General features: G+C 64.7%; 58 protein-coding genes and 1 pseudogene. 47 read left to right on the top strand and 12 right to left on the bottom strand.

What is annotated here, in order from left to right; translation table 11 throughout:
• Nucleotides 1–8: 8 nt before the first annotated feature.
• A complete protein-coding gene (locus ACH49N_RS31595) occupies nucleotides 9–476 on the bottom strand; it encodes a helix-turn-helix transcriptional regulator (protein WP_317840514.1) in 468 nt (155 codons plus the stop codon).
• Nucleotides 477–2,215: 1,739 nt separating this feature from the next.
• Here ACH49N_RS31595 and ACH49N_RS31590 point away from each other — a divergent pair.
• The 3 genes from ACH49N_RS31590 (at nucleotide 2,216) to ACH49N_RS31580 (ending at nucleotide 4,141) form a co-directional block, all read left to right on the top strand.
• Complete coding sequence (locus ACH49N_RS31590) at nucleotides 2,216–2,548, top strand: hypothetical protein (RefSeq protein WP_317840513.1); 333 nt, start codon at nucleotides 2,216–2,218, stop codon at nucleotides 2,546–2,548.
• Between the two features lie 110 nt (nucleotides 2,549–2,658).
• Nucleotides 2,659–3,225, top strand: a complete 567-nt coding sequence (locus ACH49N_RS31585; RefSeq protein ID WP_317840512.1) for a hypothetical protein — start codon at nucleotides 2,659–2,661, stop codon at nucleotides 3,223–3,225.
• A gap of 127 nt (nucleotides 3,226–3,352) precedes the next feature.
• Entirely contained in the window at nucleotides 3,353–4,141 is a 789-nt protein-coding gene (locus ACH49N_RS31580; protein WP_317840511.1) for an alpha/beta hydrolase, read from the top strand.
• 1 nt (nucleotide 4,142) lies between these two features.
• Here ACH49N_RS31580 and ACH49N_RS31575 read toward each other — a convergent pair whose 3' ends face one another.
• Nucleotides 4,143–4,925: a helix-turn-helix transcriptional regulator gene (locus ACH49N_RS31575; protein WP_317840510.1), complete on the bottom strand. Its 783-nt coding sequence runs from the start codon at nucleotides 4,923–4,925 to the stop codon at nucleotides 4,143–4,145.
• 414 nt (nucleotides 4,926–5,339) lie between these two features.
• Nucleotides 5,340–5,468, bottom strand: coding sequence for a hypothetical protein (locus ACH49N_RS31570; RefSeq protein ID WP_358276621.1), 129 nt, complete (start codon nucleotides 5,466–5,468; stop codon nucleotides 5,340–5,342).
• 263 nt (nucleotides 5,469–5,731) lie between these two features.
• On the opposite strand from ACH49N_RS31570, the gene ACH49N_RS31565 reads away from it, so the two are divergent.
• From ACH49N_RS31565 to ACH49N_RS31505, 13 genes are all read left to right on the top strand, one after another.
• Nucleotides 5,732–6,439, top strand: coding sequence for an SAF domain-containing protein (locus tag ACH49N_RS31565; RefSeq protein ID WP_317840509.1), 708 nt, complete (start codon nucleotides 5,732–5,734; stop codon nucleotides 6,437–6,439).
• 45 nt (nucleotides 6,440–6,484) lie between these two features.
• Nucleotides 6,485–7,264, top strand: coding sequence for a hypothetical protein (locus ACH49N_RS31560; protein ID WP_317840508.1), 780 nt, complete (start codon nucleotides 6,485–6,487; stop codon nucleotides 7,262–7,264).
• Nucleotides 7,261–8,907, top strand: a complete 1,647-nt coding sequence (locus ACH49N_RS31555) for a CpaF/VirB11 family protein (RefSeq protein ID WP_317840507.1) — start codon at nucleotides 7,261–7,263, stop codon at nucleotides 8,905–8,907. The genes ACH49N_RS31560 and ACH49N_RS31555 overlap by 4 nt, the downstream gene beginning before the upstream one ends.
• Nucleotides 8,907–9,782, top strand: a complete 876-nt coding sequence (locus ACH49N_RS31550) for a type II secretion system F family protein (RefSeq protein WP_317840506.1) — start codon at nucleotides 8,907–8,909, stop codon at nucleotides 9,780–9,782. The genes ACH49N_RS31555 and ACH49N_RS31550 overlap by 1 nt, the downstream gene beginning before the upstream one ends.
• Nucleotides 9,779–10,678 carry a type II secretion system F family protein gene (locus ACH49N_RS31545; RefSeq protein WP_007299973.1) on the top strand — a complete coding sequence of 300 codons (900 nt, stop codon included), beginning with the start codon at nucleotides 9,779–9,781 and terminating at the stop codon, nucleotides 10,676–10,678. Before ACH49N_RS31550 ends, ACH49N_RS31545 begins: the two co-directional genes overlap by 4 nt.
• Before the next feature lie 126 nt (nucleotides 10,679–10,804).
• Entirely contained in the window at nucleotides 10,805–11,062 is a 258-nt protein-coding gene (locus tag ACH49N_RS31540) for a hypothetical protein (RefSeq protein WP_317840505.1), read from the top strand.
• 190 nt (nucleotides 11,063–11,252) lie between these two features.
• Complete coding sequence (locus tag ACH49N_RS31535) at nucleotides 11,253–11,669, top strand: hypothetical protein (RefSeq protein ID WP_317840504.1); 417 nt, start codon at nucleotides 11,253–11,255, stop codon at nucleotides 11,667–11,669.
• The gene (locus tag ACH49N_RS31530) at nucleotides 11,666–12,118 is read left to right on the top strand and encodes a hypothetical protein (protein WP_317840503.1); all 453 of its coding nucleotides are present in this window, start codon (nucleotides 11,666–11,668) and stop codon (nucleotides 12,116–12,118) included. The genes ACH49N_RS31535 and ACH49N_RS31530 overlap by 4 nt, the downstream gene beginning before the upstream one ends.
• The gene (locus ACH49N_RS31525) at nucleotides 12,115–12,576 is read left to right on the top strand and encodes a TadE/TadG family type IV pilus assembly protein (RefSeq protein WP_005560298.1); all 462 of its coding nucleotides are present in this window, start codon (nucleotides 12,115–12,117) and stop codon (nucleotides 12,574–12,576) included. Before ACH49N_RS31530 ends, ACH49N_RS31525 begins: the two co-directional genes overlap by 4 nt.
• Nucleotides 12,573–15,776, top strand: a complete 3,204-nt coding sequence (locus tag ACH49N_RS31520) for a LysM peptidoglycan-binding domain-containing protein (RefSeq protein ID WP_317840502.1) — start codon at nucleotides 12,573–12,575, stop codon at nucleotides 15,774–15,776. Before ACH49N_RS31525 ends, ACH49N_RS31520 begins: the two co-directional genes overlap by 4 nt.
• Nucleotides 15,773–16,333, top strand: coding sequence for a hypothetical protein (locus ACH49N_RS31515; protein ID WP_317840501.1), 561 nt, complete (start codon nucleotides 15,773–15,775; stop codon nucleotides 16,331–16,333). Before ACH49N_RS31520 ends, ACH49N_RS31515 begins: the two co-directional genes overlap by 4 nt.
• Before the next feature lie 11 nt (nucleotides 16,334–16,344).
• Nucleotides 16,345–16,983, top strand: coding sequence for a hypothetical protein (locus ACH49N_RS31510; protein ID WP_317840500.1), 639 nt, complete (start codon nucleotides 16,345–16,347; stop codon nucleotides 16,981–16,983).
• A gap of 613 nt (nucleotides 16,984–17,596) precedes the next feature.
• Complete coding sequence (locus tag ACH49N_RS31505) at nucleotides 17,597–17,947, top strand: hypothetical protein (protein ID WP_397504827.1); 351 nt, start codon at nucleotides 17,597–17,599, stop codon at nucleotides 17,945–17,947.
• A gap of 370 nt (nucleotides 17,948–18,317) precedes the next feature.
• Here ACH49N_RS31505 and ACH49N_RS31500 read toward each other — a convergent pair whose 3' ends face one another.
• Complete coding sequence (locus ACH49N_RS31500; RefSeq protein WP_317840498.1) at nucleotides 18,318–18,908, bottom strand: hypothetical protein; 591 nt, start codon at nucleotides 18,906–18,908, stop codon at nucleotides 18,318–18,320.
• 99 nt (nucleotides 18,909–19,007) lie between these two features.
• Nucleotides 19,008–19,361, bottom strand: a complete 354-nt coding sequence (locus ACH49N_RS31495; protein ID WP_317840497.1) for a hypothetical protein — start codon at nucleotides 19,359–19,361, stop codon at nucleotides 19,008–19,010.
• Nucleotides 19,362–19,507: 146 nt separating this feature from the next.
• On the opposite strand from ACH49N_RS31495, the gene istA (ACH49N_RS31490) reads away from it, so the two are divergent.
• The 4 genes from istA (ACH49N_RS31490) to ACH49N_RS31475 all read left to right on the top strand — a co-directional run bounded on the left by istA (ACH49N_RS31490) (nucleotide 19,508) and on the right by ACH49N_RS31475 (nucleotide 23,630).
• The gene (istA, locus tag ACH49N_RS31490; RefSeq protein WP_317747509.1) at nucleotides 19,508–21,043 is read left to right on the top strand and encodes an IS21 family transposase; all 1,536 of its coding nucleotides are present in this window, start codon (nucleotides 19,508–19,510) and stop codon (nucleotides 21,041–21,043) included.
• Nucleotides 21,043–21,834, top strand: coding sequence for an IS21-like element helper ATPase IstB (gene istB / locus ACH49N_RS31485; protein WP_317747508.1), 792 nt, complete (start codon nucleotides 21,043–21,045; stop codon nucleotides 21,832–21,834). Before istA (ACH49N_RS31490) ends, istB (ACH49N_RS31485) begins: the two co-directional genes overlap by 1 nt.
• Nucleotides 21,835–22,359: 525 nt before the next feature.
• Complete coding sequence (locus ACH49N_RS31480; RefSeq protein ID WP_317840496.1) at nucleotides 22,360–23,223, top strand: hypothetical protein; 864 nt, start codon at nucleotides 22,360–22,362, stop codon at nucleotides 23,221–23,223.
• Between the two features lie 71 nt (nucleotides 23,224–23,294).
• Nucleotides 23,295–23,630, top strand: coding sequence for a hypothetical protein (locus tag ACH49N_RS31475; protein WP_317840495.1), 336 nt, complete (start codon nucleotides 23,295–23,297; stop codon nucleotides 23,628–23,630).
• Nucleotides 23,631–24,767: 1,137 nt separating this feature from the next.
• On the opposite strand, the gene ACH49N_RS31470 is transcribed toward ACH49N_RS31475, so the two are convergent.
• Complete coding sequence (locus ACH49N_RS31470; RefSeq protein WP_358276622.1) at nucleotides 24,768–26,684, bottom strand: NACHT domain-containing protein; 1,917 nt, start codon at nucleotides 26,682–26,684, stop codon at nucleotides 24,768–24,770.
• 669 nt (nucleotides 26,685–27,353) lie between these two features.
• Here ACH49N_RS31470 and ACH49N_RS31465 point away from each other — a divergent pair.
• A complete protein-coding gene (locus ACH49N_RS31465) occupies nucleotides 27,354–28,307 on the top strand; it encodes an alpha/beta hydrolase (RefSeq protein WP_317840493.1) in 954 nt (317 codons plus the stop codon).
• Nucleotides 28,308–28,430: 123 nt separating this feature from the next.
• Here the strand turns inward: ACH49N_RS31465 and istB (ACH49N_RS31460) are convergent, their stop codons facing one another.
• A complete protein-coding gene (gene istB, locus ACH49N_RS31460) occupies nucleotides 28,431–29,195 on the bottom strand; it encodes an IS21-like element helper ATPase IstB (RefSeq protein ID WP_159929404.1) in 765 nt (254 codons plus the stop codon).
• 64 nt (nucleotides 29,196–29,259) lie between these two features.
• Nucleotides 29,260–30,798 carry an IS21 family transposase gene (gene istA, locus ACH49N_RS31455; RefSeq protein WP_159929406.1) on the bottom strand — a complete coding sequence of 513 codons (1,539 nt, stop codon included), beginning with the start codon at nucleotides 30,796–30,798 and terminating at the stop codon, nucleotides 29,260–29,262.
• Nucleotides 30,799–30,975: 177 nt separating this feature from the next.
• Between istA (ACH49N_RS31455) and ACH49N_RS31450 the strand changes: the two genes are divergently transcribed.
• The 15 genes from ACH49N_RS31450 to ACH49N_RS31380 all read left to right on the top strand — a co-directional run bounded on the left by ACH49N_RS31450 (nucleotide 30,976) and on the right by ACH49N_RS31380 (nucleotide 43,491).
• Entirely contained in the window at nucleotides 30,976–31,413 is a 438-nt protein-coding gene (locus ACH49N_RS31450) for a hypothetical protein (RefSeq protein WP_317840492.1), read from the top strand.
• The gene (locus tag ACH49N_RS31445) at nucleotides 31,410–31,844 is read left to right on the top strand and encodes a hypothetical protein (protein WP_317840491.1); all 435 of its coding nucleotides are present in this window, start codon (nucleotides 31,410–31,412) and stop codon (nucleotides 31,842–31,844) included. The genes ACH49N_RS31450 and ACH49N_RS31445 overlap by 4 nt, the downstream gene beginning before the upstream one ends.
• A complete protein-coding gene (locus ACH49N_RS31440; RefSeq protein WP_317840490.1) occupies nucleotides 31,781–32,446 on the top strand; it encodes a hypothetical protein in 666 nt (221 codons plus the stop codon). Before ACH49N_RS31445 ends, ACH49N_RS31440 begins: the two co-directional genes overlap by 64 nt.
• Nucleotides 32,446–32,628, top strand: a complete 183-nt coding sequence (locus ACH49N_RS31435; RefSeq protein WP_358276623.1) for a hypothetical protein — start codon at nucleotides 32,446–32,448, stop codon at nucleotides 32,626–32,628. The genes ACH49N_RS31440 and ACH49N_RS31435 overlap by 1 nt, the downstream gene beginning before the upstream one ends.
• Before the next feature lie 95 nt (nucleotides 32,629–32,723).
• Nucleotides 32,724–34,187: a site-specific integrase gene (locus ACH49N_RS31430; RefSeq protein ID WP_317840488.1), complete on the top strand. Its 1,464-nt coding sequence runs from the start codon at nucleotides 32,724–32,726 to the stop codon at nucleotides 34,185–34,187.
• Complete coding sequence (locus ACH49N_RS31425; protein WP_358276624.1) at nucleotides 34,187–36,109, top strand: hypothetical protein; 1,923 nt, start codon at nucleotides 34,187–34,189, stop codon at nucleotides 36,107–36,109. Before ACH49N_RS31430 ends, ACH49N_RS31425 begins: the two co-directional genes overlap by 1 nt.
• Nucleotides 36,106–38,202, top strand: coding sequence for a hypothetical protein (locus ACH49N_RS31420; RefSeq protein WP_358276625.1), 2,097 nt, complete (start codon nucleotides 36,106–36,108; stop codon nucleotides 38,200–38,202). The genes ACH49N_RS31425 and ACH49N_RS31420 overlap by 4 nt, the downstream gene beginning before the upstream one ends.
• Nucleotides 38,199–38,648 (top strand): hypothetical protein, encoded by a 450-nt coding sequence (locus ACH49N_RS31415; RefSeq protein WP_317840485.1) that lies wholly within the window; start codon nucleotides 38,199–38,201, stop codon nucleotides 38,646–38,648. The genes ACH49N_RS31420 and ACH49N_RS31415 overlap by 4 nt, the downstream gene beginning before the upstream one ends.
• Before the next feature lie 332 nt (nucleotides 38,649–38,980).
• A complete protein-coding gene (locus tag ACH49N_RS31410) occupies nucleotides 38,981–39,511 on the top strand; it encodes a hypothetical protein (protein ID WP_358276626.1) in 531 nt (176 codons plus the stop codon).
• A gap of 56 nt (nucleotides 39,512–39,567) precedes the next feature.
• Complete coding sequence (locus tag ACH49N_RS31405; protein WP_358276627.1) at nucleotides 39,568–39,762, top strand: hypothetical protein; 195 nt, start codon at nucleotides 39,568–39,570, stop codon at nucleotides 39,760–39,762.
• A 269-nt stretch (nucleotides 39,763–40,031) separates the two neighbouring features.
• Complete coding sequence (locus tag ACH49N_RS31400) at nucleotides 40,032–40,979, top strand: NlpC/P60 family protein (protein ID WP_358276628.1); 948 nt, start codon at nucleotides 40,032–40,034, stop codon at nucleotides 40,977–40,979.
• A gap of 138 nt (nucleotides 40,980–41,117) precedes the next feature.
• Nucleotides 41,118–41,534, top strand: coding sequence for a hypothetical protein (locus ACH49N_RS31395; protein ID WP_358276629.1), 417 nt, complete (start codon nucleotides 41,118–41,120; stop codon nucleotides 41,532–41,534).
• 120 nt (nucleotides 41,535–41,654) lie between these two features.
• Complete coding sequence (locus ACH49N_RS31390) at nucleotides 41,655–42,227, top strand: 3'-5' exonuclease (RefSeq protein ID WP_358276630.1); 573 nt, start codon at nucleotides 41,655–41,657, stop codon at nucleotides 42,225–42,227.
• A 122-nt stretch (nucleotides 42,228–42,349) separates the two neighbouring features.
• Entirely contained in the window at nucleotides 42,350–42,742 is a 393-nt protein-coding gene (locus ACH49N_RS31385) for a hypothetical protein (protein WP_007299950.1), read from the top strand.
• Entirely contained in the window at nucleotides 42,739–43,491 is a 753-nt protein-coding gene (locus tag ACH49N_RS31380) for an RES domain-containing protein (protein WP_358276631.1), read from the top strand. The genes ACH49N_RS31385 and ACH49N_RS31380 overlap by 4 nt, the downstream gene beginning before the upstream one ends.
• A gap of 151 nt (nucleotides 43,492–43,642) precedes the next feature.
• Here the strand turns inward: ACH49N_RS31380 and ACH49N_RS31375 are convergent, their stop codons facing one another.
• The gene (locus tag ACH49N_RS31375) at nucleotides 43,643–44,497 is read right to left on the bottom strand and encodes a phosphoadenosine phosphosulfate reductase family protein (RefSeq protein WP_358276632.1); all 855 of its coding nucleotides are present in this window, start codon (nucleotides 44,495–44,497) and stop codon (nucleotides 43,643–43,645) included.
• Between the two features lie 127 nt (nucleotides 44,498–44,624).
• Here ACH49N_RS31375 and ACH49N_RS31370 point away from each other — a divergent pair, with 127 nt between their 5' ends.
• Genes ACH49N_RS31370 through ACH49N_RS31355 form a run of 4 tightly spaced genes read left to right on the top strand, consistent with a single transcriptional unit; the run spans nucleotide 44,625 to nucleotide 47,303 of the window.
• Nucleotides 44,625–45,302: a hypothetical protein gene (locus tag ACH49N_RS31370; protein WP_358276633.1), complete on the top strand. Its 678-nt coding sequence runs from the start codon at nucleotides 44,625–44,627 to the stop codon at nucleotides 45,300–45,302.
• Complete coding sequence (locus ACH49N_RS31365) at nucleotides 45,299–45,715, top strand: hypothetical protein (protein WP_054248682.1); 417 nt, start codon at nucleotides 45,299–45,301, stop codon at nucleotides 45,713–45,715. The genes ACH49N_RS31370 and ACH49N_RS31365 overlap by 4 nt, the downstream gene beginning before the upstream one ends.
• Nucleotides 45,712–46,581 carry an RAMP superfamily CRISPR-associated protein gene (locus ACH49N_RS31360; RefSeq protein WP_358276634.1) on the top strand — a complete coding sequence of 290 codons (870 nt, stop codon included), beginning with the start codon at nucleotides 45,712–45,714 and terminating at the stop codon, nucleotides 46,579–46,581. The genes ACH49N_RS31365 and ACH49N_RS31360 overlap by 4 nt, the downstream gene beginning before the upstream one ends.
• Complete coding sequence (locus tag ACH49N_RS31355) at nucleotides 46,578–47,303, top strand: hypothetical protein (RefSeq protein ID WP_358276635.1); 726 nt, start codon at nucleotides 46,578–46,580, stop codon at nucleotides 47,301–47,303. The genes ACH49N_RS31360 and ACH49N_RS31355 overlap by 4 nt, the downstream gene beginning before the upstream one ends.
• A 25-nt stretch (nucleotides 47,304–47,328) precedes the next feature.
• On the opposite strand, the gene ACH49N_RS31350 is transcribed toward ACH49N_RS31355, so the two are convergent.
• Nucleotides 47,329–47,952: a hypothetical protein gene (locus ACH49N_RS31350; protein ID WP_358276636.1), complete on the bottom strand. Its 624-nt coding sequence runs from the start codon at nucleotides 47,950–47,952 to the stop codon at nucleotides 47,329–47,331.
• 461 nt (nucleotides 47,953–48,413) lie between these two features.
• On the opposite strand from ACH49N_RS31350, the gene ACH49N_RS31345 reads away from it, so the two are divergent.
• Both ACH49N_RS31345 and ACH49N_RS31340 read left to right on the top strand, forming a co-directional pair.
• Nucleotides 48,414–48,683, top strand: a complete 270-nt coding sequence (locus ACH49N_RS31345; RefSeq protein WP_358276637.1) for a WhiB family transcriptional regulator — start codon at nucleotides 48,414–48,416, stop codon at nucleotides 48,681–48,683.
• Nucleotides 48,684–49,305: 622 nt separating this feature from the next.
• A complete protein-coding gene (locus tag ACH49N_RS31340; RefSeq protein WP_358276638.1) occupies nucleotides 49,306–49,566 on the top strand; it encodes a hypothetical protein in 261 nt (86 codons plus the stop codon).
• A gap of 698 nt (nucleotides 49,567–50,264) precedes the next feature.
• On the opposite strand, the gene ACH49N_RS31335 is transcribed toward ACH49N_RS31340, so the two are convergent.
• Nucleotides 50,265–50,558, bottom strand: a complete 294-nt coding sequence (locus ACH49N_RS31335; protein ID WP_358276639.1) for a hypothetical protein — start codon at nucleotides 50,556–50,558, stop codon at nucleotides 50,265–50,267.
• A gap of 31 nt (nucleotides 50,559–50,589) precedes the next feature.
• Nucleotides 50,590–50,808: a hypothetical protein gene (locus tag ACH49N_RS31330; RefSeq protein ID WP_358276640.1), complete on the bottom strand. Its 219-nt coding sequence runs from the start codon at nucleotides 50,806–50,808 to the stop codon at nucleotides 50,590–50,592.
• Nucleotides 50,809–51,118: 310 nt separating this feature from the next.
• On the opposite strand from ACH49N_RS31330, the gene ACH49N_RS31325 reads away from it, so the two are divergent.
• The 5 genes and pseudogenes from ACH49N_RS31325 to ACH49N_RS31305 all read left to right on the top strand — a co-directional run.
• Complete coding sequence (locus tag ACH49N_RS31325) at nucleotides 51,119–52,219, top strand: AAA family ATPase (RefSeq protein ID WP_358276641.1); 1,101 nt, start codon at nucleotides 51,119–51,121, stop codon at nucleotides 52,217–52,219.
• Complete coding sequence (locus ACH49N_RS31320; protein WP_358276642.1) at nucleotides 52,216–53,469, top strand: VWA-like domain-containing protein; 1,254 nt, start codon at nucleotides 52,216–52,218, stop codon at nucleotides 53,467–53,469. The genes ACH49N_RS31325 and ACH49N_RS31320 overlap by 4 nt, the downstream gene beginning before the upstream one ends.
• Nucleotides 53,466–53,663: a hypothetical protein gene (locus ACH49N_RS31315; RefSeq protein WP_358276643.1), complete on the top strand. Its 198-nt coding sequence runs from the start codon at nucleotides 53,466–53,468 to the stop codon at nucleotides 53,661–53,663. Before ACH49N_RS31320 ends, ACH49N_RS31315 begins: the two co-directional genes overlap by 4 nt.
• Before the next feature lie 33 nt (nucleotides 53,664–53,696).
• Nucleotides 53,697–54,851: a hypothetical protein gene (locus ACH49N_RS31310; protein WP_358276644.1), complete on the top strand. Its 1,155-nt coding sequence runs from the start codon at nucleotides 53,697–53,699 to the stop codon at nucleotides 54,849–54,851.
• Nucleotides 54,852–54,921: 70 nt separating this feature from the next.
• Nucleotides 54,922–55,493: pseudogene (locus ACH49N_RS31305) on the top strand (hypothetical protein); the annotation flags it as partial.

Genomic DNA, 55,493 nt, shown 5'->3' with positions numbered 1-55,493 from the left:
TTGCCGAGCTATCGAGAAGGAAGCGGTCGATTCCGTGCGCGGAGGAATGCGTCGCGGATTGTGCGTTCTTCCAGGTGCAGAGCCTCAGCGATTGCTGTGGCGTGTCGATCGGACAGGCTTCCTTCGCCCCGCTCGATTCGGCCGATGGTGGTGGTGCTGAGTCCGGTTCGGTTTGCGACGTGTTTCTGCGTCAATCCCGCAAGATTCCGCAGGTCGGCGATGGTCCGACTGTCTTCCGGGACGACGACGAGGCGGTCGAGGGGTATTCCCAGCTTTTCGGCGGCCCGGGCGAGGTGGTCGGGCTGAGGGTGCGTTCGCGAGGTTTCCCAGTTGTGGATGGTGGTCGGGTCGACGCCTATTGCGCGGGAAAGGTCGCCGCGCGTAATTCCGGCAGTAGTGCGCGCGTCTTCGAGGGCCTGGGGCTTGAAGCCGTTCAGGGGCGCTCTCACTGCGATTTTCCGTTCATCGCTGGACATCCTATTGAAGATGTAGATACCATTGTTGTATACCGGGTTTAAATGCCAGTGGTAAATGCGATGCGGTGCAGCGCTGACGATCACTCGCTGAACTCGAACCCGGTGCGCTCGAGTACGAACAGTTCCCACGTACATGCGGCCTGACCAGCCGCTAAACGGAAAAGAGCATCCGATGACGACTACCGTTTCAGCTGCCCCACCCTTGTCTCAGACTTCTGCGCATCGACGCGACGCACGCTCGTCCGTATGCGCCGCTCAGCTAGCTAGACTGAATGCAGCCGGATTCCCCGCCCGGTCTGCTTTGCCCAGTCGCGACGACGGGTGGTTCCAGACATCGCGACAGTCGGGTTTAGGGGGACGTGACGGGCAGGCTTGGACACCTGCCCGTCACGTCGATACATCTGTCGACACGGTCGATGTGCGCTACCACATCAATGCCCTGATGTGCGCTGGCATGACGACCGCTCTGATCGCTGACCTGGCCTCTGTGCCGGTCGCGATAGTCCGGTCGCTGAGGAGCACTTCGACTCGCACGACCACCTCCGCCATCGCGGACGCGATCCTCTCGATCACTTTTCACCCGAGCAGTGGGCGTGATCTGACCCCAGCAGTGGGGGCTCGCCGCCGACTGCGCGCACTCAACGCCATGGGCTACGGCGATCCGAGCCTCGCTCACCGGTTGAACGTCGAGGTCGACGTCGTCACCTCGATGCCGGAAAAAGGTCTCATCCCGAGCGAGCTGTGGGAAGCGGTCGACGAGATCTACGACGAGCTTTCCATGCGCCCCGGACCTGACGCCGACCTCCGTGAACAAGCACGCGCAGAAGGACTGGTGCCGCCTCTCGGATGGGACGACGACGAGATCGACAATCCTAAGGCGCGTAGTCACCAGCGCGAGCGGGCCACGGGAGCGGTCGCGGCCGACGAGGTCGTCATCGTTCGTCGCCTGAGCGGCGAACAAGTCCCCATGCGCAACTGCGAACGACGAGAAATCATTCGGATGGCCTACGAGCAGCGCTGGTCACCGAGCCTCCTCGCGGACAAGCTCGCCATCAAGTACGACTCGGCCGTGACGGAGCTGAGCCGGTACCGCCGAGCTCTCGTCCAGACGGACGTCGCCGGTTCCGATTCCACGGCGGAGACGTCGACCCCGACCGACGCGCCTACGGGGGAGCGTGGAACGGGCGAGACTGCCGCAGTCGCTGCCGCGGCCGATCTGACAGACGCACCCGATTCTGACTCTCCGCGAGAAGCAGCAGCTACGTCGGATGCCGCCGAGTCACAGTCACCCGCCGGCTCCAGGGTGAACGCGCCTGCGCGGGCTTCCGCCAACCGAGTGAGTGCGATCAGGCGCCGCTGGACCGGCGCCTTCACGGCAAGCACACAGTTCCACGAGGCAACGATCGACTGTGCTCGTTCAGCGCCGGAAGGTGGGGTGCCAGGGAGCTGGCCGATAGCCCGGCGCTCGAAGCTATGGCGGCCGGCCTGCCGGTCGGGTTCAACGAGAGCTGAGGTGCCGAGCAGAATTGGCCTGACTCAGATGAGCGATGGCGGCTGTCGTCGGGGTCGCACCCCTTCGCGTCAACGATGGCATCGCCTCGCCGAACAGGCATCGGCACCCCGACCCGGTCGACCAGGCAGGCCTTGTTCCAGTTCGCTGATACCTGTTGACGCCGGCGATCGTGTGAGGCATTGCTGTGCACCCCAGATCACGACCTTTTTGAAGGAGACCAGACCCGATGGCCCTCATAGAAATCCCCGAGGACTTCCACACGGCGTTCATTGCGGCCGCCCACGACGCGAACGATCACAACGACCTTGACCTCGCCGTTGACGAGGACCGCACATACATCGCCCTCAGCAACCTCTGCCCTGGATTCGTCCCGGCTCTTCGGCTCATCACCCGCGGTGAGCATGAAGCCACGGTCGAAATCTGGGCCATCGTCGACCACCAACGAGACGACGGCAGCTGGGAGCGCACCGAGGGGGTCGATGCCACCACTGCGGTCGACCTCGCCGATCCAACCGACGCTGCCAAGCGCGCCGTCGAGTGCTGGTTGACAACGCTCTGACCTCGGTCGTGCACGCTCCGCAGTGCGGCGTTTGGCAATTACCACAACAAGTTTCAACCCTGCGCTTGACCCTCACGTCCCTTTCGGGACACGGAGACGGGAAACGGATCATGCGTGAGTCATTTTCTTCCGCTCTCAACGAGATCTCGGTCGTCGATGCAGTGATGCAGCTGGCGTCCGGAACCGTTGAACTCGCGCTCGACGACGCGCCGGAGTTCGCTCGCTGGTGCTGGTTCGCCGACGTGCTCGACTCAGACTGGGGCTTGACCGGCAGGCTCCCGGCCGCCGGCGACGATGTACTCCACGAACTCAAGCGCGTCGCCGGTATGTGCCGAACATCGGAAACGAAGGCGCTCAGCCCCGACGCGTGGCGCGCGGCGTACGAGGCCACGGAGAGATTGGCCCACGGCTCGGCCGTAACCAGTTCAGAGGCCGCCTATCTGGCACTTTCGGCGGCGAACGACATCGCACTCGAATGCCTCGACGAAACGCACCCCGAGTTCACAGTCGCGATAGCACTGGCATTCGAGGCCCTCGCCGCCTGTGCAGGGGACTCCGCGGTAGCGCGATGCTGGATCGCCCGCGCTCAATGGACGAACCGAACGCACCCAGTCGCGGGCGGCCCCCGAACAGAGAAGCCCCACCGATCACGGATACTCGACAGAACGCGTCGATAGTCTCCGCAGGTTGTGGCGAGAGGGTCTTGTTGAGAGTGAGCGGCAACCTCTGAAAGGGGCACTGGCAACAGCGCTCCTTGAGGATCGCCTGGACCAGGGATAGTCACCTCACCCTAGGATCGGCTACGTGCCGACAGTGACAACGCCCGACGCCGACATTTTTTACACCGACAGTGGGGGAGAGGGGCCTGTACTTCTACTCGGGCACGGGTTCTTCATGGACTCATCCATGTTCGCGCCCCAGGTGCGCGATCTATCCCCGGACCTCCGGGTTGTGACCTGGGATGCGCGCCGCCACGGAAAGACCACCGATGCGGGTATGCCGTTCACATACTGGGACCTCGCACGTGACGCCCTCGCCGTCCTCGACGACCTCGGCGTCGAGAAGGCAATCATCGGGGGCATGTCCCAGGGCGGCTATACCGCGCTGCGCACAGCACTCCTCGCACCGGAGCGTACGACGGCTCTGATCTTGCTCGACACGGAAGCCTCAGCCTGTACTCCTGAGCAGAAGTCCGGATACCGCGTCCTGTTCGATCAGTGGTGCAGCACAGAGCCACTCGAACCGCTCACCAGCGCACTTGCCCCCCAACTGATCGGTGGAGAACCTGCGGATTGGACGTCGTGGATCAGCAAATGGAACAGCAGCGATCGCATGGCTGTCCGGCCAGCCGCGGAGTGCCTTATAGAACGCGACGACGTCGTGGACCGACTCTCCGACATTGACGTTCCGGCGTTGATCATCCGTGGGGAAAATGACCTGTCAGCGCCCGCAGAGAAGGCGGACGAGCTCAAAGCAGGTCTTCCCGGTGCTGCGCCAGTTGTCACGATCCCGGTGGCCGGCCATGCCGCAAACTGGACACACCCCGAGCCGGTCAACGCGGCGATCGCTGCGTTCGTCAAGGCGCTCCGCTAGTTCAGGAGGCGGGGAGGCGCACTCCGAGGTACATCTGCAGCGGATACTTGCCCCGCATCTCCGTGTGGACCTGTACGTGCACGCTGTAATGCTCACCACTCTCGGCGTCGCGGAGGTGCATGAACGGCTGGTGCCGGCCGAACCGAACTTCTTCGCGTGACCACAATTGGCGGAAGAGAGGGAACGCGCTCAACTCTTCGAGGGTTTCCACCGCCCAGTCGGGGTTGTAGTAGCGACCCATCAACGCTCGGAACCAGCTGACGGTCAAGGCGGCTTCCGCCTCCCACTCCACCATGACCTTCATTGATGCCGGAGTCGAGAAGAACCAGCGCAACACGTTTCCCTCGTCGACCAGTCCAGGGAACGCCTTGTCGTACGCCGAGTTACAGTCGATGACATTCCAGCGTTCGTCGAGGTACGCCACCAGGTGTGGGTTCAGCGCCGCGATGGCGGTCTTCATGTCCGGTGTAATCAGTGTCCGATAGTCGGCGATCGTCCAGGGTGTCGTGGTGTCCTCACGCTCAGTCTGTGTTCGCCGTGCCAGATTGAAAAGGTGCCGACGTTCTGCATCATCGAGACAGAGTGCGTTGGCGGTGGCGTCGAGAACCTGTGGAGAAGGACTCGCGTCCTTAACGTTTCCTTCCAGCCGCGCGATGTAGCTGACACTCAAATAGATCTTTTCGCCCAGTTGGGCCCGAGTCATACCATCCGGGTGCTTCGGCGTTGCCCTGGTGCGTCGAGCACGAATGAAATCACCGAGACTCGGCGGACTGATCGAGTCCATTTGCTTGGCCTTTCCGATAGCGAATGCAGCGGCAATACCCTACTCCCGGGGAATGTCAAGCCTTGTAGGTAACACTCTTGAGTGTTACCCCCCTGCTGGACAACGCAGTTCTTGACCTGATGGAATGTTTTCCCAGAAGACTCACAGCTGCGTGGCAGGCAGACAAGTGCGGGTCGACAGTCGCGCCGAGGGGGAGGGCCCAGGCGGGTTGCGGAGGGGAAAGCGTTTATGCCACGTGCAGCACAATGGGGTTCACGTGTGCGATCGACGGGGACGGTGCTCGGCGTTCGGCTACTCGTGCTCGACGTGGCACGGCACGGATCGCTAGTCGTGCTGAGGCGATGGTCGGCCCAAGCAGAGACTCCCAAAACGGGCCGCGGGAATGTTTACACGGACCATTTCGAACCCGACTGTCTATACGGGGCAGTAGAAGTAGTCGGTCAACGGCATGCCGCACAGTTTGCCCAACGCCGGATTGTTGAAACCGTCGCTTCCGGCACCCGAGGTCGGGATATCGCTGGACGCACAGGTTTTCATGTACATACCGGCGAAAACGTAACGGCGTGCACTACCGCCATAGCGAGCAACACGGTCGCCGCCCCACCGAAATCCGCCACGCAACGCAGCTGGTTCACGCGCCCAGCGGCGCCCTCACACGCACCGGACCAGTCGCACCGGATGGCGTCACCAGTCCGTCGGAGCTTTGCAGGTGACGTGGTCGCAGCGAACTTGTCCAGGTCGCTCTCTACTGTTCGCCGTACGAAAGTGTCCGATATGTCCACACGTCCACTGTGAAGGACCACCACATGGCATCCCTGCTGACCAAGAAAATCGACAAGCTCCGCTCGTCCGGGGATGACCTGCCCCCGGCGCACAACGGCGCAGATCAGGACGACCCACCCGATCTGAATACCCGCGCGCGCGTCCGTCGACGCCCCATTTACCTGGCGATCGGTGTCGCACTCGTCGTGGTGGCAGTGATCGGCATGCTCACCGCGGTCAACGCGATGCGCGCAACCACCGATGTGCTCGTCCTGACGAACGAGGTGCAGCAAGGCGAGACCATCGAGTCCAAGGACTTGGCCGCCAAATCGGTCAACGTCGATGCCGATCTCGGTGCGCTGCCCGCCAGCGAACGCGGCCGCGTCGTAGGAATGAGTGCCAGCACCCGGTTGCCGGCCGGCACCGTCCTGCTCCCGTCCGCGATCACCGATCAGGTTGTTCCCGGGGAAGGCCTCACGATGGTCGGCATCACGGTGAGCTACAGCCACCTCCCCTCCGAGCAGATCGTCCCCGGTGACATGGTCCGTGTCGTGGACACACCACGCGACCAGGACGACCCGCCCGTACAGGGCCCGATCAACACGAAGGCGCAGGTGTACTCCACCAAGGAGATCCCCGAAGCCGGCGAGACAACGCTCAACCTGCTCGTGCCCGAGGCAGAGGCCAACTGGGTCGCCGCCCGCGGCGCAACCAAGCGTGTCGCGATCGTCCTCGACAACCGAGTGCGGTGATCGGCGATGTTTCTCGCACTGACATCCGCCTCACGCTCACCCGGTGTGAGCACCACGGCGCTCGCGCTGGCCCTGAACTCACCGACCGACCGGACTCTGCTCGTCGAAGCGGATGCCATCGGGTCCTCGCCGGTCCTGGCCGGATACATGCTCGGTAACCACTATCACGATCGTTCCTTGATCAATCTCGTCGACGCGAATCGTCATGGGCGCCTCAAGGCTGCTCTGACCGAGCAACTCATCCAGATCCCGGAATCGTCGGTGTCATTGCTCCCGGGGCTGGTCCACTCCGCCCAGACAGATGCGATGCGGCCCGTGTGGGGACCGTTGGGTGTCCACCTGGCCGGATTGAGCGTCGACGACACCAACGTGATCGTCGACGCCGGCCGGATCGGGCAACGAGGCGCTCCGGTCGAATTGATCGTCAACGCGACAACGATCGCAATCGTCACCCGCACTGAGCGAACGGCAATCGCAGCGTTACGCGCCTCGCAGAACGCCCTGCGACAGCAGCTCTCCGCGGTGCAATCACGGGCAAGTCTGGGGTTGATCCTGATCGGTGATTCCCCCTATAACGCAGAGGAAGTCACGAAAGTCACCGGCCTTGACGTGATCGCAGTGCTGCCCGACTCCGATGACGCCAAGGTCTTCTCGGACGGGTTGTCCATCAGCAAATGGCGCCGTCGCCGTTCGATCTACCTGCACACCCTCCACCGCAGTACCTGGCCGAAGATCACCAAATTCGCGGTGAGCCATCAGGCGGACTGGAAGTCCGGTCCCGCGCTCAATGCTGCGCTGCCGACACTGACAGGAGAACGTCGATGAACTCCGACGACGCGACTCAGCCTCCGCAGAACAAGATCACGGAACTTCCCTTCTTCTCAGCCCCGATCCCGGACGCCGACCTCGCAGGCGGGGGCCGCAGTTCGGTATCGGAAATCACGCTCCCCGACACTGATCCGTTTCGATCGCTTCACCTACACGAACTGCCACCGGCCAGCACCAATGGGCACAGCGGCACTGCGCGACGGTCCGTGCCGCCCGCCGCGAAGGTCAAGGTCGATCGCGCCCTGGTCCGCGCTCTGCAGAAAGAAGCTGCGGAACTGTTGCGTGACTACCGGTCAGCGCGTGACCGCGAGCGCCACGACCCGAAGAACGCCGGCAAATACTTCGCCCCGTTCACCGAGGAGGAAGAACGCGAGTTCGGCCGTGAGACGATCACCGGCCTGGTCAAGAACCACGTCCAGAAGACCATCAACTCCGGCGGCGAAGCCTTCACACTCGTCGAAGAAGAAGCCCTGATCAAGGCCATCTTCGACGCGCAGTTCAACCTGGGCCCGCTGCAGGAACTCGTCGAAGAGCCGCACGTCACCGACATCTTCCTCAACGGCGCGGCCGTCTACGTCAAGTTCCCCGACGGACACTATGAACACCGCGACCCAGTCGTCGACACCCCCGAGGAACTCCTCGAGTGGATGGGACTGCTGGCCTCACGCGCCGACAACGGCGGCCGGCCATTCTCCCGGCTCAATCCGTCACTGCGTCTGACAATGCGCGGAGGCCACCGACTGTCGGTCATGGGCTACTCGGTCAAACGGCCCTCGGTGGCAATTCGCATCCACCGCCTCAAGAACATCGCCCTCGATCAGCTCGCCGTCGAACATCGGATGATGCCGATCGAGCTCGCGACCATCCTCTCGTGCGCGGTCCGTGGCGGTGCCTCGGTGGTCACCGGCGGCGGAATGGGCTTCGGAAAAACGACCTTCACGCGTGCACTGGCCAATGCGCTTCCTCTGCAGACGCGAATCGGAATCGCGGAAACCGAACGGGAACTCTTCATCGACGAACTGCCAGGCCGCGAGGATTTCGTGGTCGACGCCGAGACAATCCTGGGCGGCGGAGAACGCGGTGCAGACGGCGAGCTCGCCGGCAGCTACACCCTCTCGGACATCCTGTACGAGTTCGTGCGACAGCAGCTCGACTACATGATCGTCGGTGAGGTCGCCGGTCACGAGATCCTCGCTCTTCTCAAGGCACTGCAGACGGCCAGAGGAGGGCTATCCACGACGCACGCTTACACCGCTCGCGGTGTAGTCGACCGTCTGGTGAACCTGGCGACCGAACCCCCGATGAACGCGACGGTGGACTACGTCGAACGCCAGCTCGCAGAGCACATCGACCTGATCGTCCAACTCGGCACGAAGGTCCGCGTCGATGGCGAAGGGTCGCGCACCTCGGTCCGCTACGTCGACGAAGTCGTCTACGTCGAGCCCGGCGACGACAAGAAGCCGTCCTTCTCCACGATCTACCGGGGATACTCGGACGGCACAGGAGAATTCGGATCCATTCCACAACCTCTGCTCCGCAAGCTGCTCGCCGGCGGATTCAAGCGAATCCACCTCCCCAGCGACAGCCTTCGCCACTTCGACGAAGAACGCGACCTCTACGACGATGAAGAGGTGGCGTGATGTATCAGCAAATCGGCATCTTCCTGGTACTGCTGCTGTGCGCCGGGGTCGCCTGCATCGTCATGGGATGGAAAGACCGCCGCGATCCCACCACGCCCACGCGTCAGCGCCGGCGCCGCAGCTCGTCGAAAATCCCGCGTAGCACCCAGATCCTGCTCGTCGTGGGCTTCGCCGCCGGCATCGTCGTGTCGTCCCTCTCGGGTTGGCTCTTCACCCTCTTTCTGGTCCCGGCGCTGCTGGTCGGCTTGCCGTACCTGCTCGGCCGTCCCGAAGCAGAACAGCAGATCAGTCGGCTGGCGGCCATGGATGAGTGGGCCCGCAACCTGTCCAGCAGCATGAAGGCTGGTTCGGGAATCGAGCACACCATCATCTCCACTCCGATCCCGGAGGCGCTGCGGGAGGAGATCACGGCGTTCATCAGCCGCCTGCGCAACAACGTCCCTCCGGCGGATGCGATCACACGTTTCGCTTCGGACCTCAACGACAGTGTCGGCGACAAGATCTGCGGCGCCTTGCTACTGAGCATGCAACTGCGGGGCGTTGGACTTGCAGCCGTGCTCGAAGGCCTCGCCGAAGACGTCGGTGACATGGTCGCGCGCCGACGCCGCACCGAGGCCGACCGAAAATCCAGCCGTACACAGGCGAAATGGGTCACCATCATCGCGATCACAACACTCGCGGCAGCGTTCCTGTTCACCAACTTCATGGAACCGTACAAGTCGGGCGGAATGCAGATCGTGCTACTGATCCTGCTGACCCTGTTCGCGGCCGACCTGTACTGGATGAAGCAGGCCACCAAACCGCCGACCTACCCCCGCTTTATCGGCACCAATGATCGCGTCAACCGCACCGACCTCGTAGGAGCGCAGCGATGAGCATTCAGATGACGGTCATCCTCTACACGAGCGTCGGAACAATCGGCATCTACCTGGTCGCCCTCTACTTCATGCGCGCACAACCCGCACTCAGCGATGCCATGTCGCGCCTGTCCGGACCGGCCCCGGAGCGCACGTCGACAGCCGGAACCTCCCTGATCGACGGGATGGCGAACAAACTCGGCATCCGGGTCCACCCCTACCTGCAGGACAGCAAATTCTTCACGCTCCCCAACGCCGATCTCGCCCTGCTGCACCGAGATCCCGCCCACGTACTCGGGGAAAAGCTCGTCGCAGCACTGCTCGGACTGCTCATCTTCCCCTTCCTCAACCTCGTCCTGACTGCATTCGGGGTCGGCCTGGGATGGTCCATCCCGGCCATCCTGTCGATTGCGACCGCCTTCCTGCTCTTCCTCATCCCCGACATCGAGATCCGACGCCGGGCAACCGCGGCACGAGCCGAGTTCGCGCAGGCACTGAGCTCCTACATCGATCTCGTCGCGCTGTGCCGACGCGGTGGAATCGGCACCACCCAGAGCCTCGAGCGCGCTGCGCAGGTGGGAGATTCATGGGTGTTCCTGCGCCTCGACGAGGAACTGTACGAAGCCGGGCGCTCCGGCGAAGCCCCGTGGAATGCCCTGACACGCGTCTCCCATGAGCTCGGCCTGACCGAGCTGGGCGACCTGGCCGACATCATGAACATGACCGGAGACAAAGGCGCATCCGTCTACGCATCACTGCGGGCAAAGGCCGCGGGCCTGCGATCCGCTCAGGCCAGCGCAGAACAGGGTGCGGCAGCGGAGGCCACCGAAAAGCTGGCTATGCCGCTGGCCGGACTCGCCGGCTTGTTCATCATGCTGCTGCTCATCCCGGCACTGACCATCATCACCGGCTAATCCGATTCGACGCTGCGCCTCCCGCGCCGCGAAAGGAGCGAGACGCCCAGACCGCCGAGCCTGGCCGGCCACGATCATCCAGTCCAGCTCACCTGCTACACATCGACCAAACACAAGGAGCCCACCATGAGCATCACCACCGTCGCTACCACCACCCGGCGCACCGCCCGCGAGGCCGTGACCTCCTACATCACCCTCACGATGATGTTCATCGCCGCACTGGCCGGCACCCTCCTCCACCGCGCCGGCGGCAAAGACTCAGACCGCGGACCCTCCACCCTCGAATACGTCTTCCTGGCCGTCTTGGTCGTCGGCGCCGCCGCCGCAGCCGGTGCAATCGTCGTCCGCAAGATCATGTCCCGCGCAAACGCAATCCCCGACTGAAATCAGACAGCGCTGCATCGATTGGAGAGACGGTGAGTACGTGACATACCTCGTGAGGGCCTTCCAGGTCGCTGCGATGGTGGCGGTCGCTGCGTTGCTTGTGCAGCTCGGAATCGATTCCTGGCCGTGGCCGTATATCCCTATTCCGTCCTGAAAAGCCAGCCGTCCAACAACTATCGGAAAGCAGACCATGGTCACACTGGAACAGTTGATCGACCGATGGCGCCGCGATGACCGAGGCCCGGCGACGCTCGTCACGGTCATCGCGATGGTCGCATTCCTTCTGATCTTTTCGGTCCTGCTGCAAACCGCCCTGTTCTTCCACGGCCGCGACGTCGCCAACAGCTGCGCCGAAAAGGCACTGAAGAACACGAGATCCCAGTACGGCAACCAAGCGCTCGGAACAGCTGCCGCTTATGCCTGCATCGCCCAGGCAGGCGCCGGTGACCTGCAGATCCCGGTTGTCCTCGTCAGCAAGAACATCCGCGAAACAACCGTCAACATCACCGGAAAGGCCCCTTCCCTCGTCCCGGGTCTCGAATTCCCCATCGTCGTCAACCACACCAAACCGACTGAACGCGTCACCAACCCGGGAGGAATCGGATGAGAGGCACCCGATGGATATCCCACGCCCGCCGAGATGACCGGGGCGACGTCACGATCGAGCTGTGCCTCGCAACCGTCATCCTGATCTTGCTCCTGGGCTGGATGTATGCGTACGGCGTCAACCGACAGGCGCACCAGAAGGTTGAACACGCCGCCACCGAGGGTGCCCGTGCAGCCTCACTCGCCCGCACCATCGCCACCGCCACCCCGCTGGCGTACCAAGCAGCGGCCGGCAGCATGGACGGACAAGGCCTCAAGTGCGCCACCATGAACGTCAACGCCGATACCAGCGGCTTCCGCACCAGACCTGGTGTCCCCGCCACGGTCGAGGTCACCGTGACCTGCCAGGTCTCCTTCGACGCACTTGGATGGCCCGGAGTCAATGGTGCCCGCACCGTCACCGCTACCGCAATCTCGCCGATCGATACCTACCGGGAGCGCACACGATGACCAACGCCCTGCGTAAGCGACTCGCCTCCCGCCTGCCGGAGGAGCACCGCGACAAGGGTGCCGTCACCCTGATGACGGTGGTCTTCGCCCCTGTCCTGATCTTTTTCGTCTGGGGACTGATCGTCGACGGTGGCGGCATGCTCACCGCCGACCAGCGAGCCGACAACGTCGCCGAGGATGCTGCCCGAGCAGCCGGTCAGCAGATCATCGGATCGGTGAGCGCCCGCGGCATCGACACGGTCGTCGACCCGGTCCGCGCGACCGCAGCCGCCAAGAGATACCTGTTCGAGGCCGGCGTCGACGGCGACGTGATCCCCACCGGCCCGCGCACCCTCCTGATCACGACCCGCATCGTCTACAACTCGAAACTTCTGCCATACCCCAGAACGAAACTGCTCGTCGGTACGGCCGCTGTGAATCTCAACCGCACCAACGCCGGGGAGGTGTACATTCCGTGAGCGCAAACGCCGCGCGGTCCCGCCTTGCCGGACTCGGCTACCTCCTGATCCTGGTGATGCTTGTCGCCGGGATCCCGGCCGCGCTCTGGGCGCTGCGCGGCAATCCGCTCGACATACCGTGGTCGGATTTCGAAGGTTTGCTCGCGAGTCCAGATGACGGCAGTCTTCTCATCGCCCTTCTTCCCCTTGTTGGCTGGGCTGCTTGGGCCACCTTCACCGTCCCGATTCTGCTCGAACTCGCGGCGACACTGCGTGGCGTCAAAGCGCCGAAGCTGCGCCTTCTTCGCTCACAACAGCGGACGGCGACGTTCCTCGTCAGCGGCGCTCTCTTGCTCCTGACCGCCGGAACCGCCACCGCCGCACCCGCCTTGACCCAGCCTGCGGACGTGGGAAGCACCTCTCCGTACGTGCCGCACTCACAGCAGGAAGATCCGAGCGCGTCACCGCAGACACAGGTGGATCCGCGGGTCACCCGAATGGCGGTACAACCGGCGGGGCCGACAGTGACGACCGTGCGGGGAGACACCCTGTGGGGATTGGCCCAGCAGCATCTCGGAGAGGGCCGCCGCTACGCCGAGATCCTGGACCTCAACCGGACTGCTGTCCCCGAGCCAGGGTTTCTGGCCGAAGGGTTGACCCTGCAGCTGCCCGCATCCCAGCCCGAGGTGGTACGCGGCGCCTATACGGTCAAGCAGGGCGACACCCTGTGGGATATCGCCGAGCGCGAGCTCGGCGATCCTTTGCGTTTCATGGAGATCACGACTCCCGACGGCACCCCGGCTGGCGAGCTGATCACGGTCGGCCAGCAATTGATCATGCCCACCGCCGCCTCCGCGGCGGCGGACGCTACGCCGGCGCCGGCCTTGGTGCCGCCGGCTGATGCTGTTTCGGCTCCCGCTCCGGCTCCGGAAGCTGTTCCGGCTCCCGCCCCCGCTCCGGCTCCGGAAGCTGTTCCGGCTCCCGCCCCCGCTCCCGCCCCCGCTCCGGCTCCGGAAGCTGTTTCGGCTCCCGCTCCGGCGCCCGCGCCTGTGGATGTCGCCCCCAACTGGCAACTCGACCCCGTCGAGCCTCAAATGCCTGCCGACTTCCTCACCAATGACGCGCCGGCAGAGACCGATACCGAGGACGGCTCATCCGACGTCGTGTTCATCGGTCTCGGAATCTCAGCGGTTGCTGCAGCTGGACTGACCGGGCATCTCGCTCTTCGTCGCCGCAAGCAACAACATCGCCGCCGCCGCGGCGAGCGCATCGCCCTTCCCGCCGAAACCGCGATCCAGGCGGAGCAGGCACTCACGGCCGCCGCTGATCCCCTCACCACCACCCACGTCGACATCGCATTGCGGCACCTCGCGCACCACCGCAGGTCCACGGGTATCGCTCTGCCGGGCCTGCTTGCGGTCTTCGTCGGTGACAACGACATCGAGCTCGGACTCGTCGAACAGGTCTCACTCCCGGCGCCTTGGACACAGATCGACGACACCACCTGGTCAGTAGATCCGAGATTGTTTCCGCGCAGCGTTCCCGAGGCCGAGATCAGTCCGTACCCGGCGCTGACGGCAGTCGGAACCAGCGACGACGGTCGCGACCTCTTGCTCAACCTCGAACAGATCGGCCACCTCGCCATCAGCGGCACCCCGACTGCAACAGCCGGGGTGCTGCGTGCGCTCGCCGTCGAGCTCGCAGTCTCGCCCATCGCCGACAGCCTCCACCTCAACCTCGTCGGATACTGCGCCGACCTGCCGGAGGCAATCGACAACGGCCGCATCACCCACTCCGAGGACGCCGACACGGTCCTGACGACACTCGCCAATCACCTCGAACTCGACTCCGAAATCCTCGCGGACAACGACTTCGAGTCAATCGCGCAGGCACGCACGTCGTACACCACCAGCGAGCTGACCGCACCCGAGATCGTTCTGATCGCCGATCCGGTGACCGAGGCACAGGCCGGGCTACTCGTCGGCATCGCACGGCACGCACCCCGAATCGCGTTCGCCGCAGTGACTACCGAGAGCGCACATACCAACGCCAAATGGACCCTCGAGGTCGACGACAACGGCTCGGCCGTCCTTGCTCGTCCAGGAATCGCGACGGCCGGCATCACAGTGACCACCCTCGATGAGGAGAGCTACGCGTCTGTCCTGGACCTACTGACCACCACCTCACGCGAACCTCGCGTTGCCTACACGGGCGATAACCCTGACATTCGATGGGAAGCAGCCCGTCTCGACAACGACCTCTCGACCCTGGAGTTCATCACCAGCTCCGATCCCGCCACCTTCAGCGTGGTCGGGAGCCTCGACCATGCCGTCGACCGACCAGAGCCGTCCGATTCGGATGAGGTCACCGCAGAAGGCGTGCTGCCGGAGGCGGATCACATCTGGATCAGGCTGCTCGGCGAACCCGCCGTCACACCCCCGTCACCAGGGCCGGCAGAAGGCCGAGAGAAGAGCCTGACCGAAATCGCCGCGCTTCTCATCACCACGGATGGCGGTGTCCTCGCCGCGGACATCGACAGCAAAATCTGGCCCCATGACGTCGAAGCCGCCAGAACCGGCACAGCCGAGCAGGAGAAAGAAGCGAAGGCCCGGCTCCGCCGGCGCCGCAACGAAGCGCTCTCTCGCCTGCGTAAGTGGCTCGGTGACACCGAGACCGGTGAACCCGCCCTCATCAAGTCCGGAGATCGAACCGGCCGGACCCCGCAACGGCTCCACGACGCCGTCACGACCGACTGGGACTACTGGCAGGAACTCGTCAACGCCCATCCCGCTGACGTCGACACCGCCCGGCTATCCGCCGCACTAGCTCTGGTCACCGGTCAACCTTTCAGTAGCGATGACCCCACCGCTTACGGGTGGGCCGACCACACCAAGCAAGACATGATCTCCGCCGTTGCCGACGTCGCCGAGGAGCTCGCCACCCGCTACATCCGCGGCCAACAGGTTCCCCAGGACCTCGCGGCTGCACACGCCGCCGCCGAGACGGGCCTCGAGGTCGACATTGTCCACGAAGGGTGCTGGCGTGCGGCGATCATCGCCACCCACTTCTCGGGTGACACAAATACCACCCAAAGGTTGATCGATCGCATGATCACCGAGCTCGACGCCCTTGAAGAAGAGCCCGAACACGAAACCAAGATGCTCCTGAGTCAGCTCGACTCCACCTACGGCAGCCACTACCGGATCGGAGCAGCATCATGACGTGCCGCATCGCCGCACTGGCGACACTCACTGCTGCGATGTGCCTGACAGCCGGCTGCAGCATCCTGACCCCAGAACCGGTCACCCTCGAAACCAACACCGGACCGACGTTCACCGGACCACCCGGCTCCGGAAAGTCCCCCGAGCAACAGGCCGGTGAAGCCGCACTGGTGAAGGTCAACGAGTACTACACGGTGCTCGCGCGACTGAGCGCCGATCCCGCCGCCAACCCCGCAGATCTCGACAATGTCGCGGCCGGCAACTTCCTTCAATCGACAAGGCGGGACATCACTGCGCATCGCATCGAGGCGAACGCAGGCGAGGTCAAGGTTCTCAAGAACACCATCACCCGCCACAACATCCCGATCGACGAAAACGGCATCCCTACGCCCGGCACCGCAACCATCGAGATGGACGTCTGCCTGGCCCGCGCTACCGACGTTCTCGAGCTCGGGAAGCCGATCCTGACGAACACCGCTTGGCCCGACCCAGCAGGATGGAGAGTCACAGCCGACTACACACTGCCCGGTACGCCCTGCAACGCCGGACTCTTCTAGGAGATACGACTATGGCACACACCACCATCCGCCGAACCGCCGTCGCTGCCTTGGCTGCGACGACCCTATTGGTCGGCGTGGCCGCCTGCTCCGATACCGACGCGGCGGATCCGGCGGTAGAGCTCACTGTCACCGGTGACCCGGCGTTCGAGGGTCCCGACGGGGCGGACACCTCGAACAAGACTCCTGACGAGTTGGCACGTGAACAGGCGCTTGCGAAGGTCAATGACTTCTACGCTGTCGTGGGCAAGCTTGATGGCGATGCCGCTGCGCCGATTGAGCAGCTCGACACCGTTGCCGGTGGTCCCGTGCTGGATAGCTGGCGGGGAGATATCACCCTGCGTCGATCGCAGAACGTGGTCGGAGCGGGCGACGTCAAGGTTGTCGATGCGAGGATTACCGACGCCGGCATACCTGTAGGCGACGACGGCAAGGCTATCTCCGGGCCCGCCTGGGTCCACGTGCGCGCCTGCACCGACATCTCCGGTATGACCTGGACGAAGTCAGACGGTAGTCCCGCCTACGACGTCAACCGGCCGCAGTTTGTCCTCGCCCAGTTGACCGTCCGGAATGCGGAGTGGCCCGATGCAAACGGCTGGCGAGTCACCAGCGATGCAGCAGCCCGATACGTGCCGTGCGATGCACCATAACCAAGGAGAACACATGCCAAATCGTCGTCGTTTTCATGCGGCCGTGATCGGCGCGCTGGTTCTGGGGAGCCTGGTTGCGTCGCCACACTCAGCGCTTGGACAACCCGGCTTCGGTTCCGGAGGAATAGACGTCGCTCCAGGTTCCGGAAATCTGGGTGCGAACATTGTCGTTCAAGGCAGCTACGTCCAGGTACCTTCGGCGTCGCCTGGCTCCGGCGGCTCCTCAGGGGGGATCGCAGCGGGGACGGGCGGTGGTGGGTCTGGATACAGCGGTGGTGGCAGTGACGTCGTGGCCGCTCCTACGGGACCTCCGGTTCGGGAGCAGTTGAAGGCGTGCGGCCGATTCACGGACTGCGTGCCGCTGAGTCCGGATGTCGGTATGCCGGCCACTCCGGTGAGCATGGCGCAAGTCATGAATGTGGTGGGAACAGCCGTGACCGGCATGCAACTTGAGGAGCCGCCGATGTGCTGGACCCCCGAACCTGCCAACTTCCCTGGTGGTAGAACCGGTTTGGTCGGAAAGAACGCGTGGGCGTGGGTTTGCCCGGATCAGATCCGGGAGAGCACCGTCGGCCCCGTGACACGGATCGTCCCCGGTCCGGGAGGCGTCGTGGTGACTGCCACAGCTGTCAACTCGAGTGTCACGATCAACTGGGGGGACGGGTCCCTCCCGACAATCTGCCCGGGAGCGCTTCTGCCGTTCACCCCGTACAACGACCTGATCGACGCCAGTCCGCTGACCCCACCGAGTGGATTGCCATCCCCGACATGCGGTCACCACATCGAGAAGACATCGATTACGCAGCCCGGCGGCGTGAACAACGTATCGGCGACGTCGGCGTGGATTGTGAACTGGACAGCAGTATGGCCAGGTGGCGGAGCAGGTGGAGTCGTGCCTGTTCCGTTGACCTCCAACTACCAACAGCGAATCGGTGAGCTGCAGGTGCTGGTCACGCCCAATTGATTCGACGTGAACTCCGTTCGATGTTGGTGCGGCGTCGGTTCGGTCAGAAACTCAGTGGCGCTGGACGCGCAGGACTGAGTCCGCGGATCGATGCCCTCGCGTCGCCTGTGGTGTCGACGTCGCGAGCTGTGCAATGAGTCCGTGAAGTAGCTCAGATCGGGAAGTGGTGCTGCTGCTGGAGTTTGGTTGCCAGATCGAGTGAGGGTGTGATGGAGAAGCCCACTGCTACGTTTTGGCTCGCTTACGAGGAGACGAGTTGTCGTCTCCTGAGGAAACCAACAGAACGGAGTGAGTGCAGCGTGGGGCGTGGATTAGCTGCCCAGCTCGACACTTGTGCCCCGCGGCATCCGGACAGCGGGGATCGCCTCGCTCAGAAATTGAGGTGGCGTGCGGGACGGCTGATCGGATGGGTTTCGACATTCGCGGGTCGACCGGGCCCGATGATGCGCACGCCACCGCTCACTCGGACGTGGGCCTCGCCATCGATGCGGACCGTGGTGGTGTCGGTAGCGGCGATCAGAGCTTGACCGTTGGCTTGGACGTGGCAATGACTGTGCGCGAAGACGATGGCGCTGTCTTCTGCGCGGATCCTGGCGTTGTCGGTGCCAACGATATGGCTCTTACCGCGGGCATCGACGGTGCTGTCGTCGAACGCTTCGATATGAGCATGTTCATAGGCAGTGACCCTGGCGTGATTGGACGCTTGGACGAAGCACCGGCCGGCGGCTGCGATGGAGCCGCCGGCGATTCCCGCGCAGGTTTGTCCGATAACTTTGACCTCGACTTGGCTGGGGACGTGGCCAAGGTCCAGCCAGTTCTCCGGGTCGGCATCGATGACGACGGTTTTCGCTCCAGCGGCGAGACGCTTGGTGTATTCCGCATAGCTGCGGACCGGCGATGCGGACCAGCCACGACGCGGCCGACGTGAGTTGCGCGTGGATTTCTTCACTGGTGCCCCCATGAGTCAATACTGCCTTCGTCTGGTGTCGTTCGTGCGAGCGCCGATGTCGGCGCGTCGCGCGTGGGCTAAACGAGGTTCAGTGTGCCGCGGTGTTCTGTGTCAGTCGCCGATCTTGACGGCATTCCCGGTCGGGTCGACGCATTGCAGATAGGAGTCGGCGTGTGATCGGTCCGGAAGGTAGGGCCAGCTGCAGTTCCAACCGTCAATGACAGCGAATCGCCCTTGTCCTTGTGCGGCGACCGTGCGGTCGTTGAGGTAGCGATCACTGATGCTCAGTGCTGTCGGGCAGCTCGGAGTTCCGGCGATGATGATCACAGGTGCAGTCGCACCGTTCAGGTTGTTCGTGACGATTCCGCACTGAGCGCTCGTGGGCGGCAATTCGGCGGCAGCGGTGGCCTGCGTAGCAGTCATCGCCGGCTGTGTCTCGGATATCCGGGTCTGAGCGTCGGTCACGCCGGGCTGACCTTGTGACAGCGGCCACGGAATACTCCCCATAGGCGGCCATTTCTCTCCCCACTGATGGCCAGCATTTTCCCCGCGGACGGCCAGATAACTCCCCGCCCGTCTCATCGGTTTCCGCCGGGCGAAGGCTCGGACGGGTGAAGAACAGCAGGGAGATCATGGAGATACTCGAGGCATACGACCTGACCGGCAGCTACCGTGCCGCCGCGGAGCTGGCCGGGTGTGATCACCACACCGTGGCCCGCTACGTGAAGATGCGCGAGGCCGGGCAGTCGCCGACCGAGCGCAAGCACCGGGATCGGGCGATCGATGCATTTCTGCCGAAAATCGAAGAATTGGTCGGCCGCTCCAACGGACGGATCCGCGCCGACGTCGTCCACGAGCGCCTGCAGGCGATGGGATTCACCGGCGGGGAACGCACCACTCGCCGCACTGTGGCCGAGGCCAAGGCGCAGTACCGGGCCGGCCGGCGCAGGGTCTACAGGCCCTGGGTGACCGAGCCCGGGCTGTGGTTGCAATGGGACTGGGGCGAGGGCCCGATGATCCGGGGCCGGCGCACCTCGCTCTGGTGCGCCTGGCTGGCGTGGTCGCGGTATCGGGTGGTGATCCCGGTCTGGGACAAGACGTTACCAACGATCGTCGCGTGCCTGGACACCACCTTGCGCCGGATCGGCGGGGTCCCGGCATATGCGCTGACCGATAACGAGAAGACCGTCACCACCTCCCACATCGCCGGAATCGCGGTCCGCAACACCGAGATCGTCGAGGTCGGCCGCCACTACGGGGTCACGATCCGCACCTGTGTGCCGGCGGACCCAGAGACCAAGGGCGGGTCGGAGGCGACGGTGCGGATCGCCAAGGCCGATCTGGTGCCCACCGACGTCAATCTCCTCGACGAATACCGCACCTTCGGCGCCCTGGAGGCCGCCTGCCGCGACTTCTGCACCATGGTCAACGAGCGGATGCACCGGGAAACCCGCCGCAGCCCGGAGGAGATGCTGGCCGAGGAACGCACCCGGCTGCATCCGCTGCCGCAGGCCCCGTTCACGATCGCGTTCGGCACCACCCGGCGAGTGAACTGGGATGCGACGATCTCGGTGGAGGCGGTGCGGTACTCGGTGCCGCACCAACTGGTCGACACCCGGGTCTGGGCCCGCTTCCACGGCGACGAGCTCATCGTCACCGCGGTGGGCGAGCGCGGACCCACCGAGGTGGCTCGCCACCTGCGCGGGATGCCCGGATCCCCGGTTATCGACGACGCCCACTACCCACCTCGTGAGGACAAGGACACCGATCGGAGGCCGAAGGCGGTCAACGCCGCGGAGGCGGCGTTTCTGATGATCGGGCCGGGCGCGGGCAGTTGGCTGGTCGAGGCCGCCGCCGCGGGAACCCGCCGGATCGCGGCGAAGATGGCCGAGGCCGTTGCCCTGTCCAAACTGCACACCCCGGCCGCGGTCGATCGAGCCTTGGGCACCGCCGCGGTCACCGGGCGGTTCGGCGAACACGATCTGCTGGCCATCCTCGACTACCAACTCGGCGGCGGCGGAGCCGAACCCACCCGCGCCAGTGAAACGCACAGTCTGCAACCCGGCACCGCCGCCTGGGCCCGATTCGGCGCCACCGGCACTGCCGCCCTGCCTGATTCCGACAACAACGAAGAGGACCGCCCCTGATGGCCGCACCGCTGCGCACCGTGACCGCCTCCACCGGAGATCCGCTCGCCGAGGCGATCGAGCTGACCCGACGCCTGAAACTCCCGCACATCCGGCGGGTGCTGCCCGATGTGATTCCCACCGCGAAGGCACAACGCTGGGATCCGGCCGAGTTGGTGCGGGTGCTGCTCGCCGAGGAAACCGCCGGCCGGGACCGAGCGAACCTGCACACCCGCCGCAAACGAGCCGGGTTCCCCGCCGGGAAGACGTTCGGGGACTGGGACGAGCAGGCGTCCTCGATTCCGCGGCCCACCCAGGACGCCCTCAAGACCCTCGAATGGGTCGCTCGTCGCGAAAGCCTCTGTGTCTGTGGACCATCCGGAACGGGAAAGAGCCACTTCTGTGAGGCGCTCGGGCAGGCCGCGGTCGAGGCCGGACTCAGCGTCGCGTGGTTCACCATCGAGGATCTCGGGGTGCTGGTGCGGCGGCACCGCGCCGACGACTCCCTCGCCCGGGCGATGGCCCGCCTGATCCGGTCCGACCTGATCATTGTTGATGATATCGGGCTGTTGCCGGTGAGCCCGGATGCCGCTGAAGGGTTCTACCGGCTCGTCGATGCCGCATACGAGCGTCGCGCGTTGGCTGTGAGCAGCAATCTGCATCCGTCTGGATTCGACGAGATCATGCCCAAGACCCTCGCCACCGCCACGGTCGATCGGCTCATGCATCACGCTCACATCGTCGTCACCGCCGGCGATAGTTACCGTCTCGCCCAAGCCACCGCAGGGAAGGGGGTCAAGCCCTTCAGCTGAACCCGCACATCAACGGCGGGGAGATAACTGGCCGCCGTTGGGGAACACTATCTGGCCGCCACCGGGGAGAACTCGTGGCCGCCTACGGGGAGGACCCACTGGCCATTGACAACCTTGACCAACGGTGGGGTTCGTCGACCACTCGACGCGTGTGAAAGCACCAGCTGGTTCGGCTGACGGGGACACGGTCTCGGCTTCTGTGTTGTTGCACCCGGTGAGGATGGCGGCCGTGATGAGGGACAGTGCAGCAATTTTCCGTGGTGGTTCGTCGATTCACGAGTACTCGCTTCTATTCCAGTCCGACAGGGAGGACGTAATGTCGAGTCCAGTGATATGTGATGACCTGAACAAAACGACGCCCGGCGCGACCACCGCCGCACCAGCGGGTCAAGCAGCGGTTTCTCGAAGGGCCCTTCCAGTGGGCGGGCTCCCGCATTGGTTCGGTGGTGCTGAGACTGTCCAGGTGGACGGCTAGTGTCGATCTATCCCTTATGTCTGTCGCGCAGTTGCGGAGGAGTGCCCAAGATGACCGAACCGACGTCCGAGCTGGCGGGCAGTGGCCCCAGCGAGGAGCCACAATCGCCGGCCGTCGGTGCTGAAGATGCGGCAGGGCAACGAAGTGATCATCTGTCGGCGACAGTGTACGCACCTGCTGGGATTGTCGTCGTCGCGAGTGTGGTGGTGTGGTTCGCAATTCGGTGGCTTGATGCCGAATACGGCACAACAGGGCTGTGGTGGGTTGCCGTCACCAGTGCCGCGTTTGGTGCGGCGTTGAGCGTGGCGACGGCACCGATGATGGTCAGGCTGTGTGCTGCCGTCGAGATCGCGACGGAGGGCTGCTCCCGGCGGCTCGGTCCCGCGGCTCTGACCGCGGGCGTGTGGTTCGGCGCCGTGATGCTTGCCGGCGGCGACGCGATCTTGCCTGCCTGGCTAGCGCTGAGCCTGCTGTGCGTGTGGGCAGCGTGGATCGATCACTTCACGCTGCGGTTTCCGCTGACCTTGATCCGGCTGACCACCGCAGTGGGCCTGATGTTGGGGGCGTTCGCGGTGGCGGTGGATCAAGATCCAGCGGCAGGTGGGCGCGCACTTCTCGCCGGTGTGCTGGTGTTCGCATTCAACCTTGCGTTCGCGATCGTCACCCGCGGCTATCCCGGGCTCGCCGACGTGCGGCTGAGCTGCATCCTCGGGGCAGCGCTGGGGTGGGTCGGATGGATGAATGTGCTCTCGGGCATGTTGCTACCGAACGTCCTGGCCCTCTTGGTGATGACGGGGGTGAAGGCGATCCGGCGTCAGAAAGACCTGGGAGAGTTCGGTTTCGCACCGTTTCTCATCGCTGGAACCGCCGTGGCAATCGCGGTCCCACCGCTGTGGTGGATCGTCTGGATCTGAACGCCTTTTGACGGGAAGGTGTGGAGGATCGGTTGCATACTTGGTCTTCAGAGAGTGGGGAGTGCATCGGTATGGACGAGGTGGCTCACTCCGCTCCGGTGCGATCGATCGTTCAAACGGAACTGCCGTGTGAGTTCTGCGCGGAGGATCCCCAGTACTTCACGGGAGACCCCGTCGGCTTCGTGCGTGCGGCCCGCTGGGCAGCGGTCGTCAAGGACTGCTGTCACTTCGACGCTCGCGTGGACTACCTGCTGTGTGACGAGCACTGGGCAATGATCCGACACCAACAGCTGCCCGGCCAGTGCCCTCGGTGCGGGGCGATCGCCTACTCGGTCGAGGACATCGTGTGTACCGAGATCCCACTGGGGCGGACGGCCGACGGGGCGTGGCCGTTGATCGGTCGATAGGCGCAGAATCCATAGGGTCGTTGACTGGTACCGCAGGCATCCGTTTGCGTAACCCTGTCAGACGGCGCGCTGTTGGCCGAATTTGCGTCTGCAATCGCGTATGTGCGGGACTTGTCCGGGGAGACGCTCCAGAGAGAGGCACCGCAGCTTGAAGAGGGAAAGCCCCTGTACTGAGGATGGCAGGAACAATCTCGCGCTGAACGTTGTACGGTTACCGCACTTCGTCATCCCAAAGGACTAGTGATCGTCGGCCGTCGCACCAGTCCCGCAGCCATGCGGGTTGGCGTTGCATAACATCCCTGGCAGCTCTCTCGACCTTTCGTGCTGGGCGCCTCCTCAGTCCTACCTTGAAGTCCCGCCAGGTGAGGGCGGCACCTAGATCGCCGCCTGACAAGCTTGGTTTCATCATCCGTACGAAGGGTTCAACGTCCTGCTGGGCCTCATGCATTGCGAAAATCACGTACTGGACTAGCTCGAGGAGGATCGTGTCCAGTGCGTGAGTGGCGAAGCTACTCGGCCGATCCCATTGCAAGTACTCGGTCCCATTTCGAAGCAGGATGCTTCGAAGTTCCACGAGTAGGGGAACTGGTATCCGCGAGCCATCGACTATCTTTCGGTGGGCCTCCTGAATGGCATCCACCTGCACAGGGTTATCTGGAAGTTCTTCCATCCGACCTAGACGTGCCTCTATCGTCCACCAGACGAGCCCAGGGACTACGTCATAAATGCTGACACACGCGACTGCATCCCACCCGTTCCATGTGTGTTGCTCCGGGCGTAAACCAAGGGAGATCGTCCAATTTACGGTCGTCTGCGACTCCAGTTCCGCTCCGCGACTGACCATGCTGTGAGCAACGCTGGAGAAGATCGGTGCCCAATATTCTTGAAAGCGAAAGAACGAGCCGCTTAGCATCAGGCCCGCCCATCCGTCGAGGAAGATTGCGCGCACTGAGTCACGTTGAGGCCCAGCCTCTTCAACAAGGAATTCACGTACTAGTTGTGCGCGCGCTTGCTCGTTCAGGCTCAATGTTATTTCGAATTCAAGTGCAGAAATACTGTTGGGGTGCTCCAACCATCCCCAAACGATGCTTTGAAATGCCTGGCTGCGGAGCTGCGAGGACATCCCTATGCCCTCCATTAGGCGAAGTACAGAAGATTCCGGGCATTCGACCGCAGAATCTGCTTGAATACAGCCGGACCGCCACCGTCTCGATGGAAATCGTAGGCCTGTATGAGCAACTCGGGAACCACGGATGTTGGGTCCCGATCGAACACACTTTGAATCTCGTCGCAGATTTTTTCTTGAGATTCGGCTCGCCGAGCGAAGGATTCGGCGGCGAAGTACTCGAGGAACGTGCGATGTGTAAAGCGAAACATTCGCTGACCTCGACTGTTGGTGCCAAAACTCGCGAGAAGCCAGGCGCGACCTGCACAGAACTCAACGAAACTCTTCGCGTCGCGCTCGGCATCGATGGAGTCGAAGCCATCCCTGTCAATGAGTGAATGAGCTAGTACTTTCACCAATTGTTGCTCCTCGATTCCGTCTTGGACGGAAGTTGAGGTATATACCCAGTTTGCAATCTCCTGCATGAGTCGCTCGGCGTACTTAGGCATCGCACCCGAATGTTCAATCTGGCGATGGCTGTCCCACCGCCGGAAAAGTAGGTCCGCGCATTTGGCGTACACGTCGCGACGGTCCGTAGGCAGTGATCCGTGTTCTCGGTAGAGAGCACACAAGAGCGAGAGCATCAGGGGGTTGTATCTCAGGTCGTACACTGATTCGGAATCGTGAATAAAGCTGTCAACCAAATCGGTTCGACCCTTTTTGCCGAACCACCGAGTGCAATACTCATCGAATTGTTCATCATCGAATTGATCTAGCCTGACGTGGTCAAATATGCTGTTCGTGAGTGGGGCGCGCTCATACCCCATGAGCCTCGACGTGACCAGGACAGAGCAAACCGGATACTGCCCGACCAGGCTTTCGATGCGCGATATCATTTGAGCGCGCTTCGCCTGTTCGGTAATTTCGTCCAGGCCGTCAAAAACCAGGCACACCCGTCCCAGCAGAAGCATATTCTCAAATTGTTCGGTCGAAATCGCTATTGAATGCTCGGCTTTGATTGATTCAACCGCGTGTTTCACGATCGATTTGTCCCAAAAAGACTTTACATAGTGGCGACACACTAGCTCGACTACTGGAATCGCAGAGTCCAGACCCGACACGGTTTTTCTGAAATGCTGGACGAAGGTGGACTTACCAGCTCCTGGATGACCCATAACCACCATCCGGAATGGGGCGGTCGAGGGGTTCAGGTCAGCGGCGTCGACGATCTGTTCATCGTCGTCTCGGACGAAATTGCGCTGAACATACAGGGATTCGAAATCGGACGGACCATCGAGTTCCGTGTGGGTAATGATGGGCTGGTGTTCGACTGCGCTGATGGTCTGAGCGAGGTGGCGACTAGTCTCTAGGGACTTCACTAAACCCGGAACGTCACGCATTAGGTCGATTAGCCGCTTTAGGTGCTGTTCACCGCGGGATTTTGTTCCGGCTCCGCCCAATACAGGGGAATTGATGAAGGCCGTAAATCCCTCGATATCCTGCTGATGGTAGCTCTCGAACAAACCTTGTTCGAGCGTGCCGTCGTAGAGCGCTTCAATCCTTGATTGAATCAAGGAGATCTGATTCTTCCATTTACCTTTGCTGTCCGCAAGCCATTTTTGAGCCTCGTTTGCAAAGATTTTCTTAAAAGTGAGGAGTGCTTGATCGCGTTCGGGACCAGGACCTGAGAGCATCGTGATCAAGTAGAACGCAAGTATCGGCTCCATCTGGCGCGACGAGAGGAATTCCTCAATATCCTCCACGTCCTTTGCGGAGAGTCCATCGAACTCCGCATCTTCAGGGCGCAGTGAAAGCCATTGAGCATCGAATGTTCCCAGCAATTGGAACCTGCGCCGCGCCGCCCCGACGCCCTTGTGGGCGTTCATCGATAGAGTCGTAGCTGCGTTTGTGGCGCCGATGGCGACGGCAGCGCTCCCCGGATCAATCATCCGTCGATCGTACGGTGCCAATGACCACGATCTGCGGCAGAGGTCGTGACGACATGTGCCATATATGTGCCAGGAGTTGACAGCGTCGGCTCGGCATCCCAACCGCTATCGCTCGGAGCCCAGCGCCCGATTCTGCGACAGCGACGGTCTCGTTCGCGGATCCTGCTCCCTCGGGGAAAGGCCTGCGTGTCCATGGAGTCGACTGCCGGCAGGCCGCCATGTATCGACCTCCCGAGTACAGGGGATCTAGGTTCAGGCTGTCTAACTGCGTCGCCGGTGTCAATTGGGACCACTGTGTCCGGTCCAAAGCAATGTCACACATCCCCGGTGGGGCGGATCTTCCTCCAAATGAGGGGAAGTGGCGGCACTTCCTAGGACGGAGGTGCGCCTGTCGTGGCGGAGTTGCGCGATTCAGGGGGCAGTCCAGGTCCGGACCTATGGTCCTCGCAATTGCTGTCGTGGTGTCGGTGATGTCATGGTCGCCGCACCCCCTTGGGACTAGGGAGTGGTACCGATGAATGTTGAGGTTCGCCGCATCCATCCGACGGACGCGAAGAAGATCCGCCACCCTCATCGTTGGTGGTTACCTCATTCAGAGTCGCTCACCGGGCGTTACCGCGCGGACCAGTATGGATGCGGATGGTCGGTCCGAGGCCTGGATGGCCAGCGATGAGAGCCCCCGGGGATCGCACACACCTCGTCCTCACCGCCGACGGCACCTCTCTTGCGGTGCGTGAGATCGGATCCCGGACAGCGCCGGTCACTGTAATTTTCGCGCACGGATTCTGTCTCCACATGGACGCCTGGGCACCGCAACGGGCCTACCTGGCCGAGGTCTGGCGGGGGCGTGCCCGGTTGGTCTTCTTCGATCACCGCGGCCATGGCGGATCCGGCGCGGCTGACACCGACAGTTACACGATCAGCCAGCTTGGACGGGACCTGGATGTGGTGATTCGTACGGTGGCGCCAAAGGGTCCGATTGTCCTCGTCGGGCACTCGATGGGCGGGATGGCCGTGATGTCTTACGTCGCCCATCACCAAGAGGCCGCGGCCGCGCAAATCGTCGGGGTCGGGTTGATCTCGACCGCCGTCGACAATGTCGCTGGCGCCGGCATCGGGCGCGCTCTGAATACGCCGGCGGTGACGTTGCTGCGGACGGCATCAGCTCACGCCCCAGGGCTCGTCGGCCGGGGCTGGAATTTCTCACGTCGCATCTTGTCGCCAGTGGTCGGCGTAACTTGCCCGCTTGCTCCGAGTGCAAGTGTCCGTGCCGCCGCCACGTCCTACGGGATGGTCCACGCGACGCCGATCGCCACCGTGGCCGCCTTCCTTCGTGATCTGCGGATCTACGACGCTTCCCCGGCGCTCGACGTGCTCGCGCGGGTGCCGGCGTCGATCATCTGTGGAACCCGGGACAGGGTGACCCCGATCGGGCACTCACAGCGACTCGCCGCGGCTCTACCCCTCGCCGAACTGATCCCGGTGAGCGGAGCGCGGCACATGGTCGGACTCGAGCGCCCTGACGTGGTGAGCGAGAGTCTCGATCGACTGCTCGGCCGCGCGGTAGGGCGCCGCGAACAGGACATCACCCGCAGGTCCAAATCCGACCTCGTCGGGGCGTGAGATCTGCGCGTGCCTGAGACCTGACTGTCGACCGTCACGTATTTCCCCAGGGGTGTCCGTCACGTAATTCCCCATGCTCGGGTGTGCTGAGTCGAGGGTAACCCGAGCGGATGGGGGTTCGGATCAGGTTGCGTTGGCGGTGCGGTGCCCGGGTCGTTTGCGGGGCCGGTAGGACGGGCCGTCCATCAGGGTTTGGTGGCTGGTGTTGATCAGCCGGTCGAGGAGCGATTCGGCGACGACCGGGTTCGGGAACAGCGGATACCAGTCCTTCGGGGCGCGGTTGCTCGTCAAGATCAGGGGTTTGCCGGCGATCGCCCGGTCCGAGACCAGATCGTAGAGATCGTCGGACTGGGTCGTGGTGTGCTCGCGCATCGCGAAATCATCGATGATCAACACCAGCGGCCGGGTGTATTCGCGCATCCGCTGACCGATGGTGCGGTCGGCATGACCGCCGGCGAGGTCGGCGAGCATCCGGGAGCACTTGACGAACCGCACGTCCCCACCGCGGCGGGCGACATGATGGCCGAGTGCTTGTGCCACATGTGTTTTGCCGACACCAACGGGTCCGTAGAGGATCACCGACTCTCCGGCGTCGAGCCAGCGCAGGGCGGCCAGATCCCGCAGCATCGCCGCCGGGAGTTTCGGGTTGGCGGTGAAGTCGAAGTCCTCGAAGGTGGCCTGTTGTTCGAACTTGGCCCGCCGCAGCCGACGGGCCAGCGCCGCGGTTTCCCGGCGGGCGATCTCGTCCTCACACAGCACCTGCAGGAACTCGAGGTGCCCGAGCTGCCCGTCCCGGGTTTGGGTCAGCCGGGCGTCGAGGGTGTCGAGCATCCCGGTCAGCTTCAACGTCTTCAACGCAGCCCGCAGGCTGGGGTCGTGAATTGTCATGACCATCCCCTTGCTCTTGTGAAAGTAATTGTTGTGCAGTGCATGTCATAGCCTCGCTCAACGCTTAGGCGGTGCGTTCGTTGCCGAACGCGTCGGGTCCGCGCAGGAACGCCGGCGCCTGCGCGACGGCTGGGGCGGGTTGTCCGTCGTGTTCGGTGCCGGCGGCGAGGATGCCCTTGACGGTGCGGTAGCTGGGGTCGCCAACCTCGAGGGCGCGGGCGCACGCCGCGTTCAGGCGGGCGTCGTCGTAACGGTCCCGCAGCCGCACGATGCCCTGGATGGCCCGGAGCCGGTGCAGGGCGTTGACCTGTGACAACTCGGCGACGATCGCGACCGCGCCGGGGCCGATCTGCTCGGCCTGCGCCCGGCACCAGGACACCGTCTGCAGTGCGTAGGCGATCTTGTGCGGTGGGTAGTGCTCGACGTTCGTCGACCGCCCCGACAGGTGCAGCACATGGGTGGCGACCACCTGCTCGCCCGCGAAGATCTGCACCATGTCGTTGCAGGTGCGGACCAGCATCTGCTGGCCGATCAGCCGCCAGGGCACCGAATACAGGGCCTTGCCGGCCTTGACGTGACAGTCCGGGGCGACCTTGCCGACCTGGTAGAGGACCGGTTCGAACGGTCTGGGTGGAAGTGTTGTGAGCCTGCGTCTTTCGATGGCGTCGAAGACGGCGGTCGGCTGGGCTCCGTCGAGGCCGCGGTGATTGTGCCGACCGTACACGTCGATGCACCAGGCCAGGGCGGCGTCCTGCATCTGCGCCAAGGAGGTGAACTCCCGTCCTTTCCAGAACGAATCCCGGATATAGGGCATCGGGCGTTCGATCCGCGGCTTGTCCTTCGGTTTGCCGGCGCGGGCGGGGTCGATCAGGACCCCGTAGTAGGCGGCGAGTTCGGCGTAGGCCCGGTTGATCTTCGGGTCGTACAAATCCGGCCGGTCGACCCCGGTCTTGAGGTTGTCGCACACGATCCGGGCGGGGACACCGCCGAAGAACTCGAACGCCGCCACGTGCGAGGCGCACCACGAGGACTGATCCATCCGCAGCACCGGCTGGACGAACAGCATCCGCGAGCAGCTCAGGATGATCGCGAACGCCCACACCGCCACCCGACGGTCGGTGACCGGATTGCGCCACATCCCGAGCTTGCCGTAGTCGACCTGGGCCTCGTCGGCGGGTGGGACCGCGCCCCGGGGCACCGTCACCTTCGCTTCGGCGACCTGATCGGCGAATTGCGCTGCCACATAACGACGTACCGTCGATTCCGACACCATGACGCCGTGGTCGTCACGCAGGCGTTGCGCGATCGTCGCGACCGTCACCGACGCGGTCAGCTGCCCATCGATCCAGTCGTGGTGCGCGGCGATCGCCGGCCATGTCACCGCCCGCGCTGCCGGGTCGCCGACCTCCGGGAACCATCCCGTGATCAACTCCCACCACAGGGCCTCCTCGAACTTCCCGCCCTCGCCCGGCGCCAACCCGGCCGCGACCGCCGGGGCCAGGTATTTCCGGATGGTCTTGCGGTCGATTCCCAGGGCCGTCGAGATCTGCACCTGGGATCGGCCGGCATGCCAGTGCCGGAACAACTCCATCAGATCGGTCATCGTCCACGTTCTCCTTGCCACCGTCAGGCCCCTTCCCGGGCCCGTTGTCGGTGGCCCAGTCAGGAGCGAACCTGTAGCAGCACCCGAACCCCCGCCAACACGCCCCAGGGTGGGGAATTACGTGACGGCGGGGTGGGGAATTACGTGACGGACAAACCCCTCAACCTGGGGAATTACATGACCGCTGACAACCTGACGAGACAACCACTGATGGGAGAAGTGTTGAGTATTCACCAGGACGTTGACCTGTCGTCCGGTCCGGCGCACCACCGGCCGGACGAGCTCGTTCACCGCGGCGCGAGGTCGTGGACACGTCATGTTCTGAACCGGGTGGCAGCGTGTGGTGTGCAGGTCGGGGCGCGGCACCGGTGCGTCGATCTGCATCACGAACCGAAGACCTACAACCCGTGGCAAGACGTCACTTATTGCCGCTGCGGTCACATCCGGTGGGCCGGCGAGCATGCGCAGTTCGACATCGCCGTCGAAGCATTCGAGGTTTTCCCTTATCACCCCTCTAGCCGGCCGGATCCACGGACCTATCTCGGAAAGCATGACACCGAATCGCGGCAGGTCAGCGAGCAGCGGCCCATCGGGCGAAGCGAGCTACGCCGATGATCCCGGCAGAAGCGGGCGGCCGCGCGGCCCGCGCTGTGCTGGACATGATCGACCGCGTCGAGATCGACCCCGAGAGCGACCAGTTTCTGACGGCGCTCGACCGTATCCACTTACAACTCCTCTCGCCGAGGGTGGCCACGATCGTCACAAGGCGAGTGGAGCTGGGATTTACCGCCTACGACGTGAATACCTATCCCCGACGGAATATGTGGCGCACGCAGGTTCCGTTCGGGCGGACGAACGACGGTGTCGTTGTCGAGATTCCCCTCGTCGTGATCGCACCTGTTCTGATCGGCATGATTCCTGTCCTACTCAACATGTATCCGCTGTTTCAGTCTCCGATCACGGATCTGACGGTATTCATTCCGTGGCTGCAGGTGTGGAGGTCCTCGCGATGTGGTGGTGGATCCGCCGCGATCCCCTCATGCTGATCGCGGTGGACAAGCAGATGATCCGTGGCAGCATTGCCAGGCTCGATGCCTACGTCTGGGCCGGCGGCGACTTCTTCGAACTTCGTCTGGCCATGATTGCGTCCGCGATCGTCGACGATATTCGTGAAGTGCCGGCATGGAGTCACGAGGGCCTCGACATCCACCGCATCCGGTTCGATATCGAGGATCAACTCCGAGTGATTCTCTGCCACTGCGGTGAGCCGGCTACTTTCCGGGCCAGCGTCGGCGAACCCACGACGGGAGTCAGTGCCGAGCCTGATGCGGCTCGGGCTGCCCACCACGAGCAGCGACGGTGGTTCGACCAGGTCAAAGAATCACTGATCGGGCGGGTCGCAGCGTTGTGGACGTATCACCGAGACCTACTGATGCTTCAGGACTCCGTCGACGGTACTGCGGTTCTCGGTCGCATCGACGCTCACGCACCGGCGCTCGAAGAATTGCTGGTCAACTCGGCGAATGATGACCTCGCAGCGTCGGCGATCGGTGACCTGGCCACCGACCTGGCCGATCTGCAGCAGGCGCGGGAAGAGGCGCTGGCCCAGCTGCGCGGTGACGTCACCGGATTCGATCGGCGAAACTGATGGGCCGCAGCCATGACCGGATCAGTCCAGATCGCGGCAACGGTGTGTTCGATCCCGACCGGGGCGACAGCGACGTCGCCACCCGCAAGGAAGGCGCCCTGATCTCGCAGCATGCCTACGACACCCGCGCCGATCTCCGCAGCGGTGCACGAGAACTCGACACCGCTTCTTTTCATGGTTGAAATCTGTCTCATCGGCCTGTCTGTGTTGTGCCGAGAGATTGCTGTGTCGTAGCGCTCGTGTATCTATGTCCTCCGTCGTCTCGGAGGAGGATTGGGTGTTCCTGTCGTTTGTGGATCCCTCGTTGCTTCGGACGCACCTGGACGGCCACGGCGTGGACTCGGCCGGCGTGGTTCGGCTGCTCGAGTATCGAGCGATCCCGGCCGGGACACCGGTGTTCCTCGACGAGCTGACGATGCGGCCTGTCGAGCCGTTGTGCTCGTGGTTCCGACATCTGGTCTACGAGGAGAAGGACGCCAAGACGCTGCGCGAGTATGCCTACATCGTGCGGCGGTTCGTCCACTTCCTACGGTCCCGCGACCGGGCCCTGCTCGAAGCGACCGAATCCGACTTCAGGGCGTACCGCGTTCTGCGCACACAGGTGCAGGACAAGCCGGTCGGCGATGCGACGTGGGGGAAGGAGGCCCAGTTGCTCAACCAGCTCTACCGATGGCTGGTCGAGCACGGCTACCTGCGTCACCGACCGCTGCGGATGACCCATAGGGGACGCAATCCGCTGGCGCCCCGACTGCGGCGAGGCATGGATATTCGGCACATGAGCTTGCCGCAATACCGTTACTTCCGCGACGTCGGCTTGGGTGGGCAGCTGCCGGACTCGCAGGCCAGCACGGTGTTCCGTGGTCGAGCGCCGCTCCGTAGTCGGGCCGCCGCCGACTTGGCGCTGTGCACCGGGATGCGTCCGCAGGAGTGGTCGACGGTGTTGCTGCCCGAGCTCGGTGTCGGGCGGCGGCGACCGGGCGAATCTGTGGAGTTCCCGGTGCAGGCCTGCGCGAAGTATGGCAAGTACCGCGAGATCTACGTGCCTGCCGGAGCGTTGGACGCAGTGGACACCTTTCTGCTGGTGGAGCGTCCGGAACTGGTCGCCGCCTCATCGAAGTCCCTGGCGCGTCGACGCCGGGAGTTGTTCGTCGTCGACCACATCGATCACGAGGCCGGGACGCTGCGCGGTGTCCTGGACGGTCGGCGTCGGACGTTCGCGATGTCCGCGATGGGGCCGGAACTGCGGCGAATCACCGTGCGGGAGAATGAAGATGGTGTCGAGCCGCTGGCGGTGTTCGTCGGCCACGGCGGTCAGATGCTCGGCCCTTCATCCTGGTATCGGATCCGCTGCGACGCGTGGGCGCGGATGCGTGTTCATGCCGATGCTCCTGGCGCACCGTTGCTGCCGCGGCGGCGGTGGAGATGGCACGACACCAGGCATACGTTCGCTTTGCAGCTGCTGTCGTATCTGGAACAGCAGATGGACGGCGGCGAACCGGACGCGGTGGCGCGGCGTCGACGCCACATGTCCTACCTGGGTGGTCACATCAAGCACAACCCGTTGTTGATCGTCAGCCGGAGACTTGGACATTCGAGCCCGGCAACGACGTACGCCTATCTGGAATACAGCGACGATCCGATGAACGCGGTGGACGCCGCGTTCTCCGAGTGGACGGTGCAGGAAGGCGACACCTACGCCGATATCGCCCGCCACGTGCTCGTCGAGGGTGGTGAGCGCTGATGCCTCGCCGGGGCGACCACCAACACGACTTTCCTGGGGTCGCCGAGCCGGAGGCTCCGGTCGACCGGATCGGCATCCGTTTGGTGCGGGCACCGGACCGAACCGGCATACCGCGGGAGATCACGTTGGACCCTGCCGGGTTTCGGTGCGCCGCGTTGGCTGGGGAGCTGGCCGACGAGTGGGTCGACTACGCCGAGATCAGCAGGATCTCGGGCGGGTCGGCCGCCCTCGGCCGCCGAGCGATACGCAATTTCTGCACGAAAGTCGACTTCCTGCTCGCCGAGGACGCGCGCGAGGCCGGCCTGGCCAAACAGCACCCTGATATCGCGGCCGTGTTGGCCGAGTGGGAACGAACCCTTCCCGCCGACTACCGGGCGGGCTCGACGACGCCGTCCACCCTGGCGGCGATGGTGCGGGCACTGATCGCCCGTCGCGCACAACACGATCAGCGACCGGTGGCCCCGCATCTGCGTCGGCTGGTCGACGGCGAGGTCGGGGTGGCTGCGGGCAGCACGCAGGAAGTCGACGAGTTCTCCCGCAAGGACAAACGCGCCGTCGTCCGGGCGGCATGGGCCTGGGCGAATGAGCTGGACTCCCGTCTTTCCGAGGGGTGGGCGTGGGCCGCCCAGGGCCGCGACCCGGCCGAGCACGGTTGGACCAGCGTCGCCAATCTGCTCTGGGGACTGGCTCGTCAGCAGGTCAGCCCGCTCGACATCCGCGACAACCTTCCGGTGATCCATCGGTGGCCGCCCGAGCTGCGGGCCTGCATCGAACGCCCCGACAGGCCCGTCTTTCCGGCGCGGGCGAAGGGGATGCTCGTCCGATGGCTGGTGCGTCAGCTCTATCCCGGTCACCTCGACCTGCACGCCTACCGTGTGTTACTCGTGGCCGCCACCGGGCACACATCCGAGGAGGTCACCGCGTTGACCGGGGAGGATGCCGAGTTCCTGCCCTCGGGCGTTCGATTGACCCTTACCAAGCAGCGGGCTCAGAAGGTGCGGCACCGCACCTTCGGCACCGAGACTCTTCCGGAAACGACGGTCCGCGAGCCTGTCGACTTCACCGACCGGCCGCACCGAGAAATCGGCGCGATCATCCGGCGTCTCATGCACGTCACCGAGCAACTCCGGCTACGAGCACCGGACGAAGGACGACTGTTCCTGGCGGCATCGGTCACGGCCGACTACGAGCTGCGCATCGCGCGATGGGACTACAACCTTCCCCGGTCCCGCTTCGTGAACTGGCTGGCCGCCGCGGACGTGACGGTCGACGGGGCGCCCGACATTCGTCGACTGCGTAAATCCACGAAGGTGGAGAAGGCCATCGCCTTCGGTGGCCGCATCGCCGACACGGCCAACGACCACCACGAGGAGGTGTTCCGGGGCCACTACGCGCAGGGCACGACCCTGCGCGTGATGTCCGGCCAGGTGATCGCCACCGCCCAGGACCACTGGTTCACCAAGGCGTTGGAGGGACCGACCGTGCTGACCACCTCCACCGAGGTGCTCGATGCCCCCGATCAGGCGGAGACCTTGGGCCTGAGCACGCAGCAAGCCGAGGACATCCGCCGGGGCGCACTGGACATGGGACTGACCCAGTGCGCCGACCCCCACAACTCGCCCTACGGCCGGTCGGGAGAGCTTTGCCCGGTGGCGCCCCTGCGTTGTCTGGAATGCCGCAACGCCTGGATCCTGCCCAGCGACCTGCCCCAGCTTCTGCTGTTTGCCGACCACCTCGACCGGCTCCGGATGCGACTGTCCCCGCAGCACTTCGGCCAGCTATGGGGACAAACCCACACCAACCTCCACGCGGTCCTGGCCGACCGCACGGACGAGGAAAAGGCGTTGGCCCGCAAGCACATCGAGGCCGGTCAGGCCGCTCTGCATCTGCCACTGGTCGCGAACGTGGAGTTCGACAGTTGAGCATAGAACGATCGAGCCCCCGGTCCAGCACCACCTTCGACGCTGATGAACCCGTCATCCAGTCCCACCCCCTGCTCACCGCCGCGCAGGTCCCGCAGTTCGGCGAGACCCGGGAATGGAACCTCAACGGCGTCATCCGCCGACCCGCCCGGCTCTATGCGGCCGCCTGGACGCTGGTGTTCTCCGACGAATTAGCGGAGCCGTCGTGGAATCTGCTGGCGCGGGAACTGAGCATGGTCATGCTCAACCCGCGCCATCCGGCGGTCACCGCGGCGGGGCTGTCCCTGAAACCCACACCGGCGAACCCGTCCACGGTGATCAGCGAGTTGAGCCACCTCCGGCGGCTGGCCAGATGGGCTGAGGCGAACGGGCTGCCGCCGGAACTGGCCTCCTGGCAGGACAACGACCTCCGGCGCCTTGTCAGCGACTTGCGCAAGCAGCTGTCCGGCAGCAGCGTCAGGCACTACATCGGCACCTTGAAAATGCTGCACCAATACGGTCCCGCTCTCACCGGCGAAGGACTGCGCACCGACCCGTGGGCAGGCAAAAGTGCCCGCGAAGCATCGCAAACTTCTGGGGCCGCTGTCGTGTCCACTCCTGCGATTCCGCCGGAGCAATGGTTTCCGTTGATCCGTGCCGCCTGGACCTACGTCCACACCTTCGCTGCCGACATCCTGCGAGCGCACCAGCGTTACCAGGAGCTCGTCGGCAACGCGACGAAGAAGTTAACCGGTGACCAAGACGCGCGACTGACCAACTGGCTGGCCGACCCCGCCAACCCGATCCCTGTTCATGCCGGACCGCACGACGTCGGCCAGGATCGCGGTGAGGTGAACTGGTCGCTGCTGACGTTGATGCTTGGCTGGGATCACTCTTGCGTGGCAACCCTTTTCGGCCGTAACCGAGCCGCCGGCCGTCAGCGAATCGCCAGAGTCGAGGACGCTGTCGCGGCCGGCCACCGGACCACGACCGGGGTCATCGACGACCTCGCCCTGGTCCAGCGCGGCGACGGCACGAGCACCCCCTGGCATCGAGGGCTCGCCCCTCGCGCCATTGGGCTGGAACGTCGCATGCTGCGTAACGCCTGCTACGTGCTGGTCGTGGGTTTGTCGATGATGCGTGACTCGGAGATCCACGAAATCGCTCCCGGCTCGATCGTGGAGTACTACGGAACACCGGCCCTCAAGTCCACCAAGGGCAAACACGACCCCGATCTGCCGATCAAGCACTGGTGGATCACCGCACCGGTCGCTGAAGCCGTGGTCGTTGCCGAGCGGCTGTCCGAACGGCACGACCGGCTCTTCCCGCCCATGGTCCGCAAATCTGCTGATGTCTCGCGCAGCCACCAGATGCTGGAGGCATTCGCAGCCCACGTCAACACCACCCGCGCCGGGACCGGATTGCAGGAGATCCCGCCGGGCAAAACGCGACCGCACATGTTCAGGCGGACGATGGCGATGCTGACGGACCAGTTCCCCGGCAGCGAGATCGCCCTGGGCATCCAGCTCAAGCACATCGCGTCCAGGGCGCTGGCCAATCGCTCGACCCAGGGCTACGCCAACGCGGACAGCTCCTGGGCCGAGCATTTGGAGTCAGCTATCGAGGCGGCCAGGTTCCGACGAGTCGAGGACCTCTACCGAGCCCACAAGGCCGGGGAACCGATCGGCTACGGCCCCGGCGCCGAACGGATGACGCAAGCCTTCAGCGGCATTCAACAGACGGTGCAAGCTCGAGGTGGCGACGCGATCGTCGAACGGGCCATGCTGCGCAAAGCGCGGCTCTCCATCCGGTTCGGCGTTCTCAACCACTGCGTTATGGACGAGAACAACCCTGTCGGCGCGGCCTGTCTCGAAAACGCCGTCGTTCCCGACGGCCACAAGGGACCGCTACAGGACCGGTGCCGTCCGGACCGATGCGCCAACAGTGTCATCGGCCCCGAGCACGTGCCGATCTGGGCCTCGGAGCGCCAAACCCTGCTCACCCTCATCGACACACCAGGGCTGTCGGCCTGCCGCAAAGCCGTGCTGCAGCGCGAGTTGGGCGATATCGACACTGTCATCCGCAAAACTCAAACGGACAAGGAGCAAGAGTGACCACCATCCCCGAGGCTGCAGAGGCGGCCCAGCCCGAGGATGGAGTGTCTGCCGACACCGCCAAACGCCTGCGCGAGGCCATGGAACGGCTGATGGCCGGGCGGCCGCAGCGCACCGACGGAAGGTTGATCAAGGACAACCTCTGGAAAGAGGCCGACGTCAGCCGCGCCACCATGAACCGGGCCACCCAGATCATGTCCGAATGGGACGCTCGCGTCGCCGCCTGCAACGGATTCACGCCGGGTGAGGCCCGCAAGAACGACGAAATCACCACCTTGCGCGCCGCCCTCGCCGCCAAGACCCGCGAATGCACCCAACTGTCCCATCGACTCGACGCCGCGGCTACCGCGATCGCCGCCCTGCATCACGACAACACACTGCTACGCAAAGAACTCGACCACCGCGGTCAACTCGTCGCCCTCGACGCTCACCGCAGCCACCCCTGACACCGAGCCATTCAGCCGATAGGCGTCGTCTCACGAGCCAGGTCGGCGCAGCGATCCGACCGCCGGCACGTTCCCCTCACTGATCAGCCTCGACGCCAGACTCCGGTGTCTCATGAGACATACGGATTCTGGAGAACACGTGTACCGAGAACCTACCCGGATTGACTCGGGCGCAACGGGATCTTAACCGTGCCTATCCTCGGCCCACGCCGGCGGCAATCGGAAACTCTCGGCTACGCCCGCAGCTGCCACCGGCGATCGAACTCCGTCGCACACTCTCGGCACGACAACGGAACACTCGATCCGCGGCGAAGCGCCGGGTCCTCGACGCGATGCCGAAAGCTCAGTACACGGTGCTGGCGTCGTTGACGTCGGATCCGAAGACCTGGCGGGAGACGAACAACGCCCTCTCTGCGGTGGCCGGCGACGCTGTCGAGCTCGACGATGCTCGCCGTAAGCAGGTTCAACGAGTGGACCGGGCCATCCAACGATACGAACGCGAATCCGGACGAGGTCATCTCGTGTATACCTCGGTGAGCATCCCCAACGCGGTCGTGAACCCGTCAGATCTGCCCTCGACGCTATCGCCAGGGACGGTCCTGTCCTTCGACCGGTTCACTGCAGCAACCCATTCGCTGCACGAGCTGGACTCCACCACTCGGCCCACCGATGTCGTCTTCGAGATCCAGACCGAACGGGGCATGTACTACGGGCAATCTTCCCGCGTAGACAACTCGCACCATCTGCTGCCACGGGGAATGCAGCTTCAGGTGATGGGGGCTCATTTTGTGCCGTACGAGCGGCCCGGACAGCCACCGGGGGAGCGCCTGGTCGTCCAACTCGTCGATCACGAGACGCCATGACAAGTCGAGGCGGGGCGTTCGAGACAGAGTCAACTCACCGGAAGGAAAACACAGTCATGACTGCGGACAAGCCGCGCCACCGGCGCCCCGACCTGACCTTTCATCCCGATATCTTCGCTGCGCCCGCGCAATTCAGAGTGGTGAAAGCCGCGCCACACGACGATGCGGATCCGACCGCGGACACACCGCAAGGGAATCAAAGCTCCGGCACCGACGCTCAGACCGGACGACGAGATGACAAGGGGCTGTGAGCAGAAAGAAAAGTCGGAGGCCACCTACAAGATGGTGTGCCTCCGACTCACCCGGTGCATTCTCAGTACCCACACCCTATTTGATCTTCCGCATCCGGTCCAATTCTCCACGCGCTATTGGCCGATGTGGATGACCGACTGGGTTGCCCGGTTGTGAGTTCGGTCGAGTTGTACAGGCCCATCTCTACTGTCGGTGATCGCACGACACCTTGCGGTCATCGAGACAGTACTTCCGCCCTTGGCCGCCACACCCTCGGTTAGGAGACATCATGGATTTCGCATCGATCATCGTCGGCGTCGCGGTGGCCGGCGCATCAGCTGCCCAGGGCGGCGGAGTGGACCCTGCGATCACCGACAGCGTCACGGCGGTCGCACAGGAACTACCGCCAGCTCTCGCCCAGTATGTCCCGGACCCGCAGCCCTATCTCGACGACGCGGCCCGGGCAGTAGAACAGGCGCAGGAGCAGTTGCCCGCCGAGTGGCAAGCCGAGATCGAGAACGCCGTTCCACCGGAAGTCCAGGATGCCGCTGAGGGGGCCAGGGAACAGCTTCCGCCCGAGGCGCAGGGTCTGATTCCCGAGGTGGTCCTGCCCGCCCCTGGTCCGGAGCCCGGGCCCGCCAGCGGTGTCACCGACGCAGTAGGACCCGCAGCTCAGACACCGTCATCGGCTCCGCCGCAGGAGACGAATCCGTTAGTTCTGCCTCCTGTCGTCAGCGGAGCACCCACCACTGCTGCCGGCATCCCCTCCCTGACAGGAATGCTCGCCCCGACCGCAGTCAGCGATCTGACCTTCGATCCCCGCTTTCCCCGCAACCTGGAGTTCGCGCGTGCGGTCATCGAAGCGGCGATGCGTGTGATCGGATTGCCCTACCAATGGGGCGGAGGCCTTCTCACCGGACCGTCGATGGGCGACGGCACGGGAGGAGCTATTGCTGGCTACGACTGCTCTGGGCTCACTCGCTTCGCCTACTTCATTGGTACCGGCGGCACGAAGGTCTTGCCGCGAACCTCTCAGGAACAGTTCCGGGCAGGCCAGCGGATCAGCATGGACCAAGTCCAGCCCGGTGACCTGCTGTTCGGGAACTGGCAGGCAGACGGCGCCAACCACGTCGCGATCTACCTCGGTGGCGGAAGAATGCTTGAAGCACCGCAGACCGGTCAGCGCGTCCAGATCAGCGCCGTGCGCTCGGACATGGTTCCCGCCCGCTTCCTGTGACCTCAGCCGACCATCGGGGACAGTGCCCTGCGCTTGATCCCGAAGCGGAACAATACGATCGCCACTATAGACCCAGACCGGCAACAAGTCGTGTCGCGACGTGCGGCACGACCGCAGAGACGAAGGAGACAGTGCCACATGACCATTACGCCAGCAGCCCACAAGAAGGCAATCGAGGCCGCACGAAAGAATGCGGAAGCACTGGCGCAGAAAGCAATCGAAACACGAGTCGCACTTGTCGGAGCCATCGGTGAAGCAGTGGAAGAGCTTGCCGCGCTCGATTCCGCACGCGAGGCAGCTGTAGACGCAATCAGGACGGCCCACGAGAACGCGATCGAAGGCGGATGGACGGCCAAAGAGCTCGCAGCCATGGGTTACACCGCCCCGAAGAAGCGGAAGAACACCTCCAGCAAGGCCGCGCGTAGTGGCGCCGGCAAGGACGCGACTGAGACGACCGACGTCGCAGATGCTGCTACACCGCAGGAAGGCGATCAGCCGCCAAACGCCGACGGGCAGATCTCCAGCGAGCGCGAACCTGAGCATTCCTACAGCTAGGAAGCTGTCCGGTGGTGTGGCCCGAGGGCTACCAGGAACTTCGCCGGGCTGGCATGGGGGCCGGAGTCAGAGCCACATGTCAGAGGGTGCCGTCACGATGATCATGAGAAGGAGGGTGGCATGACCAGTACACAGACGTCTCCGCAGCAGTGGGCACGGGGCATGCTCGTCCCCGGCCGGGCAGTGGTTCTGGACGTTGAATCGACCAATTTGGACGGCAGCATCATCGAGATCTGCGTTTTGGACGCGGCCACGGGCAATCCACTGCTCGATACCCTGGTCGATCCCGGCGAGGTTCCGATCCACCCGGACGCCTATGCCGTGCATGGAATTGCCCCGGCCGATCTGATTGGCGCACCCGGCTGGTCTACGGTCCACCAGGCGCTGATTGCGGTGACCACTGGGCGAGTGACGCTCAGCTACCACAGTGAGTTCGACAAGGGTCGCGTTCTCCATGATTGTGCTCGGCACGGTCTCGACCCTGCGCACCTCGCCGACCCCGGGATGTGGGGATGCATCATGCGGATGCGATCGCACGCCGAGGGCACCGAGAAGAGCATTCGGCTCGATGGCGGACACCGAGCCCGCAGCGACGCTGCGGCCGCCCGCACCGTCCTGCTCGGCATCGCGGAGGGCACCTCGGCGCCATCCCCCACCGTGGACCCCGCCACTACCTCCCACTTGCCGGCGTAGTCCACCGTGCCGCACGTTCGAGGCGGGTCCGGTAGCAGTCTCCTTGTGGGTCTGCTCTCTCAGCTGGTGTCCTTGCTGGGATCCTGGTTGTGATTTACCCTGGGATCTGGAGGTGGTTCGTGATGACCGCAGCACATCCCCGGCCGGATCTGGAGGCGTACAACCAGGCCGCCCGTATGTCCCAGCCCGAGCTGGTCACCGCGTTGCGGGAGCTGCTGGGCGCGAAGCTGGTCGCCTATCTGGGGCGGGTCAAGGAGACCCGTGCAGTGCGCCAGTGGGCAGAGGGCACACGGACGATCGGTAGCGACTCGGATGTGGAACGGCTGCGGATCGCGTACCGGGCGGCACGGCTGATCACCGCCCGCGACACCCCGGCGGTGGCGCAGGCCTGGTTTCAGGGTTTGAATCCGATCCTCGACGACCGCGCCCCCGCCTTGTTGCTGCGCGAGGGGGAACTCGCCGATGTCGGCCCGCAGGTCCTCGCCGCGGCCCGGCAGTTCGCCGCCGTCGGATGACCCAGGTCGACCATGCCCTCGTCGCCACGGCGCAAGGGTCGGTGTGGTGCGCCCACCGATATGGGTGCGAGGTCTATCGGGTCGGGTTCGCGCCGTCGCCGTGGGAATGGACACCGTGGGTGTACGCCACCGACGGCCGGTTCACCGGCCGGTGGGACGACCCGGACGGTGTGTGGCGCACCCTCTATGTGGGTGCCAGCCGATTGGCCTGCTACCTGGAGGTCCTCGCCTACGCCCGGCCGAGCGCGCAGGTGATCGCAGATCTGGACGAGATCGTCGTCGACGACGAGGATGCCGCCGCATTCCCCACTGTCGAACCCGGCCGAGTTCCACGGTCGTGGTGCGTGCCTCGCATGGCCGCCCACGGCGCGCTGACGGGGTGGTTCGCGGTCCCCGGGCATCCGGAGACGCTGGCCACGCTGCGTGTCGGGTTTCGGTCGGCCGCGATCCGGCACGGACTCGATGATCTCGACGGCGCCGCGATTCGGGACGGCCGACCACGGGCGTTGACGCAGGCAATCTCCAAGTGGATCAACACCCTTGGCGGTCCGGACGGATATCCGATCACCGGAGTCGAGTTCGACTCGCGGCACGGTGACGGGCTGCGGTTGTGGGCAGTCTACGAGCGACCGGGTGACCCGGTGGTCAGCGCCCATGTCACCGCACTGGATCAGATGCCGGTGGCACCCGACGACGGTGACCTTGTCCAGGCGATGCGTCTGCTCGGACTCGAATGGGACGACACATGAGTTCCCCTTGTGGGATCACGAGATCCTCCGCAGCGTCGCGGTGGAAACCACAGTCGCGACATTGGTTGTGGCTGGGTCGGCGGAGGTCCACAAGCGACGCGACACCGCGCTAACTTCTCTCTTGTCGCGGTCCCGTGATACCCGCTCGCCATCAGACGAATTCGCGGATCCGGGGGAGGACCTGGGCGAGTTCTTCGAAGAGGGTCGGCCATCCGCGGCGCAGGCGGGTGATACGGCCGTGTTCGAGGAAGGCGCCGTCGAGCATGTGGGAGACCCGTAGGTGTTGTTCGGGGGTGCCGAGTCGGCGGAGTTTGTCGTAGATGGGGTTCACCGGTAGCTGGTGGTGGGCGATGTAGGCCCAGATCTCGTCGACGCTCCAGTCCCATACGGGCCCGAAGACACGGGTTCCGTCGGCTCGGTCGATGAGGCCGCCGTGGTGTCGGCGTTGCTCGGTGGTGTTGGTGCAGCAGCCGTCGCAGTCGCGTGTGACGTGGCTGCGCAGTGCGTTGTAGTAGAGCGACCAGCGTCCGGTGCCCTTCGGGGATTCGTCGGCGCGTACGCCCCAGATTTCTCCTGGCCCGTGTGCCGCGTGCGCCGCACGGGAGGGTGCACCGATGAGGATGTCGCGCAGTTTCTGGCTCGTGGCTCGGGTGGGCTGTTGGTGGTCCCATTCTCCGGACTGGGCGAGGACGGTTAGCAGTGGGGGGTCGGCTCGGTGGGGTTCGAGGTTGACGTTCCAGGTGTCGGCGAGTGCGGTGATGTAGGTGTAGGTCTCGGGGTATTCGAGGCCGGAGTCGAAGAACACGACGGGGATGTTCGGTTCGACCTGCAGGGTGAGGTGGAGTGCGACGAGTGAGTCCTTGCCGCCGGAGAAGGCGAGGTAGCCGTCGTGGTCGTCGAGGTGCCCGGCGATGCGCCCGGAGAGGACCCCGAGGTCGCGGCGGGGCCGGCGCAGTGCCCGGAGGGTGTTCAGGTCCAGGCCGTCGGGTTCGGGCTTGCCCGCCACACGTCCTCCTCACGGTGTCCGGTCGATACTTGAGATCTCGCAGCTTCTGTCACACAGTGTCCGCCCGGCGGATCTTCCTCCAGTCGTAGGGGCGTTTGAAGTCGCCTGGGCATGTGAGGAGTGTGGTGTGGGGAAGCTGTGCGAGGTGGCCGGCCGGCGGGACGTCGTCGCCGCGGCATTCGCGTCGACGAAGACGCCCGAGGTAGTCGAGCCGGCGAGGGTGGGGCGGTGTGCGAGATGCGCGGCGTCCCCGGTTCCGGTGGAGGCGGTGACCAAGGTGGTCTCCCGAACGTTCACGGGTTACGACTGCTGGAAAGCGCCAGCGGAGGGTGGGCTGTGCACGTCCTGCGCCTGGGCTTACCAGTACCCGGATCTGCGCAGAAGCATGCATGTGGTCACCACCCGACCAGCAATGAGGGCAGTGACCGCGGCGGATCTCGAACGGATCTTGTCGCGGCCACTTGATCCGGATACCGCCGTGGTGGTGCCCTTGCGGCCTGGCCGAAAGCACATCCTGCCGCACGCGCGGTGGGGCGGGATTGCGGTCGAGGAAACGTGCCTGCCCTGGACGTCGCGTGATGTCGCGGCGGTGACAGCGATGCGCCGACTGCGGACGCTGGGGTTCGGTGCCCGCATGCTCGCCGAGCCTGGGGCCCCGTATCCGGTGCTCGCCACGATCGCCCCCAGGCGGTGGCCGGCGGTCTTCGCGGACTGGGACCGTCTCGCCCCGTACCGCCAGATCGGGCAGTGGTGGGAGCTCTCGCTGCGAGCCACCCTGTCGGCGAGTGCGAAAGGAACGAAATGACCAGCCCGACCGATCGATGGCTCGCGGCCGCACCGGCGGGGCTGCCGCCGCTCGAGGGTCCGGCGTCGACGGCCGAACGCCTCCTGCTGTTGCTGCACTACGGGATCGACTGGGATTCGGGATGGGTCGGCCGGCGACGGGAAACGTACTGGACCCAGCACCTGCCGAACCGTGTTCGGGTCGCCACCTATATCGGTGGCGGCGATCTCGACCGGTGGTGGTCGGTGGTCTCCCGGTCCCTCGAATCGGAACCGACGAACACCGATCAACGGCTGGAGCTTGCGACGTTGCTGCGTGAGGAGTCCGAGCCGGTGCTGACGTTGCTACGTGAGCGTCCCACCTCGTACGTGTTGCGCACACGGATCGTCGCCGAAGCCGTGGCCGCGGCTCGCACTTCGGGAAGGAAGAAATGATGAGGTCGACGGTGCGCTGGGATGTCGAGCTGACCGCGCTGTCCTCGATCTCCCAGAAGGGAGAGGACTCCGGAACGACGACGACACTGTTCCGGCGCGAGCCGGTGATCCAGCCGGACGGCAAGCCGGTGCTGGTGCCGATCGTGTCCGGAAACTCCCTGCGCGGCGGGTTGCGCAGGATCGCCGAGGAGCTGTTCCGCGATGTCATCGGCTATGAACAGCAGATCCCACTCTCGGCCGCGCACGCGCTACGCAACGGCGGCTCTCTGACGAAGGTCACCGGCGACGGTCTGACCGGGCGCCGGCGGCAGCAACTACGGGAGCTGGTTCCCCCAATTGGGGTGTTCGGCGGCAACGGCGGAGGTCAGCCACCGATCGATGGCTGCCTGAAGGTGGGCAAGGTCATCCCGCGGGTGCGTGAGACCGAGACGATCATGACCCGGGCATATGACGGCCGGCTGATGAGTCAATTCGAGTTGGTCTCCCTGGAGAGCTACAGCCGATTCGACGACACCGACACCCGGACGTTCCCCGAATTCTCCGCGGTGAGCGGAGAAGGCAAAGATGCCAGTTCGTCGATACTGATGCGATTCGAGGTCGAAACACTTCCTGCGGGAACCCGTTTCGAAACCTTCTTGCGGCTGGACCGGGCCACCCCACTCGAAATCTCGTTCTTCACCGATGTGTGGGGCAGATTCGCGCGTGACGGATTCCTCGGAGGGCGCAGCGCGATAGGTCACGGGCGGGTCCGCGCCGAATCGGATCGGGTGGTGTTGGCCGGCCCGGACCCGCAGTCAGTGGACTGGCGCGTCGAACTCGCACCACTGCGCGATGAAGTCATCGAAGCATTGTGCTGGCTGACATGACGGGCACCGAAGAGATGGCACCGTTCGTTGTCCGGGCGCACCTGTCGTCGGGACTGGCGCACGCGACGCCGTGGGGAATCAGTCTCGACGGGATCCTCGCCGCCGAACTGTGGGCCGATCACAAGGCCAAAGAACTCGACCGTGGCGAGTATGTGCCGGCGCTGACACCCGAGAGCACCCCGCCCGACCTCGAGCTGCCACTGGCGCGGTGCGAGCTCGCCGGCGAGGACTGGCATTGGTGCGCGACGTGCTCGTTCCCCGAGGACCCGGCCGGTGATCCCGTGGTGCGGCACTGGGCGTCGCGGGCCGATCACCGCGGGCTCGAGCAACTCAGTCACACGCTGCCGGCGGTGATCTCGGATCGACAGGGCCGCTACCGGGCTCGTTACATGCCCCTGATGATCACCAGCACTCGCACGGTCACCTGGCGCGGAGTCGGAGATCTCGACGCCGTCGCCACGATTTTGGGTGGCCTGGATGTCATCGGCAAGAAACGGGCCCATGGTGAGGGCCGGGTCCTGCGGTGGGAGTTCGAACACTGCCCCGCCGCCGACCGGTGGGCGTCGGCGCACCTGCATAGCGACGGCACTCTCGGGCGCACCACACCACCGGCCTGTGTACCCGATCGACTCGAACCGGAATCGGCCGGCTTCGGGTTGGCCGGTCTGCGGCCGCCGTACATGCACCCGTCCCGAATGCGGCAACTCCACCTACCTCGATGAGCCGCCGCGGGGTGCGGCTCGCCGACTATTCGGAACGCGGGAGGTCGGGCACAGCGACCGGTTCGGGCAACGTCCAGCGAGCAAGTGGGGTATTCGATCCGTTCTGAGGATAGAGCGCGACCTCGGTGATCGACACCTCGTCGGTCAGCTTGTCTCCGATTCCGGGGAAAAGGATGAGGCCTTCGGCGTGGCCGTCGAGGGCGTTGTTCCCCATCGCGGTGGGGATGTTGCCCCAGGAATTATCGCCGGTGATGGTTTGTCCGCTGAGTGTGCGGACCTTCCAGTTGGTCGATGTCGCGTTCAGGGTTCCGGAGTCGACGTCGAGCACGATCGGGAACAACAGTATCCGCGGCGATCCCATGGAGGTCTTTTCGATCAGCTGGGGCTCTTTCACCTCGATGCGGGCGGTGATGTCGGCGGCGGTAATAGTCTGAGCGGTTCCGCCGATGGTGTCCGAGTTATCCGACGAGATCGTGGTCCGGTTGGTTGCTGCGGTCGTGGTCGTAGATCCAGTGGTGGTCATCGCCGCTGAGGTAGCGGCCTGACCAGCGGGAGTGGCCTGTTCGTCGCCATTGCCGCACCCGGACAGGGTCAGCCCCAGTGCGGTGCAGGCAGTCACAGCAGCAATCGTGGTTCTGCGAATGATCATCGTTCATTCCCCATTTCTCCCCTGGCTGACTCGCCCTGTGAACAGGGTTGTCGTCAGCCTCCATGTGCGTGCCGGTAGTGGCGCGGACGACGCCATCGAGAGTAGCGGTGCGGGTACGGTGTTCCGGTCACGGGCGTCGCGGAATGGGTTGGTGTGGACTGTGACCGGCCGAGTACAAGGTCAGAGCGGCGTCTCCACCTGCCCTGATGCGTAGTTGATGGTTCGTCGAACAACGTTCATTACGCGATGTCACTCACCACATACGCCGCGGATCCTCCCCCGTGACAACAACTCGCACTTCGCCGGAGAGGCCACCACGGTATGACACACAACCCAATCGGACTGGCCCCGGATTCGTCGCTAGAACCTGGTGGGTGTCCCGGAGGTGCGCGTTCGTGTGGAGCTGTCCAGGTCAGTCGTTACCGTCCGCCTCACCGAGACACCATCTGTGAGAAAGGGAGATGAGCGAAATGACCGATACCGACACACGGCCCAGGATGACGTTGGACGCTCCGGAGTGGCGAGACTTCGCGCTCTGCCGAGTGACCGACCCGGAAGCATTCTTCCCCGAAACGGGGGAGAACGGCCGCCCCGCAAAGCGGGTGTGCGCTGGGTGCGAAGTTCGTGAGGCCTGCCTCGCTGAGGCGCTCGCCCACGATGAGCGGTTCGGGATCTGGGGTGGGCTGACCGCGGCCGAGCGCCGCAAGCGATACCCGAAGCGTCGCCGGTGACGGGTTTGCCGGAGCCGAAGACGCGGTGGGCGCCGAGCATCCCGCTGCTGCTCGCGCGCGCATGACGAGCGGGACTGTGGATGTCGCCGACGCAGCCGGAGCCGGAGGCTGATGGGACCTGTTGTATGGAGAACCGGCGAATGGGGGGAGCGATGAGTGACGTGTCTATCTTCGGCGTGGCATTGGCCTGCGGTGTAGGTGTTCTGGGGATGGTGGTCGCCTTGTTCGGGGGAGCGGAGCCGAACCGGACGTGCCGAGGTGTAGTCGGCGGACACACCGAAGCGTGTGACGCTCGGTGGTCTTGACCAGAGTCGCTCGGGTCGTTGCCCGTCACGTTGGTGGTGTCGGTGCTCAATCGAATGTGGGCAGGGTTGGTGTATCCAGCATGGCCGTGGACCCGAGCGGGGCCGGTTGTAGGAGGTTCGCCGCGATGACATTCCCGGACGCATCGCCACCGGGGGAAGGCCCAATCACTCCTCGCCTTGGCCCGAGCGACACGCCGTGCCACGCCCGATGCGGAATCAGTTCGCTATGATTCAGCGGTGCCGCTGGCGGCGCCGCTGATACTGCACAACCCAATTCATCGGTGACACGGCCCTTCCGTCCGCGCTACGGTCATTGCATGCGTGATCTCCTCGAACAGTCCGTCCGTTACCTCGAAGCCCTCTCCGACGCCGCCGTGGACGCGGCGCCCTCCACAGACGTCTCGTTCGTGGCTGAGTTCGCCGAAGCCCTCCGCGAGTGTGCAGAGGCCGTCAAGGCAGCTCGCGAGGACCTGATCGACATCGGTCGCCCGATCAACCCTGTCTACTCGCACCCCGGCGACGGGGACACGCGGGAAGAACTCGCGTCGCGACTGATCGCGCACCTCTTCACCGAGTAGTCCGCTCCCTGTCGAGTCGCCACCGAGGGCCTACTCGGCGAGGCCAAGAACGCGGATGGTGGAGTCAGGAGGACCACCCATGTCACGGGCACCTCGTGGGGGCGTTGCTGGGACCAGTAACGATGGGAGTGATGCGACGTCATCAGAGCGGGTGCCGGGGCGCGGAGCAGCCCAATGTTAGCCCGGAACCCGTCGTGAGTGGTCTCCACCAGCCAGACTTTCGCTGTTTCGGTCGGTGCGGAAGGCGCGGGCCTCGCCGAGTGTGTCCACTGCGAAGGCAGATTGGAAACGAGACGGTGCGGTCGGAAAGTCCGCCCCGACGCACGTCCTTGCATATCAGCTCGATCAGATGATCTGTGACTTGAAACTGAGCGTCCGCGTTGACGAAGTTGACCCCCGTGTGCAGCAACATCATCGGGAAACGGTACGCCGAGATGCTCTTGCTGCGCTGTCAATTCGACGTCGTCGAAGCGGGTGAGCCCGAGCGGCAGTACCTCGTGAGGGGTCCCTCTTCATTCGACGGTGTAGAAGTGCAGCGACATCTCTGAAAACCTTTCTGGCTGTGGTTGATAGTCGGACTCACCATTGTCAAAATTGCGTCCACCAGGAGGGAGGTGCTTGTGGCCAAGGAGTCGCGGGTCCTGCCTGCAAGGACTAGGAGCGACCGGCAGCAGAGACTTGGTTGCGCCAACCCCCGGTCACGACGCGAAGAACATGCGGTGGATGGTCACCGTGTCTTCGGGACCGTACGTGTGCGCCGCAAGCGTGGGGTCTGCGAAGCAGATGGTGAACTCGTGGTGGACCTTTACGATGTCGTGGTCCTCCGAGCGTTTGGCGACGATATGACTCTGACGCCACGTTCGACCGTCGTCCGTGGTGTCGACCTCCACTAGAAGTGGTGCTTCGTCGGTGCTCGAGAAGTCGAGTAGATCGGACACGGTGAGCGTCGCCGACAGAATGCGAGTCGGAGACTCCTGGATCCGGGGGAACATGGGTGAGTGCTTTCGATTCAGGTTGGTGAAGTTACTCAGACGTACCGGCGGCGCGGCGGAGGGCAACCACCTCGGCTTCGAGGGCGACGATCGCGTGGAACATCGCCTCGGACACAGCATTGCTGTCCTTGCCGAACGTCTCGGCAGCCTGCCAGATGCGGGCGCTGTGCTCACCGCTGGGGCGGGGGATCTTGAAACCATGACTACTGAACGCCTGCGCTTCAGGACTGGTGCGCTGAATCAGATTCATGAGCGGCAGCGTAGACCGCACCCCCGACAAACTCTCCTCTTTAGATCAGGTCCCGATCGACCGGCTCGTCCGGGGCCATGGCGGAGAACGGGATCGTGCCGCGGCCGGCGATGTTTGATCCCTCCGCGGGCCCGCAGACGATCTTTCCGGCGCGGTGCCGGGCGGGCGGTCGTCCCGCGTCCCCGGCACAGGGTGCGCCGGGGACGCGGGACGAGCACAGAACCCCTATTTGTGCAGGTCAGGCCGTATACTTGAGGAGTCTAATTCGGTAGCGAGACTGACCAACTCGCTCGATTCTGGAGGATTTTCTGTGGCTGATTTGGCGACTGCTGTGACGGTGTTGGATGCGAATGGGCGGGCCGGTGTTCCGTCGTTGTTGATCTCGGGTCCGGGTATGGGTAAGTCGAGTCTGGTGCGGGGGTTGGCGGCGTCGGACGGGGTGCTGTGCGAGACGGTCCTCGGGTCGTTGCGGGAACCGGCCGACTTCGCTGGCCTGCCGGTGGTGCGTGAGCACGGGGTGACGTTGGAGGCTCCGGACTGGGCGAAGCGCATCCACGCCGAGGGTGGTGGCTATCTGTTTCTGGACGAGTTGACGACGAGTCCGCCTGCGGTGCAGGCGGCGATGCTCGCGGTCGCGTTGGACCTGAAGGTCGGTGATCTGCAATTGCCGAAGGGAACGCGGGTGATTGCGGGTGCGAATCCTCCCGATTGTGCTGCCGGTGGGTACGAACTGGAAGCGCCATTGGCGAATCGGTTCTGCCATGTGGAGTTCACTCCGTCTGTTGATGAGTGGTTGGACGGTATGGCGACAGGGTGGGCCACGCCGCCCGCCTCGCGTGCGGTTGCGACCGACGAACAGCGCGTGGCGCTGGTGCGTAGTTCGATCACCGGGTATGTCCAGCGCAACCCGGAAGCGTTGGACGCGTTCCCGTCGTCGGCGGCGCAGACCGGGGGAGCGTGGCCGTCGCGGCGCACGTGGGCGATGCTGGCGGCGGTGTTGCCGCATCTGCGCGACGACGACAACGCGGCGATCAATGCGGCGGTGTTCGGGCTGATCGGTGAGGGGACCGGTGTCGAGTTCCTGGAATGGCGCAGGAATGCCGATCTGCCCGACCCGGTGGCGGTGATCGAGAATCCGGAAACGGCGTTCGACTGGCAGTCTCGTCCGGACCTGGTGTGGGCAGTTCTGTCGGGTGTGACGGCGTGGGCTGCGGGGCGGGGCACTGTCGAGGCGTGGCGCAGCGCGTGGGGGCCGCTGATCGCGGCGGCGGAAGCGGGTGCACCTGATGTGGCGGGCGCTGCGGCGCGGACGTTGGCGAAGGCGCGGCCCGCCAAGGCTGTGGTTCCGGCTGCGGCGCGGCGGTTCTCCCCGGTGTTGGTGGCTGCGGGTTTGGTCGGTGAGGCGGCGTGAGCGCGGTGCGGGTACTCGACCAGGACGAGTTGCGCGCGTTTCGGTTGGCCCGGTTGGTCTCTGCCGAACAGATGCCGTACTTCATGCGGGCGTTGTTCGCGGCCCGGCCGGTGGCTGCGCCGGGGCTGGGCACGTTCGCGGTGGATGCGCAGTGGCGGGTGTATCTCGATCCGGCGTTGCTGGTCGGTGCGAACGCGTGGCCGGTCCCGGTGGCGGGTGCGGTCCTGTTGCACGAGGTTGGGCACTTGCTGCGGGCACATGCCGCGCGTGCGGAGTTCTTGCCGAAGCCGGTCGCGCACTTGGCGTGGAACTACGCCGCCGATGCGGAAATCAACGATGACCTTCTCGCGGCCGGTGTCGGACTGCCCGAAGGGGTGATCACCCCGGAGTCGTTCGGGTGCGCATCGGGAGGCATTGCGGAGGACTACTACCCGAACTTGGTAGATCCGTCTGCCTCTCCATCTTCGAACGCAGACGGTGATGGTGATCCGGGGTGCGGGTCCGGTGCGGGGTGTCCTGCTGTGCCCGGAGAGTTGGGTGCGGCGGGGGATGAGGTCACCGAAGGTCTCGACGGCGCGGAGGCCGACCTGGTTCGGCGGTATGTCGCGCAGGCCGTTCGTGAGTCTTCGGGACAGGGGCGGGGGAGCGCCCCGGCAGGGTTGGTGCGGTGGGCCGGTGAGGTACTGGCACCGCCGACGGTGGCATGGGATCGGTTGTGGCGTGCGGTGATTCGGCGCGTCGTGGCGGATGCGGCGGGGCGGACGAACTACACGTATTCGCGACCCTCGCGGCGCGGGATTCCGGGCATAGTCGCTCCGGCGATGCGCGGCCCGTCGATCACGGTCTCGATTGTGGTCGACACGTCGGGATCGATGTCGGCAGACGATCTGGATGCGGCGATGAGTGAGGTTGCCGGGGTGCTGCGGGCTGGCGGTGTGGCACGGGATCGGGTGCGGATTCTGGCCTGTGATGCGTCGAGCACCACGGCGCAGCCGGTTCGGTCCATCGCGGACGTGACACTGATCGGCGGCGGCGGCACCGATATGCGGGTGGGTATCGAGGCGGCCAATGCTGCGCGTCCGCAGCCGCATGTGGTGATCGTCCTGACGGATGGGGATACGCCGTGGCCGGATCGCCCGTCGCGGTCGCATCTGGTGTGCGCGGTGATCGGCAGTGACGCGGCTGCGGGGCGTACACCGTCGTGGGCGTCGACGGTGTGCGTGCCGGTCGGCGCGGGAGTTCGTGCATGAGCGCGGCAGGAAACGGCGACCTCGTCCGCTACGCCGACCGGGTGTTGGCCGGTACCGGGATCACCGCCCACCAGGTCGCGGTGGTAGTGGCGGGTAAGGCGACCGATGCGGCGGCGGCGGCTCTGCGCGCCGGTTGGCGCTGTGCCGCGAATCCGGTGCATTTGGGGAGCGGCGAGGAGTGGGGAGCGGCATGAGCGTGGAATGGTTCGACCTCGCTCAGCGGCTCTATGCCGCCGAAACCCGGTCGCCGGTCGCCTCGGCTCACGCACACCACGTTCGCGGCGTCCACGGCGGCGCTGGCGGTGCGTGCGGTGGCACGTGGTGGCAGCGTCACCGTGGCAGTGGCCGGGTTCGAGGGCCGCGAGGAACGGGCCCGCGACGTGGATGCCCTGGGACTGCTGGCCGCACACGGCGGCACCATCGTGGGGCGCTGCGACCCGGCACCGTTGCTCACCGACGACACCGGCACCCTGCCCGCCCTGCTGACGCTGGCGCGGGCGCGGGCACACCACCCGGACCCGCAGGTGGCCGGTGCTGCGGCCATGGTGGCGTGGTGGGCGGATCGGGCAGACCATCCCGGCACGTCGGCGGTGGTAAATCTGGTGGCCGCGTCGTCGGCGCGGTACGTGCTCGGCACCACCCCGGAGGCCGAACGATCAGCGACCACGTGGCGGCAGTGGCTGCGCATCTCCGATGACAGCGTCATCGGCTTGCATGAGTGGGCCGCGAAGATCAGCGGCGGACCGCTGCTGCCACTACTGGAGCCAATCCACGAGGACGACCGCTATTCGTGGGACCGCGCGCTCTCGGCAGCGACAGCCGGGCATGACTGGTCGCGTCCGGACAACACCGCCAGCGCCGCCATGGGACTGCGCACCCGATGCGATGCCGCCGACTTGAAAGCTGCCGCCCTACTCGATGATCCGCTCTGGCGGCAACGCGCAGTCCACACCGGGCACGTGGCGGTCGGGGTGGCATCGGTGACCCCGCCGCCGATCCGGTCGCGTCGGCGCAACGCATCGCTGTCGGTGACCTGTGAGCGGCTCGATTCACGGTTACGCGTCGGATCCGAGGTCACCGGCTGGATGGGCACCCCAGCGGACAAGCCCTTCGAGCGGTTCTTTGTCGAGGTCACCTCGGCACACGTCGTAGAGGGAAAGTTGGTCCTCGGTCTCGGCTCGGTCGGCGCACACGCCCCCGCACCGGGAGCAAGGGTGTGCTTGATGCCCGGGCCGCCGTCACCGCAGACGATGCGCGCGGGTCGGGGCCGATACTGGCGGCTCTACCGTGCCCGCCGTTCCTGGCTCTCCACCGGCCACACACCGGTCGCTGCGCGGCGTGAGGTTCCCCTCGACGTGCTGATCGCGGGCGCAGAGGACTAGCCCCGGCGGCCTGCACCACAACCGGAAAAACTCCTGCTTCACATCACCTTTCGTGAAAGGTCGCATCGTCATGCGCATCCTCGCCCCCCGCCCCGATATCCCCAACCCGACACCCTCGAGCGCACCGGCACCCAGGCCGACCCCGCCGTCGCTCACGCAGTGGCCGGGATCGCAGATCATGTCCGATCCGATCACCGCACGCGTGCTGTTCTCGGTGTGGTCCGGTGATCCCGCCGTCGTCGTCCCGTCGCCACCCGGTGCGGGCAAGACCCGACTGGTCGCCCTTCTCGCGGCAGCATTGGCACACCGTGCGGATCTGCGCGTCGGCATCGCGGCCCAGACCCGCGAACAGGCAGTGGAGATTGCGCGGCGCCTGGGCACCCTCACCGATCGCGCCGCACTGATGTGGAAAGCGAAACCGCCGAAACCCGACAGCGGGCAGACGCCAGCGGTGTCGGGGCAGAAGGTGCGGTGGCCCGGTGAGGTGGGCGCGATCCTGATCGGCACGACCGCCCGATGGCTGTTCTCGGACCCCGACCGGGTCGGTGCCGACGTGCTGATCGTCGACTTTACTTCTCGCCCGTGCGGCGTGGTGCACGTGTGTTCCGAGGTCGATAGGGGACCGTGGCACGCACAGTGTCC

It is taken from the genome of Rhodococcus sp. NPDC019647 (assembly GCF_044389235.1).
Taxonomy (GTDB): domain Bacteria; phylum Actinomycetota; class Actinomycetes; order Mycobacteriales; family Mycobacteriaceae; genus Rhodococcus_F; species Rhodococcus_F oxybenzonivorans.
Note: the sequence above shows the minus strand (reverse complement) of the source record. Positions and strands in the feature narration are given on the sequence as shown.

Excerpts from the sequence above, each read along its gene's own strand:
- ACH49N_RS31540 (WP_317840505.1), top strand. The coding sequence starts at position 10,805 with ATGAGCATCACCACCGTCGCTACCACCACCCGGCGCACCGCCCGCGAG.
- ACH49N_RS31550 (WP_317840506.1), top strand. The coding sequence starts at position 8,907 with ATGTATCAGCAAATCGGCATCTTCCTGGTACTGCTGCTGTGCGCCGGG.
- ACH49N_RS31445 (WP_317840491.1), top strand. The coding sequence starts at position 31,410 with ATGATCCCGGCAGAAGCGGGCGGCCGCGCGGCCCGCGCTGTGCTGGAC.
- ACH49N_RS31400 (WP_358276628.1), top strand. The coding sequence starts at position 40,032 with ATGGATTTCGCATCGATCATCGTCGGCGTCGCGGTGGCCGGCGCATCA.
- ACH49N_RS31535 (WP_317840504.1), top strand. The coding sequence starts at position 11,253 with ATGGTCACACTGGAACAGTTGATCGACCGATGGCGCCGCGATGACCGA.
- ACH49N_RS31380 (WP_358276631.1), top strand. The coding sequence starts at position 42,739 with ATGACCCAGGTCGACCATGCCCTCGTCGCCACGGCGCAAGGGTCGGTG.
- ACH49N_RS31515 (WP_317840501.1), top strand. The coding sequence starts at position 15,773 with ATGACGTGCCGCATCGCCGCACTGGCGACACTCACTGCTGCGATGTGC.
- ACH49N_RS31365 (WP_054248682.1), top strand. The coding sequence starts at position 45,299 with ATGACCAGCCCGACCGATCGATGGCTCGCGGCCGCACCGGCGGGGCTG.
- ACH49N_RS31390 (WP_358276630.1), top strand. The coding sequence starts at position 41,655 with ATGACCAGTACACAGACGTCTCCGCAGCAGTGGGCACGGGGCATGCTC.
- ACH49N_RS31410 (WP_358276626.1), top strand. The coding sequence starts at position 38,981 with ATGCCGAAAGCTCAGTACACGGTGCTGGCGTCGTTGACGTCGGATCCG.
- ACH49N_RS31545 (WP_007299973.1), top strand. The coding sequence starts at position 9,779 with ATGAGCATTCAGATGACGGTCATCCTCTACACGAGCGTCGGAACAATC.
- ACH49N_RS31435 (WP_358276623.1), top strand. The coding sequence starts at position 32,446 with ATGGGCCGCAGCCATGACCGGATCAGTCCAGATCGCGGCAACGGTGTG.
- ACH49N_RS31590 (WP_317840513.1), top strand. The coding sequence starts at position 2,216 with ATGGCCCTCATAGAAATCCCCGAGGACTTCCACACGGCGTTCATTGCG.
- ACH49N_RS31475 (WP_317840495.1), top strand. The coding sequence starts at position 23,295 with ATGGACGAGGTGGCTCACTCCGCTCCGGTGCGATCGATCGTTCAAACG.
- ACH49N_RS31335 (WP_358276639.1), bottom strand. The coding sequence starts at position 50,558 with ATGTTCCCCCGGATCCAGGAGTCTCCGACTCGCATTCTGTCGGCGACG.
- ACH49N_RS31360 (WP_358276634.1), top strand. The coding sequence starts at position 45,712 with ATGATGAGGTCGACGGTGCGCTGGGATGTCGAGCTGACCGCGCTGTCC.
- ACH49N_RS31345 (WP_358276637.1), top strand. The coding sequence starts at position 48,414 with ATGAGCGAAATGACCGATACCGACACACGGCCCAGGATGACGTTGGAC.
- ACH49N_RS31510 (WP_317840500.1), top strand. The coding sequence starts at position 16,345 with ATGGCACACACCACCATCCGCCGAACCGCCGTCGCTGCCTTGGCTGCG.
- istB (WP_317747508.1), top strand. The coding sequence starts at position 21,043 with ATGGCCGCACCGCTGCGCACCGTGACCGCCTCCACCGGAGATCCGCTC.
- ACH49N_RS31405 (WP_358276627.1), top strand. The coding sequence starts at position 39,568 with ATGACTGCGGACAAGCCGCGCCACCGGCGCCCCGACCTGACCTTTCAT.
- ACH49N_RS31585 (WP_317840512.1), top strand. The coding sequence starts at position 2,659 with ATGCGTGAGTCATTTTCTTCCGCTCTCAACGAGATCTCGGTCGTCGAT.
- ACH49N_RS31350 (WP_358276636.1), bottom strand. The coding sequence starts at position 47,952 with ATGATCATTCGCAGAACCACGATTGCTGCTGTGACTGCCTGCACCGCA.
- ACH49N_RS31500 (WP_317840498.1), bottom strand. The coding sequence starts at position 18,908 with ATGGGGGCACCAGTGAAGAAATCCACGCGCAACTCACGTCGGCCGCGT.
- ACH49N_RS31385 (WP_007299950.1), top strand. The coding sequence starts at position 42,350 with ATGACCGCAGCACATCCCCGGCCGGATCTGGAGGCGTACAACCAGGCC.
- ACH49N_RS31465 (WP_317840493.1), top strand. The coding sequence starts at position 27,354 with ATGAGAGCCCCCGGGGATCGCACACACCTCGTCCTCACCGCCGACGGC.
- ACH49N_RS31395 (WP_358276629.1), top strand. The coding sequence starts at position 41,118 with ATGACCATTACGCCAGCAGCCCACAAGAAGGCAATCGAGGCCGCACGA.
- ACH49N_RS31595 (WP_317840514.1), bottom strand. The coding sequence starts at position 476 with ATGTCCAGCGATGAACGGAAAATCGCAGTGAGAGCGCCCCTGAACGGC.
- istA (WP_159929406.1), bottom strand. The coding sequence starts at position 30,798 with ATGACCGATCTGATGGAGTTGTTCCGGCACTGGCATGCCGGCCGATCC.
- ACH49N_RS31470 (WP_358276622.1), bottom strand. The coding sequence starts at position 26,684 with ATGATTGATCCGGGGAGCGCTGCCGTCGCCATCGGCGCCACAAACGCA.
- ACH49N_RS31565 (WP_317840509.1), top strand. The coding sequence starts at position 5,732 with ATGGCATCCCTGCTGACCAAGAAAATCGACAAGCTCCGCTCGTCCGGG.
- ACH49N_RS31355 (WP_358276635.1), top strand. The coding sequence starts at position 46,578 with ATGACGGGCACCGAAGAGATGGCACCGTTCGTTGTCCGGGCGCACCTG.
- istB (WP_159929404.1), bottom strand. The coding sequence starts at position 29,195 with ATGACAATTCACGACCCCAGCCTGCGGGCTGCGTTGAAGACGTTGAAG.
- ACH49N_RS31480 (WP_317840496.1), top strand. The coding sequence starts at position 22,360 with ATGACCGAACCGACGTCCGAGCTGGCGGGCAGTGGCCCCAGCGAGGAG.
- ACH49N_RS31575 (WP_317840510.1), bottom strand. The coding sequence starts at position 4,925 with ATGGACTCGATCAGTCCGCCGAGTCTCGGTGATTTCATTCGTGCTCGA.
- ACH49N_RS31525 (WP_005560298.1), top strand. The coding sequence starts at position 12,115 with ATGACCAACGCCCTGCGTAAGCGACTCGCCTCCCGCCTGCCGGAGGAG.
- ACH49N_RS31340 (WP_358276638.1), top strand. The coding sequence starts at position 49,306 with ATGCGTGATCTCCTCGAACAGTCCGTCCGTTACCTCGAAGCCCTCTCC.
- ACH49N_RS31570 (WP_358276621.1), bottom strand. The coding sequence starts at position 5,468 with ATGTACATGAAAACCTGTGCGTCCAGCGATATCCCGACCTCGGGTGCC.
- ACH49N_RS31555 (WP_317840507.1), top strand. The coding sequence starts at position 7,261 with ATGAACTCCGACGACGCGACTCAGCCTCCGCAGAACAAGATCACGGAA.
- ACH49N_RS31425 (WP_358276624.1), top strand. The coding sequence starts at position 34,187 with ATGCCTCGCCGGGGCGACCACCAACACGACTTTCCTGGGGTCGCCGAG.
- ACH49N_RS31330 (WP_358276640.1), bottom strand. The coding sequence starts at position 50,808 with ATGAATCTGATTCAGCGCACCAGTCCTGAAGCGCAGGCGTTCAGTAGT.
- ACH49N_RS31530 (WP_317840503.1), top strand. The coding sequence starts at position 11,666 with ATGAGAGGCACCCGATGGATATCCCACGCCCGCCGAGATGACCGGGGC.
- ACH49N_RS31450 (WP_317840492.1), top strand. The coding sequence starts at position 30,976 with ATGACCGCTGACAACCTGACGAGACAACCACTGATGGGAGAAGTGTTG.
- ACH49N_RS31315 (WP_358276643.1), top strand. The coding sequence starts at position 53,466 with ATGAGCGCGGCAGGAAACGGCGACCTCGTCCGCTACGCCGACCGGGTG.
- ACH49N_RS31310 (WP_358276644.1), top strand. The coding sequence starts at position 53,697 with ATGCCGCCGAAACCCGGTCGCCGGTCGCCTCGGCTCACGCACACCACG.